General features: G+C 46.6%; 50 protein-coding genes, 1 tRNA gene, 2 rRNA genes, 2 pseudogenes and 1 riboswitch (2 of these 56 only partly in view). Of the genes and pseudogenes, 25 read left to right on the forward strand and 30 right to left on the reverse strand.

All coding sequences use genetic code 11. The features are described from left to right. Nucleotides 1-107, forward strand: the end of a protein-coding gene (locus Q337_RS19100) for a transposase family protein (protein ID WP_084494797.1). It extends 289 nt beyond the left edge of the window; only the last 107 of its 396 coding nucleotides appear in the window; its start codon lies off the left edge, out of view; the stop codon is at nucleotides 105-107. Continuing rightward, a complete protein-coding gene (locus Q337_RS19105; protein ID WP_026471599.1) occupies nucleotides 55-525 on the forward strand; it encodes an IS5/IS1182 family transposase in 471 nt (156 codons plus the stop codon). Before Q337_RS19100 ends, Q337_RS19105 begins: the two co-directional genes overlap by 53 nt. A gap of 197 nt (nucleotides 526-722) precedes the next feature. On the opposite strand, the gene dcm is transcribed toward Q337_RS19105, so the two are convergent. Beyond that, the gene (gene dcm, locus Q337_RS0110765; protein WP_026471600.1) at nucleotides 723-2,000 is read right to left on the reverse strand and encodes a DNA (cytosine-5-)-methyltransferase; all 1,278 of its coding nucleotides are present in this window, start codon (nucleotides 1,998-2,000) and stop codon (nucleotides 723-725) included. Between the two features lie 89 nt (nucleotides 2,001-2,089). Between dcm and Q337_RS0110770 the strand changes: the two genes are divergently transcribed. The 3 genes from Q337_RS0110770 to Q337_RS0110780 all read left to right on the forward strand — a co-directional run bounded on the left by Q337_RS0110770 (nucleotide 2,090) and on the right by Q337_RS0110780 (nucleotide 5,319). Continuing rightward, entirely contained in the window at nucleotides 2,090-3,466 is a 1,377-nt protein-coding gene (locus tag Q337_RS0110770) for an McrB family protein (RefSeq protein ID WP_228133117.1), read from the forward strand. Between the two features lie 13 nt (nucleotides 3,467-3,479). After that, entirely contained in the window at nucleotides 3,480-4,745 is a 1,266-nt protein-coding gene (locus Q337_RS0110775; RefSeq protein WP_026471602.1) for an LlaJI family restriction endonuclease, read from the forward strand. Nucleotides 4,746-4,878: 133 nt separating this feature from the next. Continuing rightward, complete coding sequence (locus Q337_RS0110780) at nucleotides 4,879-5,319, forward strand: very short patch repair endonuclease (RefSeq protein WP_026471603.1); 441 nt, start codon at nucleotides 4,879-4,881, stop codon at nucleotides 5,317-5,319. A gap of 4 nt (nucleotides 5,320-5,323) precedes the next feature. Here Q337_RS0110780 and Q337_RS0110785 read toward each other — a convergent pair whose 3' ends face one another. The 4 genes from Q337_RS0110785 to Q337_RS0110800 form a co-directional block, all read right to left on the reverse strand. Further along, nucleotides 5,324-6,295: a hypothetical protein gene (locus Q337_RS0110785; RefSeq protein ID WP_026471604.1), complete on the reverse strand. Its 972-nt coding sequence runs from the start codon at nucleotides 6,293-6,295 to the stop codon at nucleotides 5,324-5,326. A gap of 154 nt (nucleotides 6,296-6,449) precedes the next feature. Then, the gene (locus Q337_RS0110790; protein ID WP_026471605.1) at nucleotides 6,450-8,234 is read right to left on the reverse strand and encodes an ATP-dependent helicase; all 1,785 of its coding nucleotides are present in this window, start codon (nucleotides 8,232-8,234) and stop codon (nucleotides 6,450-6,452) included. Continuing rightward, the gene (locus Q337_RS0110795) at nucleotides 8,227-10,011 is read right to left on the reverse strand and encodes an ATP-dependent nuclease (RefSeq protein WP_034279914.1); all 1,785 of its coding nucleotides are present in this window, start codon (nucleotides 10,009-10,011) and stop codon (nucleotides 8,227-8,229) included. Before Q337_RS0110795 ends, Q337_RS0110790 begins: the two co-directional genes overlap by 8 nt. A gap of 676 nt (nucleotides 10,012-10,687) precedes the next feature. Next, nucleotides 10,688-11,566: a class I SAM-dependent methyltransferase gene (locus Q337_RS0110800; protein WP_026471607.1), complete on the reverse strand. Its 879-nt coding sequence runs from the start codon at nucleotides 11,564-11,566 to the stop codon at nucleotides 10,688-10,690. Nucleotides 11,567-11,945: 379 nt separating this feature from the next. Here Q337_RS0110800 and Q337_RS0110805 point away from each other — a divergent pair. Then, nucleotides 11,946-12,021 (forward strand) — tRNA-Glu (locus Q337_RS0110805). Nucleotides 12,022-12,369: 348 nt separating this feature from the next. Here Q337_RS0110805 and Q337_RS17490 read toward each other — a convergent pair. The 7 genes and pseudogenes from Q337_RS17490 to Q337_RS0110840 form a co-directional block, all read right to left on the reverse strand. After that, nucleotides 12,370-12,795 (reverse strand): annotated as a pseudogene (locus Q337_RS17490) (acyl-CoA thioesterase); the annotation flags it as partial. A gap of 35 nt (nucleotides 12,796-12,830) precedes the next feature. Continuing rightward, complete coding sequence (locus Q337_RS0110815; RefSeq protein WP_026471608.1) at nucleotides 12,831-14,105, reverse strand: heme biosynthesis protein HemY; 1,275 nt, start codon at nucleotides 14,103-14,105, stop codon at nucleotides 12,831-12,833. Then, nucleotides 14,102-15,028 carry a hypothetical protein gene (locus Q337_RS0110820; protein WP_026471609.1) on the reverse strand — a complete coding sequence of 309 codons (927 nt, stop codon included), beginning with the start codon at nucleotides 15,026-15,028 and terminating at the stop codon, nucleotides 14,102-14,104. Before Q337_RS0110820 ends, Q337_RS0110815 begins: the two co-directional genes overlap by 4 nt. Nucleotides 15,029-15,172: 144 nt before the next feature. Continuing rightward, nucleotides 15,173-16,012 carry a uroporphyrinogen-III synthase gene (locus Q337_RS17495; protein WP_051526796.1) on the reverse strand — a complete coding sequence of 280 codons (840 nt, stop codon included), beginning with the start codon at nucleotides 16,010-16,012 and terminating at the stop codon, nucleotides 15,173-15,175. Nucleotides 16,013-16,032: 20 nt separating this feature from the next. Continuing rightward, nucleotides 16,033-16,953, reverse strand: coding sequence for a hydroxymethylbilane synthase (hemC, locus tag Q337_RS0110830; RefSeq protein ID WP_026471610.1), 921 nt, complete (start codon nucleotides 16,951-16,953; stop codon nucleotides 16,033-16,035). Nucleotides 16,954-17,170: 217 nt separating this feature from the next. Next, nucleotides 17,171-17,917: a LytR/AlgR family response regulator transcription factor gene (locus Q337_RS0110835; protein WP_026471611.1), complete on the reverse strand. Its 747-nt coding sequence runs from the start codon at nucleotides 17,915-17,917 to the stop codon at nucleotides 17,171-17,173. Between the two features lie 49 nt (nucleotides 17,918-17,966). Further along, nucleotides 17,967-19,010: a sensor histidine kinase gene (locus Q337_RS0110840; protein ID WP_169733759.1), complete on the reverse strand. Its 1,044-nt coding sequence runs from the start codon at nucleotides 19,008-19,010 to the stop codon at nucleotides 17,967-17,969. Between the two features lie 186 nt (nucleotides 19,011-19,196). Between Q337_RS0110840 and argH the strand changes: the two genes are divergently transcribed. The 3 genes from argH to Q337_RS0110855 all read left to right on the forward strand — a co-directional run bounded on the left by argH (nucleotide 19,197) and on the right by Q337_RS0110855 (nucleotide 21,552). Then, on the forward strand, nucleotides 19,197-20,567 hold the full coding sequence (gene argH / locus Q337_RS0110845) for an argininosuccinate lyase (protein ID WP_026471613.1): 1,371 nt from the start codon (nucleotides 19,197-19,199) through the stop codon (nucleotides 20,565-20,567). A 94-nt stretch (nucleotides 20,568-20,661) separates the two neighbouring features. Next, on the forward strand, nucleotides 20,662-20,949 hold the full coding sequence (locus Q337_RS0110850; protein WP_026471614.1) for an oxidative damage protection protein: 288 nt from the start codon (nucleotides 20,662-20,664) through the stop codon (nucleotides 20,947-20,949). Nucleotides 20,950-21,246: 297 nt separating this feature from the next. Further along, nucleotides 21,247-21,552, forward strand: a complete 306-nt coding sequence (locus tag Q337_RS0110855; RefSeq protein WP_026471615.1) for a hypothetical protein — start codon at nucleotides 21,247-21,249, stop codon at nucleotides 21,550-21,552. Between the two features lie 164 nt (nucleotides 21,553-21,716). Here the strand turns inward: Q337_RS0110855 and phoU are convergent. After that, a pseudogene (gene phoU, locus Q337_RS17500) lies at nucleotides 21,717-22,430 on the reverse strand (phosphate signaling complex protein PhoU); the annotation flags it as partial. Between the two features lie 118 nt (nucleotides 22,431-22,548). Next, nucleotides 22,549-24,030 carry a TolC family outer membrane protein gene (locus Q337_RS17505; protein ID WP_084494801.1) on the reverse strand — a complete coding sequence of 494 codons (1,482 nt, stop codon included), beginning with the start codon at nucleotides 24,028-24,030 and terminating at the stop codon, nucleotides 22,549-22,551. A 230-nt stretch (nucleotides 24,031-24,260) separates the two neighbouring features. Continuing rightward, nucleotides 24,261-24,382: riboswitch (TPP riboswitch) on the forward strand. Between the two features lie 79 nt (nucleotides 24,383-24,461). Between Q337_RS17505 and thiC the strand changes: the two genes are divergently transcribed. From thiC to Q337_RS0110895, 6 genes are all read left to right on the forward strand, one after another. After that, nucleotides 24,462-26,351 (forward strand): phosphomethylpyrimidine synthase ThiC, encoded by a 1,890-nt coding sequence (gene thiC / locus Q337_RS0110870; RefSeq protein ID WP_026471616.1) that lies wholly within the window; start codon nucleotides 24,462-24,464, stop codon nucleotides 26,349-26,351. Nucleotides 26,352-26,516: 165 nt separating this feature from the next. Continuing rightward, nucleotides 26,517-27,146: an NUDIX domain-containing protein gene (locus Q337_RS0110875; RefSeq protein WP_407636770.1), complete on the forward strand. Its 630-nt coding sequence runs from the start codon at nucleotides 26,517-26,519 to the stop codon at nucleotides 27,144-27,146. A gap of 62 nt (nucleotides 27,147-27,208) precedes the next feature. After that, the gene (gene cpdA / locus Q337_RS0110880) at nucleotides 27,209-28,036 is read left to right on the forward strand and encodes a 3',5'-cyclic-AMP phosphodiesterase (RefSeq protein ID WP_051526799.1); all 828 of its coding nucleotides are present in this window, start codon (nucleotides 27,209-27,211) and stop codon (nucleotides 28,034-28,036) included. Between the two features lie 209 nt (nucleotides 28,037-28,245). After that, nucleotides 28,246-28,791 (forward strand): RNA polymerase-binding protein DksA, encoded by a 546-nt coding sequence (gene dksA / locus Q337_RS0110885; RefSeq protein ID WP_026471619.1) that lies wholly within the window; start codon nucleotides 28,246-28,248, stop codon nucleotides 28,789-28,791. A gap of 14 nt (nucleotides 28,792-28,805) precedes the next feature. Further along, complete coding sequence (gene gluQRS, locus Q337_RS0110890; protein ID WP_026471620.1) at nucleotides 28,806-29,762, forward strand: tRNA glutamyl-Q(34) synthetase GluQRS; 957 nt, start codon at nucleotides 28,806-28,808, stop codon at nucleotides 29,760-29,762. A 201-nt stretch (nucleotides 29,763-29,963) separates the two neighbouring features. After that, nucleotides 29,964-30,380: a hypothetical protein gene (locus Q337_RS0110895; RefSeq protein WP_228133118.1), complete on the forward strand. Its 417-nt coding sequence runs from the start codon at nucleotides 29,964-29,966 to the stop codon at nucleotides 30,378-30,380. 153 nt (nucleotides 30,381-30,533) lie between these two features. Here Q337_RS0110895 and Q337_RS19110 read toward each other — a convergent pair whose 3' ends face one another. The 9 genes from Q337_RS19110 to Q337_RS0110935 all read right to left on the reverse strand — a co-directional run bounded on the left by Q337_RS19110 (nucleotide 30,534) and on the right by Q337_RS0110935 (nucleotide 38,417). Continuing rightward, complete coding sequence (locus Q337_RS19110; protein WP_211253609.1) at nucleotides 30,534-30,881, reverse strand: glutathione S-transferase C-terminal domain-containing protein; 348 nt, start codon at nucleotides 30,879-30,881, stop codon at nucleotides 30,534-30,536. Nucleotides 30,882-30,968: 87 nt separating this feature from the next. Next, a complete protein-coding gene (locus tag Q337_RS19115; RefSeq protein ID WP_211253610.1) occupies nucleotides 30,969-31,211 on the reverse strand; it encodes a glutathione S-transferase N-terminal domain-containing protein in 243 nt (80 codons plus the stop codon). A gap of 127 nt (nucleotides 31,212-31,338) precedes the next feature. Continuing rightward, on the reverse strand, nucleotides 31,339-31,647 hold the full coding sequence (locus Q337_RS0110905; protein WP_051526800.1) for a hypothetical protein: 309 nt from the start codon (nucleotides 31,645-31,647) through the stop codon (nucleotides 31,339-31,341). Between the two features lie 183 nt (nucleotides 31,648-31,830). Then, the gene (ftsW, locus tag Q337_RS17515) at nucleotides 31,831-33,009 is read right to left on the reverse strand and encodes a putative lipid II flippase FtsW (RefSeq protein WP_051526801.1); all 1,179 of its coding nucleotides are present in this window, start codon (nucleotides 33,007-33,009) and stop codon (nucleotides 31,831-31,833) included. A 25-nt stretch (nucleotides 33,010-33,034) separates the two neighbouring features. Next, nucleotides 33,035-34,396, reverse strand: a complete 1,362-nt coding sequence (gene murD / locus Q337_RS0110915; RefSeq protein ID WP_026471623.1) for a UDP-N-acetylmuramoyl-L-alanine--D-glutamate ligase — start codon at nucleotides 34,394-34,396, stop codon at nucleotides 33,035-33,037. Between the two features lie 139 nt (nucleotides 34,397-34,535). Beyond that, nucleotides 34,536-35,705 carry an acyltransferase family protein gene (locus Q337_RS0110920; RefSeq protein WP_026471624.1) on the reverse strand — a complete coding sequence of 390 codons (1,170 nt, stop codon included), beginning with the start codon at nucleotides 35,703-35,705 and terminating at the stop codon, nucleotides 34,536-34,538. Nucleotides 35,706-35,810: 105 nt separating this feature from the next. Continuing rightward, nucleotides 35,811-36,155, reverse strand: a complete 345-nt coding sequence (locus Q337_RS17520; RefSeq protein ID WP_051526802.1) for a DUF6587 family protein — start codon at nucleotides 36,153-36,155, stop codon at nucleotides 35,811-35,813. Nucleotides 36,156-36,264: 109 nt separating this feature from the next. Next, nucleotides 36,265-38,103, reverse strand: a complete 1,839-nt coding sequence (gene feoB, locus Q337_RS0110930; RefSeq protein WP_026471625.1) for a ferrous iron transporter B — start codon at nucleotides 38,101-38,103, stop codon at nucleotides 36,265-36,267. A 14-nt stretch (nucleotides 38,104-38,117) separates the two neighbouring features. Beyond that, on the reverse strand, nucleotides 38,118-38,417 hold the full coding sequence (locus tag Q337_RS0110935; RefSeq protein ID WP_026471626.1) for a FeoA family protein: 300 nt from the start codon (nucleotides 38,415-38,417) through the stop codon (nucleotides 38,118-38,120). A gap of 415 nt (nucleotides 38,418-38,832) precedes the next feature. On the opposite strand from Q337_RS0110935, the gene xerD reads away from it, so the two are divergent. From xerD to thrC, 4 genes are all read left to right on the forward strand, one after another. Then, nucleotides 38,833-39,813: a site-specific tyrosine recombinase XerD gene (gene xerD / locus Q337_RS0110945; RefSeq protein ID WP_084494802.1), complete on the forward strand. Its 981-nt coding sequence runs from the start codon at nucleotides 38,833-38,835 to the stop codon at nucleotides 39,811-39,813. Between the two features lie 185 nt (nucleotides 39,814-39,998). Continuing rightward, entirely contained in the window at nucleotides 39,999-40,805 is an 807-nt protein-coding gene (locus Q337_RS0110950) for a DsbC family protein (RefSeq protein ID WP_026471628.1), read from the forward strand. 174 nt (nucleotides 40,806-40,979) lie between these two features. Then, on the forward strand, nucleotides 40,980-42,287 hold the full coding sequence (locus tag Q337_RS0110955) for a homoserine dehydrogenase (protein ID WP_026471629.1): 1,308 nt from the start codon (nucleotides 40,980-40,982) through the stop codon (nucleotides 42,285-42,287). Between the two features lie 110 nt (nucleotides 42,288-42,397). Further along, on the forward strand, nucleotides 42,398-43,543 hold the full coding sequence (gene thrC, locus Q337_RS0110960; RefSeq protein WP_026471630.1) for a threonine synthase: 1,146 nt from the start codon (nucleotides 42,398-42,400) through the stop codon (nucleotides 43,541-43,543). Between the two features lie 121 nt (nucleotides 43,544-43,664). Here thrC and Q337_RS0110965 read toward each other — a convergent pair whose 3' ends face one another. Then, nucleotides 43,665-44,750: a serine hydrolase gene (locus tag Q337_RS0110965; RefSeq protein ID WP_407636771.1), complete on the reverse strand. Its 1,086-nt coding sequence runs from the start codon at nucleotides 44,748-44,750 to the stop codon at nucleotides 43,665-43,667. Between the two features lie 180 nt (nucleotides 44,751-44,930). Here Q337_RS0110965 and gacA point away from each other — a divergent pair, with 180 nt between their 5' ends. The 3 genes from gacA to Q337_RS0110980 all read left to right on the forward strand — a co-directional run bounded on the left by gacA (nucleotide 44,931) and on the right by Q337_RS0110980 (nucleotide 48,789). After that, nucleotides 44,931-45,566, forward strand: coding sequence for a response regulator transcription factor GacA (gene gacA, locus Q337_RS0110970; RefSeq protein WP_026471632.1), 636 nt, complete (start codon nucleotides 44,931-44,933; stop codon nucleotides 45,564-45,566). A 114-nt stretch (nucleotides 45,567-45,680) separates the two neighbouring features. After that, the gene (locus tag Q337_RS17525) at nucleotides 45,681-47,297 is read left to right on the forward strand and encodes a two-component system sensor histidine kinase NtrB (protein WP_051526803.1); all 1,617 of its coding nucleotides are present in this window, start codon (nucleotides 45,681-45,683) and stop codon (nucleotides 47,295-47,297) included. A 34-nt stretch (nucleotides 47,298-47,331) separates the two neighbouring features. Further along, nucleotides 47,332-48,789: a sigma-54-dependent transcriptional regulator gene (locus Q337_RS0110980; protein ID WP_026471633.1), complete on the forward strand. Its 1,458-nt coding sequence runs from the start codon at nucleotides 47,332-47,334 to the stop codon at nucleotides 48,787-48,789. Nucleotides 48,790-49,086: 297 nt separating this feature from the next. Here Q337_RS0110980 and Q337_RS17530 read toward each other — a convergent pair whose 3' ends face one another. From Q337_RS17530 to Q337_RS17535, 3 genes are all read right to left on the reverse strand, one after another. Beyond that, a complete protein-coding gene (locus Q337_RS17530) occupies nucleotides 49,087-50,382 on the reverse strand; it encodes a S41 family peptidase (protein WP_051526804.1) in 1,296 nt (431 codons plus the stop codon). A 1-nt stretch (nucleotide 50,383) separates the two neighbouring features. Next, nucleotides 50,384-51,961, reverse strand: coding sequence for a 2,3-bisphosphoglycerate-independent phosphoglycerate mutase (gene gpmI, locus Q337_RS0110990; protein ID WP_026471634.1), 1,578 nt, complete (start codon nucleotides 51,959-51,961; stop codon nucleotides 50,384-50,386). Nucleotides 51,962-52,125: 164 nt separating this feature from the next. After that, the gene (locus tag Q337_RS17535; protein WP_051526805.1) at nucleotides 52,126-52,809 is read right to left on the reverse strand and encodes a hypothetical protein; all 684 of its coding nucleotides are present in this window, start codon (nucleotides 52,807-52,809) and stop codon (nucleotides 52,126-52,128) included. Nucleotides 52,810-52,953: 144 nt separating this feature from the next. On the opposite strand from Q337_RS17535, the gene Q337_RS17540 reads away from it, so the two are divergent. Beyond that, nucleotides 52,954-53,967: an AraC family transcriptional regulator gene (locus Q337_RS17540; RefSeq protein WP_034279922.1), complete on the forward strand. Its 1,014-nt coding sequence runs from the start codon at nucleotides 52,954-52,956 to the stop codon at nucleotides 53,965-53,967. A gap of 87 nt (nucleotides 53,968-54,054) precedes the next feature. Here Q337_RS17540 and Q337_RS0111010 read toward each other — a convergent pair whose 3' ends face one another. After that, nucleotides 54,055-54,495, reverse strand: a complete 441-nt coding sequence (locus tag Q337_RS0111010; RefSeq protein WP_026471635.1) for a DUF2147 domain-containing protein — start codon at nucleotides 54,493-54,495, stop codon at nucleotides 54,055-54,057. A gap of 152 nt (nucleotides 54,496-54,647) precedes the next feature. On the opposite strand from Q337_RS0111010, the gene Q337_RS0111015 reads away from it, so the two are divergent. Beyond that, complete coding sequence (locus Q337_RS0111015) at nucleotides 54,648-55,556, forward strand: alpha/beta hydrolase (RefSeq protein WP_026471636.1); 909 nt, start codon at nucleotides 54,648-54,650, stop codon at nucleotides 55,554-55,556. A gap of 152 nt (nucleotides 55,557-55,708) precedes the next feature. After that, nucleotides 55,709-56,623 (forward strand): LysR substrate-binding domain-containing protein, encoded by a 915-nt coding sequence (locus Q337_RS0111020; RefSeq protein WP_026471637.1) that lies wholly within the window; start codon nucleotides 55,709-55,711, stop codon nucleotides 56,621-56,623. Between the two features lie 164 nt (nucleotides 56,624-56,787). Here the strand turns inward: Q337_RS0111020 and rrf are convergent. Together rrf and Q337_RS0111030 are read right to left on the reverse strand one after the other, a co-directional pair. Further along, a 5S ribosomal RNA gene (gene rrf, locus Q337_RS0111025) occupies nucleotides 56,788-56,902 on the reverse strand. A gap of 158 nt (nucleotides 56,903-57,060) precedes the next feature. After that, nucleotides 57,061-57,671, reverse strand: a 23S ribosomal RNA gene (locus Q337_RS0111030); it runs 2,280 nt beyond the window's last position.

Consider the following 57,671-nt stretch of genomic DNA (forward strand, 5'->3'; position numbering starts at 1 on the left):
TACCCAAAGATTTACCCGAGGGCGAAGGCATCGACTGGAATGTTGTGATCGTGGATGCCACGGAAATTCCAATCCAAAGGCCTAAAAAAACAATCGAGTCGCTATAGCGGCAAGAAAAAGACCCATACCTTTAAAGTACAGGCCATGATTCACTACAAAACTCAGCAAATTCTGAGTTTATGTACCAGTCGCGGTGCAGTGCATGATTTCGAGTTGTTCAAACGCAATTTAAACCAGATTCCTTTTGGGGCTTTTATCCTTGCAGATAAAGGCTATCAGGGGATTTATGTGTTGTATCCCAATAGCCTGTTGCCATTAAAAGCCAAAAGACACTGTAAATTGGATCCTGAATTGAAAATCTATAATCAGGAAATTAATAAAAGAAGAATCGGAATTGAGCATGTATTTGGCAGCCTGAAAACCTTCAAAATCCTTGCTGAGCGTTATCGAAATAGAGGTAAAAGGCTTGGTTTGAGATTCAATTTAATCGCTGGAATTTATAACTTGGAGCTGAGTAAAAAATGATTTATGAAAGGGGTCTAATAAAGCTATTATTAGAATTGAATACACAAAGAGCACTTCCTAATAATTCTTTATATTCTTTTGAGGGTAAAGCTTGCCGTGTATAACTCTCATACATAATACTAACTACCAGATATTTAGTTTTTAATAACTTTCCAAATTTAGCATAATAAAGCCAAAAATGTTAAAGTATAATAACATCACGGCTTCTGCTGAGCTCTATTCATTGTATGGACCATTTTTTCTGCTACTGCCCTAATCACATTCATGCAGACAGAATTTCCAAATTGCTTATATATCTGTCCCTGAGAAACCGCATCAATGATATAATTTTCTGGAAAGCCCTGTAGTCGTGCACATTCACGGGGCGTCAGTTTACGGGGATTTAAACCATGCTCTGACTGATCAATCAGTATTTCTGACCCATCCTTGTAGTAGCGTGCACTTAGAGTATTGGTATATGCACTTTCACTATTATAAAGCGTATAACCAAAACCATTTCCTTTTTCCTTATGCTGATCCTTTCTACGCTGATGACCGTCCCACAGTTTGTCAGAAATGGTATAAAAATCTCCTCGGGTTTGTATTTGCTCACGATCTTCAAGAATATCACCTACTCTTGTAGGTATACCTGATGGTATAGGCCACTCAAACAACTGATCGAAATCTACATCCTCACCATAAAAGTCCTTGTCAAAACCGACAATAAAAATCCTTTCACGATTCTGGGGAGCACCAAAGTCTGCTGCCCGTAAAACTTTATAATCTACCCAGTAATTTAATCTTGCTGATAAAGCATGCCGAGCTTCCTCACTCATGGGTATATCCTGAGAGATATCCTGTTGAGTTTCACCCCGCAAAATATCCAGAATGGTTTTAAGGGTTCTGCCTTTATCATGACCCCTCAGTTGCTTTACATTTTCCAGTAGAAAAGCTTTAGGCTTCTTTTCGGCAAGAATGCGCTGAATTTCAAAGAACATCGTACCACGCGCATCATTGAAACCTTTTTTTAGACCTGCCTGTGAGAAAGTCTGGCAGGGAAAACCTGCAAGTAGCACATCATGCTCAGGTATGCTGCTTGCAGAAATTTGCGTAATATCCCCTGCCGGCATTTCACCAAAATTAGCAGCATATGTTTTCTGGGCAAACTTGTCCCACTCTGAAGTAAACACGCAGCGGCCACCGAGTTGCTGAAATGGTAATCTGATTCCACCAATCCCTGCAAACAAGTCAATAAAGCGAAATAGAGGCTCTTGCTGTTCATCAGCCTTAAAAGGCGCATTGTCAGTCATTCTGAGAATCTGTTCCCACTTGTTTTTGGTAGGAACATGCTCGCCGGACTCCCAGCCTCTTATGGTGCGCTCGCCATTCTCCTTCATGTCAAGAAGCATGGCAAAATCTTTTAAGCTTAATCCCATATTCTTACGTTTTGTTTTAATATAAGATGCCTTATCAGCTATAAATTCAATGTATTTCATAACAGCAACTTATCCGGTTTTTGACCCGGATATTAAGCATTATTTTACTTGAAACGTCAATATATAATTAGGTAAGGAGCAAGATTTTCGTGACTGCGGCTACTATGAATCAACTTGCAGATATGGCTAATAATTTAAATACAAAAATGGATTTTGAATATCTGCCTGCTGCTCCAACTATTCGTTTTTCCAATACAGGACAACGGGGAGATGCCAAGTATTTTGATATTTCCCTTATTTCTTTAAAAAAAACTTTAGTTGATATAGGGAAAAATTTTGAAGCCTTTGAAGGCAACGAAGAGTACGTTGAAAGTAAATGGAGAAATCTGTTTCCAAAATATTTAACAGATCCTGCAATAAAAACCCTGTCTACCGTGCAGACCCTGCCGCTCTTTACCGTCATAAATAAAATTTTGTATCTTACCAATAATACAGGTGAAGCATACTCTGAGAAAATAATGCCCCTGACGAAAGATAATTTAAGATCAGCTATTAAATTCTTAAAAGCACAGATACCTTCCGAGCAGTCAGAAAACAGAATTTCCAGTCTCCTACAGATTGGGGAAAACATCATTTTCTACGGCGCTCCTGGTACTGGGAAAAGCTACGCAATTGATCAGCGAACAAATGATTTGAATGCCATTCGTACAGTTTTTCATCCTGATACCCAGTACAGTGATTTTGTTGGATGCCTCAAGCCCTCTATGAATGGAAATGATATCCGGTATAGTTTTAAGGCTGGTCCATTTACGGAAGCTATCATCAGGGCGTGGAACGATCGGGAAAATCACTTTTTTCTGGTGATTGAAGAATTAAACAGGGCACCAGCTGCTGCTGTCTTTGGAGATATTTTTCAATTGCTGGATAGAAATGAGCGCGGAGAAAGTACCTATTCTTTTAATGTTGCAGATCCTGATCTGCTGGTTTATTTAAAAGAATATGTAAATGATTTTCCTGAAAATGGAAAATTAAAAATACCTGCCAACCTATCAATCTATGCCACGATGAATAGTAGTGATCAGGCAGTCATGCCGCTAGATACGGCTTTTAAACGCCGCTGGCAGTTTGAATATAAGAAACTGGATTTTAGTAATTCTGCCACCGGCTCATTAGAGCTGAACATTGGTGGAATACTGGCCCATGTTGAATGGAAAGATTTTGCTCAGGCTATAAACGCGATACTTTCAGAAAACTCCATACCGGAAGATAGACATCTGGGACCATGGTTTATCAGCAATTCCGAATTGGCTGAACCGGAAAAAATGAGGAAGACATTAACTGGCAAGCTGTTTATGTATTTATGGGATGATGTGTTAAGGCACGGTAGAAATAATCTAATATTTAATAACGATATACGTACTTATGGCGCGCTGGTCACTGCTTATGAAAAAGGGGAATCCATACTTTCTGAAAATCTAACTGAACTCCTAAAACCTTTGTCAGAAGCAGATACCCCTATAGAGTAGGCTCTGGAAAATAATGAGTGAGTTTTATTTTTATAATGACCGCATGGCCGTTACGGCGTTACCGGAAAATTTACGAACATACATTACCTCCGCCGGACTGGTCACAAATGACAGTGAGCAAAGGGTTTCTTTTTGCGGCCTAGTCATTCATGAACATAACTTAAATATTTTTTTGCCTCGCTCATCCACTATGACAGGGGCAACATTAGGGCGTAAACAGCAGCTTGCTTCACGTCTGATGCAGACTATTGACCGTTACGGCAGAAGTTCCAGTACAGCCATTAAAACCACTGATGAAGGCGAAGGAAGACAGGGACTAACCCAGCTTGGACTCATCATTTCCCTTCTGGATGATTATAGAAATAATGGCCTATACAGTCGCCGGCAGACTTTAAACACCACAAATTCAGGCAGGATAGACTGGCCAAAAACCATCAATAAAAATCTTCCCTACCCTGACCATAACAACAATCCTGTCTATCTTAATCTGCATGGGCGGCACTCTCGGTATTTATCCAATACAGAGGTCTCAAGAATTCATGCAGCTATCATCAGACAGACTGCTAAAAAATATGGATGGATTATTAATGAATATGTACCTTTGCTTGAGGCCGAGTTAAACAATGTGCCTCAGCCAGCTGGCAATCAGAAATACCAGTTAGCACTTCTACGGCAGGAACTTTCCCTCACTTATTCAGAACGTGACATTCTATTGCTACGACAGCTTATAAAGTACCTTGAGGCACAACACGGTTCCAATCCCAGTCATTTTATCGCGGGACTAACACGTTTTCATCATGCTTGGGAGTATATGCTCGGTCAGGTACTTCATGGCATTATCAATATCAACAGCCAGCTTCCTATTCCGGTATATATTCATGAAGATGGACATGTCGAAAATGCTGCCGGCATGCGTACCGATATCGTACTTAAGGATCCAGAAAATAAGTGCCTAACTGTTATTGATGCAAAATACTATACTGCAACTAACGTAGGCAATTCCCCAGGCTGGGGCGATATTGTTAAGCAGCTCTTTTACGCAAAAGCATTAGAAAATGTATGCTCCAAGAAAGAGAAATATCAAATGAAGAATATATTTATCTTTCCGGGACATAAGCCAGCATTCAGACAGATCCGGATGCGTTCAAGACAGGAAGGACTATCATATCTGGATGATCAGTTTCTACCCATAACCTGCCTATATGCCTGCCCCCTGAAAATTATTGACCTGTTTAGTACCAGACAAAAAATACTGCTTTCTGAACTCACAAATCCATAAAACCAGATCACACCTGAATACCTATATCTAACAGCGATTATTAATAAAAAATTCTATATTTCCAGAATAAGTATTTGACTGCTTTTCACAGGTAATCATATTGTTTTGGTAGTTAAGGATGGGAAAATTTCTGATGACTGATATTGTAGACAGCCAGACCCGTTCACGGATGATGGCAGGAATAAAAAATAGTAATACCAGACCTGAAATGCTTATCCGCAAAGCCTTGCATGGAATGGGTTTCCGCTACCGCCTGCATGATAAAAAACTGCCGGGTAAGCCTGATTTGGTACTGCCCCGCTATAATGCTGTTATCCAGATTCATGGCTGTTTCTGGCATGCCCATAATTGTCCTCTATTTAAATTACCAAAAACGCGGACAGAATTCTGGCAGGAAAAAATTACTGGAAATCAGGCGCGTGATAAGAAAAACGTAGAAAAATTAATGGCACAGGGCTGGCGGGTTTTAATCTGGTGGGAATGTAATACCCGTAAACCGGACAGTTTCCAAATAGCTCTGCAAGAAGCGGTGCACTGGTTGCAGGGCAATGAAAAATATCTGGAAATCGGATAAATAATTATCCTAAAGTTTTAAAGTATTGTGCCGGACAGATTTTTGTTGGATTACTTGATGTTTCTGATCTCATACCTGTTCCACCCTCTATCACATTACTTCCTAGGTATTTAATAAAATCACTTATACCTATTAGCTTCCATGCTAAAAAATTACGCTCAGTCTGATTATCAATGTGTCTAACTACATAAAAGACTGGACATTCCGATAATTCCTGTATGGCACTTAAAGCTTTGATTCTGTCTAAATCCATGCCAAAACCTGAAGGAGGCCTCTTTGAGAGATCTTTTTCCTTAATCTCTAGAATAAGATATTTACCTGGTGAACCATTCTGTTTTTTCTCAATTATCAGATCAATATCACTTGGGATACCGTGCTCGCGGCCAAATCCAATAAATCCATCAAAAAATAGTCTTTGAACATATAGAGCTATTAAATTTTCCTGAGAGAATCTAGCTAGTTTGGATATATGAAAATCTTTTAGACTGGCCGGAATATTATTCTTTTTAGTGCGCTTTTTGAGGGGATAGTATGTTAATAAATCACTTATATCAGCTTGGATAAAGTCCAGATTATTTTTATCGAAATAAAAAACCTGAAAATTCGGTACAGATAGTTTTAAACCTATTTGCATCACATCCTCACTTTTCCAGTCCTGAAATGCCTTGGTATTATCCCACTGAATATAAAAAAGCTGGCGGCAGTCCAGTTTTGATATCTGAATATAAATATTTCTATAATTAGAATAATGATCATCGGATATGGTGAAATATATTGTATCTGTTAAAGAAGTATTCTTAGGCTTCGGCGGCAGGAAATATCCTCCAGCAAACACCTGAGTTATGGGTCTATTTACTGCCATCCATTCCTGAAAGTCTAGTTCACCCACAAACCCCTTATATCTGTGGTGGTATTGAATGTCTCCCATAACATTTTGGGATAAAAGAATATGAAGGCATTCAAGTATAGAGTTCATAATTTATTTTAGGCCTATGAGTATGAATTATTTATTTGAATTGACCCGCTGCAGCTATAAGCTAAAGGAAGAGAGAATATATAGCCATAATCAGACAATGAAAGTTTAAAATTCACTTCTTCTTTTGTTAAATGAATTAAATAAGTAAAGAAATTCAATTTGAATCTTTAGTCCGCTTATAGAATTCAACCAAGAACTCAGAATGATTTCCATCTTCATAAACCAAACATAATATCTTTCGTGGTCGAGTAACTGCTACATAAAAAAGCCGTCTGGCTTCCTGTAGTGCTTTAGGAGTTTTGCTATCCCATTTATTTGGGATAATTCCATTATTAATTCCAAAAATGATAACAACATCAAATTCACGTCCTTTAGAACTATGGAAAGTACTTAAATTTAATCTACCACTTCCTTCTGTTTTCCCAGCAAATAAATTCAGAGACATATCTTTATTTTCAACAGAAGAAGTACGTTGCATGAGCTCTGAACATGTATGCCACTCCTGTAAACTATTACGACAAATAGTTGTCCACGGAATCAGTAATTCCTTATTTAATCTTGATAACCACTCATTTGTAGTTTCCTGAAGAGTTATACTTTTTTGTAGAAATTGGATGAGGGATAATGTTAGTGACTGTTCTTCACTTTGAGTGTAGTGCTTACCATAAACTATACTTAATGCCTGTCTGACTAATCTACCAAAAGATGGTTCAGCAAGTTTCCATCCACCAGTAACCCATTTTGCACAGTCTTCAATGAAGCAGGCTAGTTTTGAACTTCGTTTAACCAGAGCATTGGTGTCTGTACGATAATATATTAATTTTTCCTGCTCCAAAGCCTCTACAATTTTATCACCGAGCCAGGCAGCACGATATAAAATAGCAATCTGTTCATTACCAAATCCTTTGGAATTTAATTCAGGTAGCAATTTCCCTGTAATAAATTTTGCCTGAGCTTCCAGAGAACCATTTACAGGATTAAATATAATTTCCCCTTCAGGAGCACCATCTGCACTTAAGTACTCTCTTTTCTCATTGAGGGCCCCTGATGATGCTTTTATAATTTTTGTACCAGAGCGATAGTTATATTTAAGCTGAATGGTTTGAACATCCTTTTTTTTTGTTAAACTCTCTAATAATTCCGGATTTGCTCCTGTAAAACCATAAATTGACTGATCAGCATCTCCTACAGCAAATAAACGGATACTTCCATTAAAACAAAGTAATTGTACTAGCTCATGTAGTACATGACCTAAATCCTGATACTCATCTACGAAAAGAACTGGAAACCGAGCTTCTAATGCTTCACGAATCCAGGTATTCTCCTTGATCATTCTAAACGCAATAAGCGGCATATCGTCAAAATCAATAAGTCCGTCTTTTCTTAATTCTAGCTCATATACTTCAATAAATTCAGCTAGTTCCTCATTCTGACCTTTCCATGAAGCAAGTGATCTATCTACATCGCGATTTCTTTTTTCTTTGGCAAACTTCCACTGTTGATGAGGATCTCCCGAATCGTTATAAACAACTTTATAAGCACTCTCAACTGCTGCATCACATTCAGCTCCACTAGCTACTTTAAAGCCATGAGGAACCATATCTTTAATGCAGCGAGCATAGGGAATTATAATCTGGGTTAAAGCAAAGCTATGGACAGTGCCAATAAAATTCAAGTCTCCAGATGAAACTCCTAATTTTGAAAGTCGTGTTTCAAGCTCAGTAGCACATTCGTTATTATAAGTGATGCAGGCAACTGCTCTGGGAGCAATAATTTCTTCATGTAGAACCCTTGCAATAGCTGTAGTCAGAGTTTTGGTTTTCCCACTGCCGGGGCCGGCCAGAACAACACAATGAGTTTTACAATTTACAGCTTCATATTGCTCCTTGTTTTTTTTTAGTTCATTTAAAGATTGCTGCAAACTAAAATAATTAGACATTTTTCACCATATATTCAACCGCATCACGAATATAAGCCGGAGGTTCCATATCTGATATTTTCTTTTTCAACTTTCCACTTAAACGTCCTTTTCCTATATCTTTAATCATGGCAAGTAGCTGTGTAGTATCGACATCAGCAGCTCCAGTTCTCCACTCGGCTATACGTTTTGTTCGTACTGCGCCAAAACCTTGCTCATTCAAAATATCCAATAATGCATCACGTAAATTAGGTGTTCTAGCTATGGCAACTTCAAAGGTTTCATTGTTGAGAAAAATTCCTCTTTTTGCCCAAGCTGTTGAAAATTTTTCAAAATCAGCATTAACACACCAACTCCTATCTTTTTCAGACAATTTTTCTACATCTTCATCTACTTCGCAAACTGCATCCCAGATGCCAATCGTTCGGGCTCTGCCTAAAGGTTCTTTTGATCCATCTAAAGGATCCCAATCAGTAATAACGGTGAAAGGTAAACCTAAACCTGCTGCTAATTTGATATAAGGATTAAAATTGACGCCAGCCACATTGCAAACAGTTATACCTAGTCCATTAAGGTCGTGACCTAGTTGCTCTGAAAAACTTGGAATCAGAGTCTCTTCTGCATCTCCCTCAACAAAAATTACTCCTTTGGCAAATAAAATTTCGGAACGGGTTGCTATTAAATATTGCTCAATATCATTAAGCTCGTTCTCACTAATTGGTAACTCGGCTAAAGAATATGCTCTTGTACTACCTTCCATGAAGCGTAAATTAATAATTGAGCGTAGAGGCACTGTTGCAGCTATTGTAGGTGAATGGCTGGTAATAATTAGCGCCTGAGCAGGATCTTTTTCCCTAAAAATATTGTTAAAGACGCTACGTTGAAGTTGCGGATGAAGATGTGCTTCTGGTTCTTCTATACAGAGTAAAGAATAATTTCTTTCATTTTTTTCTTTGCGCCATGCAAACTCAGCAAGTTTTAACGCCATAAGCATAACATTTGCTGAGCCTAAACTCGCTTCATTAATACTTCGCTTCCCTTCATCAATATACATACCGAGAGAACGAAATAATCGTAGTGGATCAGCATTGGAAAATCTTAGTGAAGTTTTTAAATCATGGCCTTTACCTGAAAGACTTAGAATTCCTTGGCTTAATGACTTTTCTAAAGTTTTGATTTGAGGTTGATCAACTATTTTTTGATTCGCAGATTCCAAATCAATTGAAACTTTTTCTAGCTCTTCTAAGTCAATTGATGCCATAGCATTTTCTATTAATGGTCTTAGTGGTGAATTTCTCCAAGAACCCAGTTGATTTTCTGCATCACGCAAAGCATCAAGTAGATCAAGACAAATTCTTCTACGAACCTGATTATTAACAGACCTTTCTACTTCTCCACCACCATAAATTATAAATTCATAATCTTCATTGTTTGTAGTTAACTCAGCAATATCTGGCTTACGCCTATACAAATAGCTCAGACGAACCACCTTAGGATCTTCCGCAATACGATAGTCTGTAAGTAAGGCTGTTAAAGCTGGATCATTATCAAAGTCAGTAAAGTCCAGATGAACTTGGATTTCCGGATTTTTGGCAAAATCACATCCATCCCAAAAATCAGATAACTTTAATTGACGAGCAGAATCGGGAAGTGATTGGTCAAGGACTAAACGCATTGCAAAAAGCAGGTTACTTTTCCCAACACGATTTTCTCCCAGTAAAACCATATTACTGCTTAGAGCTATATCAATAAAATCAAAATTTCTGAAATTATGAATTTTGAGGTTACTTAAACGCATATATAATTTCTTGTTAAATTACTTAATTAATCATATAAGATATTTTTCTCTGACTTTCAAGCCGATATGTAGGGTCATACGTGCTAGCGGCAAGATTCTCTAATATGTTTCAGAGCTTATAAAAAAGCTGATCGCCAGCTTTTGAGGTAGATGAATCAAAATATGCTACCCTTGTTTATCTATAGAATATCTTAAATTAGCTAAAGCAAATGAAGCTTCTGATCAATACTATATTTCAGTTGAAATCATTTTCGTATCAAGTAAATTTAGTCAAATAAACCATTGTATCTAAAATTATTAATTGTCTTTGGAGATCGAACCCGGTACAATTTAAGGGATGCCTAGATGTTTAAAATACGGGTAGATTTGTTGGTATTTCTGTTGGTATTTTTATGATTCCAGTTTTTAAAATACGTTGGTATATAAGCTTTTGAATATCCAATTCGATCCTGCTTATCCCACCATATTTAGATTCAAAGAAGTCCAATATAGTCCTAAAAGCCTTGAAGCATATAGCTCCAAGGCTTTTTTGTTAGCAGATTAAGCCTATTTAGTGATTAATGGTCTAAGCGTTTTCCTTTAAAACAAGACAAATATGTTCTACGTGACTGTTCCAAGTTTATGCAACAGTCTTTATCATCTTAAATTAGAAGTTTGCTTGTTTCAATATGACTTATTAATGCCCAGCCAAACGTAAGTGCAACAAGTGCGTGGCTATGGTATGCCGGATATGATCAGGTCGCTGGTTAAAATAACGCGCATTCATTGCAGCGCCTGATAAATCTTCAACCACTTCAAACCCCATTTGCTCTACTGCCTGATGTAACACTGACGGTCTAAACTGACCAATTAACGGCTCTTTTAGAAACTGGGTAAATTGCGATACCGCAAAGCTCCCCAACCGCTCAATGCCCTGCAATTCCTGATAATGAATTGAATAATCCAGCACCACTTCGCTTAATGGTGCAGCAAAACTGGCAATGCGCTTGAGTGTGTTTAATGTGGTTTGTGGTTCCAGATAGTGGGTAGTTCCTAGCCACGAGAAAAAACCAGGCATCGTTTGCTGATAACTGCTGCGTGCCAGTGCATCGGCCAGAGACTCTTTTTCAAAATCAATGGCAACAAACTCAACATTTGCAGGCACAGTACCAAGCTGCTGTAATTTACGTTGCTTGGTGGACTGCGTATCCGGATGATCAACTTCAAAAATTTTAAGATCGGGATAGTGTGGGTTCTGGCGCAAGGCAAATGAATCCAGTCCGGCACCCACAAGTACATATTGATTGATCTGGCGAGCCAGTGCCTGTTGCAGCAAATCCTCTGCATATCTGGAGCGCCCTACCACCTGCCCGCTTAATAATCCCAACGTCCGATTAAATACTGGTGAATTCATGACCTTTACCAGCGATGGTGAACGCAATAGCTTTTGCCAGCTAGGACTGGTAAGCGCATAGGCATATGGGTCAGCAAATACAGGGTCAACCGTATTTTGAAAATGATTTGCCCGTAAAGCTGCAGCGGCTAATGCGGTTCTGCTTGACTGCCCTTCTTTCATGAGAATCCTGTATTGCTGTAATCAAAATTTGAGCTTTTATAGCGCAATAACCAGTAAGTACATATGGCACAAATCATAAAATTTATTCTCTGTGATTAGATATTCGGTCAGTGAATGAATCATTAACACCTGATTTAAAAATCTAGCCTAATGCAGTCCTTAGCTCCTTTAAGGCTTGCTGTAAACTAATGAGCTTAAGGATGCTTTATATGTACAGCTAACCTATTAAACCTAGAGAAAAAATGCATTGCGACCAATAAACAACCAATCAATTCATGATTATCAAATTAGTGTTTGCCTTGCGCCAGCGAACATTATAGAATTTGCGCCAAGCCTAGATGCTCAAGCACATGAACAACTTGTTGATTTGCTGATTATTGTCCCTATCGTCTAGAGGCCTAGGACATCGCCCTTTCACGGCGGTAACCGGGGTTCGAATCCCCGTAGGGACGCCAAATTCATAAAAAAGCCTGCACTTGATGCGGGCTTTTTTATTTTTAGCCTTTCCTATAGCGATAGCCGTTTTTATTGAAAGGCCGGTTTCGGACATTTGCCTTAGATGCAAGTTAAGCATCAGTACAAGGCTAGGGTCATATAAAATTCACCTAGCCTGTAGGCATTAACTCATTGATACGCTGTATAGCTCAGGCAAACGCCAAAATTCCAGACAATCAGTCTTAATCCCGGTCATGGTGCTTGCCACCAATCTTGGGAACAATTTGTTCAATATTGCCACGCAGGTTATCGCGTAAGGCTCGGCCAATATTGCTCAGGCTGGATTTTTCAGTGGGCATGCCAATGTCCAGGTCATTACCAAAATTGGCTTCCAGCGCGGCAATCCGCTGTTTGAGCTCCAGTGGCATGGCTGCTTTTTCAAAGGTTTTGGCATCTACCATCACCACAATAGCTTCGCCAGTGGCCACAATCTGCGCCTGCTGGTTGCTGTACAGCACGTAAGTCATGCGAAAGCCGGAGTTACGAATTTCCACTACCCGCACGCCGACTTTCAGGCTGTCCGGATAAAATACTGGCCTTAAATAACGGCAACTGCTGGCCGAAATTACACTGACCAATCCATGGTTAAAAGCCTCAATATGGCTTAAGTATTCAATACGCGCGCTTTCCATATAGCGGTAATACATCACATTGTTGACATGGCCAAAGGCATCCATGTCACCCCAGGCGACGGTCTGATGATAAACCACAGGACATTCTTTGATGGAACTCATACGTATTTCCTAAACTCAGGATTTAAATGACCACATTAGTGCGGTGAATTTGAATGGTAACCTGTTGAGCTGATTTTTGAATTGGCCTGATTTTCAAGCTGGCAACGCGCCTGATGCAATAACTCCAGATCCGCCAGTAATTCAGGCTGGCCGGCAAGGGCTTGGATTAAGCGTAAATAGCCAAAATCCGGATGCTGCTGCCAGCTTTGCAAAATGGCCTGTGCTGCTTCAGTCTGCTGGTCTGCCATTAACTGATGCCACTGGGCTAATGCAATAGAGGGCTGCCCAGGATAACGCTGCGCCAGTTCATTAAGGCGCTGGGTAAAATGCTGGCACTCAACATTGCCTTCCTGTAACTGGTTTTGCAACCAGATGGTTAAAACTCGTGGGTCAAATTCCAGCCGTAGCAGCTGATCAGCCAGTTGCTGGCGTTGCTGAATCAGGGTTTGCTGCTGTTCCAGCATTAATATGGGGTCATTAATTTGACTAAGAACAAACAGCCACTGGCGTGTACTGGCAATATCCTGACCGAACTCCGGTTGTGCCTGCACTGTTTGATAATAGCTAAGCAGTTGCTGTAGCTGCTCAGGGCTAGCCTGGGAAAGTTGCTGTTGCAACGCGCTTAGCCAGCCGTAATGCTGTTCAGGTGTTAATGCTGGAATGACATTCATATCCAGCAAAAGCCAGGGCTGCGCCATCAGTAATCTGGCCCATAAGCCCTGAACATAGGCCTCCCATGCCGGATTTAACGACTCGGCAAATGCTGAAACCGGTTGCTGGCTCAAAGTTGTTAATGCAGCCTGTGCCTGTGTATAGTCTTGTGCAGCAAGGTGCAGTTCAATTTGTTCCAGCACCAGCAAGTCAATAAGGGCTGAACCCTGATTCAAGGCTTGCGCTGCCTGTTCCAGCTGGGCATTTTCGCGCAGTAAATGTGCCCTAACCAGTTGTCTTAAACTGGCAGACTGGTTAAAAATGGCTTCGATTTCAGTTTGTTTGCTGGCTTTGGCGTTTAATAACCATAAACAGCCCAGTTGTTCAAATGGCAGTAGTTGCTGATAATGCTCAATTTTTTGCGGATGGCGCAAGTGCCAGTTTTTAATCCAGTGGTTAATGCGCCGAATGGCATAAACTACAGCCAGAATAAGGACAAACAACAGCAGCATGAATACTGTCGCGCTGGTTTGCACTTGCCAGCCCAGCCACACCACCAGCACATACCCTGCCCCTGACCATAACCCCAGTAAAATAATGAGACCAACACCCAGTAAAATCAGCCACAGCGCACGATGTTGTAAGGGCTGGTATTTCATGATGAAGCCTTTTGCCCGGTAAGCAGGGTAAGAGAAGTTAATTCAATATTGGCAGGCCACGGTTGGTTTTTAAGTTTGTCCAGTTGCTGGGCCATTTGACGGCTTGCCGGATCAGCTAACAAATTCAACTGGGTGAGTGCTTCAGTTAAGTTGCTGGTGAAATTAAGCTGATCGCCCTGCCCCAATGCCAGCCGCGCAATTGCCACGTTAATGCTGGCCTGCTTATAAATAAAACTGCGATCCAGCATATGCTGGCCAGCCCCTGGCGTTGCACGTTCAATCAAGAACAGGTGTTTAAACCAGTTACCAATTCCTGCTCCCTTTGGCGCTGATGACTGTGCCAGCAAGCCTTGTGGTGCCTGTACTGCCATCAGGTTCAATTGTTGTTGAATCTGCAAAAGCGACTGGTTTAGGCCAGCACGAGCCTGCTGCTGGCGTGTGGCTTGCTGGGCCAGATTTAACTGGTCAATTTTCAGGGTTTGCAGCAAGGTGTCATTAAAAGCCTCATTAGCATCCTGCTGGTTTTCAATAATATTTTGCTGTAGTTCCAGCAGGAGTTGCTGCGCTTTTTTGGCATTGCCCTGCCGTAAGCTGTCCTGTGCCAGTGTGAGAGCTGTCAGTGCCCACTGCCGCTGTTGTTGCCGCAATGTATTGCGCTGCTGATTGAGTTGTATCTGTTGCGATGGGCTAAGACGAATAGGCTGCGCTGAGTTGGCTGAACTGGCATGGTTGGCGCTGCCAGTTTGCTGCCGTGCCACTGCAACCAGACGGTCATTCAGGTCGGCAATCTGCTTTTGTGCGGCCTGCTGGCTTTGCAGCAACTGTTGCTGGCGCTGCTGATCCTTTGCATAAAGCAGATAGCTCATGCCAGACAGCATTATCAACAAAACCAGTCCCAGCAGGACAATCAGTTTTTTTTTCATAGGTGGTGCTCACGGGACCAGACTGGAACAGGTGCTACAGCATTTAGCAAACCGCTCATGCTCCATCAATCACAGTCCCGGTTAGGGTTTTAGCAAATTATCAGCAAAGCATAAAGAAGCTTTGGTATTGATACAATATTACATTTACGTCTGCTGACACTTTTGTAACTGGTCCAGCATGGCCAGAATGCTGGCCGGATTTAAACTCTCAAGCAGGATGACTTTAGGGTTATTGGCATGACACGTGTTGGCATAAGCAGTTGTCGTCACTGTCATGTGCGCTGTCTGCTGGCAGATTTTCCGGTAAATCCGCTGGCCCAGCACCAGAATATAAGGCGGTATCATTGTTCCAAACTGCTGGCCCAATTCCAGCCAATGCTGCCATGATACACCACTGGTGATGACCAGCACCTGCGGCGGCTGACTTAAAAGCTGCTGATACTGCGCCTTAGTGCTTTCCGGTAACTGGCGGTCATATAGGTTCAGGCTGATGACCTGCTGCTGGCTGGCCAGTTGCTTGAGCATAAACTGGCGGCCCCCATGCCCGCGCCAGAACATGATTGGCCCTGTTGCTGCTGAATCTGACGTTATGGCACACGACGCCGTTGAATGCTGAGCCTGCTGGAAGATATCCAGTGCCAACATACCCTCACTGGTTTCCAGTGCTGGAACCTGCGCAGTAATGCCTGCCTGTGCCAGTATGGCTGCTGTACCCTGTCCTACAGCAACCCAGTGGCAGGCTAACTGGCTGGGCAGGATATCAAGCTGTTTTAATCCGGCAAGGCCCAGTTGTGCTGCGGCTGGACTTACCACCACCACGACAGCCACCTGCCAAATTTCAGACAATTGCGGTTGAATAGCCTCAAAAGGTTCAGCCACCAGTTCCAGCAGCGGCAATTGACTCACCGGATAACCAGCCTGCTGCAAGGCCTGATTTAAGCCATCAGCCCGCTCAGCAGGTCGGGTATTTAGTACATGCAGCATGGTCAATGGCAAATACTGGCTTAAGCATACAGGGCCGCAAGCAATTCCCCTGCCCCCTGATCCAGCAATCGTTGCGCCAGTTGCTGCCCCAGTTGCTCGGCCTGTTCAGGGGCACCACTGATTTCAGCTTTTAACAATTGCTGGCCGTCGGGACTGCCGACCCTGCCCTGCATTGTTAACTGATTATTTTCAAGCACAGCAAAACCGGCAATTGGCACCTGACAACCACCCTGCAAGGTGCGGTTAAAGGCACGTTCGGCCCTAATACAAATATTGGTGGCAGGATCAGACAAGGGCGCAATCAGCGTCAGGACAGCCTGATCATTGCTGCGGCATTCCAGCCCCAGTGCCCCTTGTCCCACCGCAGGCAGACTCAAATCCGCTGGTAGAATTTGCTTAATACGCGATTCAAGCTGCAAGCGCTTTAAACCAGCCGCAGCCAGAATAATGGCATCGTATTCACCGGCATCCAGCTTGCCCAGTCGCGTGCCAACATTGCCGCGCAAATCAATAATAGTTAAATCCGGGCGATAGGCCTGAATCTGGCTTTTACGGCGCAGGCTGGACGTACCAAGGCGTGCGCCCTGCGGTAAGTCATCCAGTGTCAAATACTGGTTGGACACAAAGGCATCAAACGGATTTTCACGCTCACAAATCACGGCCAGTGTTAAATTGTCCGGCAAGTCCATGGGCACATCCTTCATGGAATGTACTGCCAGATCAGCCCGGCCATCCAGCAGGGCATTTTCCAGTTCCTTGACAAACAACCCCTTGCCGCCAATTTTGGCCAGTGGCGTATCCAGAATTTTGTCACCCTGCGTCACAAATTTGACCAGTTCAACCGTCAGTCCCGGATGCAGTGCCTGCAAGCGTGCCTTGATGTGTTCAGCCTGCCACAGCGCCAGCGGACTTTGCCGGGTGGCAATTTTTAGGGTATTCATCAACTGGGTATCCTGTGGTTAAGTCTGTACGAGACATTAATAACGGGTAGCATGCCAAATTTGCGTCACAGGCTCAAGTTATGACACGGGATGTCAGCAAAACGTCATTTGCCAGTTAAGCCCAGACATAAAAAAACCAGACCCTGACAACACAAAGGTCTGGTACTCGCAAAGACTGCGCTGGTGCCCTTAAAACCACTGCCAGTGAACTGCTTTCCTAAATATGATGAATTTTTTCCCGTAATTGCGGTAAATGGCGACGGCTCACCGCCAGACGCTCATTGATTCCCCGGCAACGTACCTGATACTGGCCAGTGCCCACAAACTCCAGCCCTTCCAGATAAGGAATTGCCAGTAAGGCATTACGGTGAATCCGGATAAAACGGTCGTGGAACTCGTTTTCAAGATCCTTGAGGGTTTCATCAATCAGTACCTGCCCGCCCGAATGGCGCACGGTGACATATTTCTGGTCGGCCAGAAAATAATAAATATTTTCAATGGGAATGAGTTCAACCCCACGATGGGTACGGGCAGCAATGTGCTTACGGGCAGGACGGTCTGGAGATTCGCTGGCGGTTGCATGCTGCTGCAATGAATTGAGCTGCGCACTGTTAAGCTTGCTGGCACGCTTTAGTGCATTTTCCAGTTGCTGCTGACTAATTGGCTTAAGCAAATATCCAATAGCCTGCGTGTTGAAGGCATCAATGGCATGCTGGTCAAATGCGGTCACGAAAATTACGGCAGGTGGCACGTCAAGATCAAGCAGGGCCTGAGCGCACTGAATCCCATTCATTTCAGGCATGCGGATATCCAGCAATACCACATCAGGACGATGTAGCCGAACCTGTTCCAGTGCCTGAAATCCATTACTGGCCTGGGCAACCACCTCGTGGCCTGCCACCTTGACCATACGCGACAAGCGCTCTCGTGCTAATGGTTCGTCGTCACAAACCAAAATATTCATGCATTCCTCCTTGCAGCATTGATTATCCTTGAAATAACCAATGTTTTTTTTATTGTTCCACGTGTGGATAATTTAAATATGTCGTAAATAATCCATTGGTTTGATGCGTTTGTAACCGGGCCTGTTTCCCGTAATACGCCTGCAATCGCTCCTGAATATTGTCTAGCGCCATCCCATTGCTAGCTCGTATGCCTGTTTTACCAGTTTGACACGGATTTGTCACCACGATTGTGACATCTTTGGCATTCACCTCGATTAAAACACTAATTGTACTACTGTGACTAAAGCTCTCAACGCCATGATAAATCGCATTTTCCAGCAGGGGCTGCAAGGTGAGTGACGGGATATTCACATCATACAAGTCATCCTCATCGGGAAGCCGCCACTCGACCTGTAAACGATCCCCGAGCCGGATGGACTCAATGTCCAGATAGCTTTTGCATAGCACAACTTCATCCAGCAAACTAATTTCACCACTGGCATTCAGGCTGGCCCGAAACAGGCGTGACAGGTTTTCCACCATATGTTCGGCCTTGGGTGGGTCAATCTGGATCAGGCTCAATACACTGTTCATGGTATTAAACAAAAAATGCGGGCGAATGCGGGCCTGCAATGCCTGAATGCGCGACAGCAACTCGGCCCGGTGACGCTTGATCATTTGTTCGCGTACATACAGGTAGCGCATGATCACCATGCCGAGGCAACCGCCCAGAATCAGGTGGTACAACACGCGCCACCACCACGGATGCTGCACGTCCAGCGCCCAGGCCAGCCCGATATTACAAACAATGGTGGTGAGCGCAATGATGCCTTCCAGCAGTACAAAACTCCAGATCACTGCTTCAAGTCGTGGCCGGGTACGTAACCAGTTACGCAACAGGTCAGCCAGCCACGCAAATGAAACTGTCACCCAGTTGACAAAAAACACGTACTGGGCCAAACCACTCCAGTGCAGGCCTATCAGACTTTTGGCTTCAATTAAAGCCAGAATCACCGCCAGCAGGTTGGTACTGACCAGCAGTTCCAGCACGGCACGGTTTTCGGTAAAATCCGGTAAAAAAAACGCGTCCTTGTTTTGTATAGGGTTACGCATCGGACCACTCATGGATGCCGAGGCTGATCTTTGCGCAGGATTTGCTATAATCGGTTTTATTTTGCCTAGCCTTAGTTTGCTGATACCCATATGACCGCACCCTCTCAATCCGCTGAACACCAATCTACTGCACACCAATCCACTGGGGAAAGCGCTGTTAATCCTGCTGAGCATGCGACCTCAGGCATGTGGGGCGGCCGTTTTAGTGAAGCGACTGATGCCTTTGTGGCTGAATTTACCGCATCTGTGCAATTTGACCAACGCTTTTATAAGCAGGATATTGCCGGCTCCATCGCCCATGCCACCATGCTGGCCTCGGTTGGTGTACTCACCCATCAGGAACGCGATGACATTATTGCCGGGTTAACCGCCATCAAGGCCGATATTGAAGCAGGCCGTTTTGAATGGCGCATTGACCTTGAAGACGTGCATATGAATATTGAAGCACGCCTGACTGACCGAATTGGCATTACCGGCAAGAAACTGCATACCGGCCGCAGCCGTAATGATCAGGTCGCCACCGATATCCGCCTGTACCTGCGTGATGAAATTGATGAATTACTGGGTTTGCTGCAAAAACTGCAAAGCGGCATTTTAGGCTTGGCGGCCAAACATACCGATACCATCATGCCCGGCTTTACCCATTTGCAAACTGCACAGCCTGTTACTTTTGGCCATCACCTGCTGGCGTGGTTTGAAATGCTGCTGCGCGACTCCGAGCGCCTGATTGATTGCCGCAAGCGGGTCAACCGCATGCCACTGGGTTCGGCAGCACTGGCAGGCACCACTTATCCCATCAACCGGGCCTACACTGCCGAGCTACTAGGCTTTGAAGCCGTATCAGAAAACTCGCTGGATGCCGTGTCTGACCGCGATTTTGCGATTGAATTTAGCAGCGCAGCGTCTTTAATTATGATGCACCTGTCACGCATGTCTGAAGAACTGATCCTGTGGACGTCGGCCCAGTTCAAGTTTGTACAAATTCCGGATCGCTTTTGTACCGGCTCATCCATCATGCCGCAAAAGAAAAATCCGGATGTACCAGAACTGGTGCGTGGCAAAAGTGGTCGCGTGTTTGGTGACCTGATGAGCCTGCTCACCCTGATGAAAGGTCAGCCACTGGCCTATAACAAGGACAATCAGGAAGACAAGGAACCGCTGTTTGATGCGGTGGATACCGTGCGTGGCTGTCTGCTGGCATTTGCCGACATGATTCCTGCGCTGCAACCCAATATCCCGGTAATGCGTGAAGCAGCGCTGCGTGGCTTTTCAACCGCAACCGATCTGGCCGATTATCTGGTGAAAAAAGGTATTGCCTTCCGTGATGCCCACGAGATTGTCGGCAAAGCCGTGGCACTCGGTGTCCGTGAAGACAAAGATTTATCTGAACTGTTACTACAGCAGCTCCAGCAATTTTCCGACAAGATTACCGATGATGTATTTGCTGTCCTCACGCTGGAAGGTTCGGTGTCCGCGCGGGATCATATTGGGGGTACTGCACCGGCACAGGTAAAAGCTGCCATTGAGCGCGCCCAGCAGCGGATTGCACAGCTTTAATCGCTTCCCAATCTTTTTTTGTTAAAGGTAGAAGTTCCCTCTTTACTAAAGAGGGTTCAGGCTAGTTTTAATAACCACCCTATAGAGAGATGACATGACCCGCACCGTATTTTGCCGCAAGTACCAAAAAAACATGGAAGGGCTGGAATTTGCACCATTCCCCGGCCCCAAGGGACAGGACGTTTTTGAGCATGTGTCCAAGCAGGCCTGGCAGGAATGGCTAAAGCATCAAACCCTGCTGATTAATGAAAAACGCCTGAATGCCTTTGAACCGGCTGCCCGTACTTTTCTGGAAGAACAGCGCGAAAAGTTTTTCACTAACCAGGATGTGGAAAAAGCCGAAGGCTGGACTGAAACTCAAGATAAGGGCAATTCAGCCTGATTGAGCTGCTTATACGACTAAAGTTATAGGCCATCCTTAAGTGGTTTTATGCAAGCTAGACTACCGAAATAGACTAAGGAGTCTAGCTTTTATTTGATTTATATTCATTTTATTTTTCTTTAATTATTAGAGCATTAACTCTATATGTTTATAAATTTTTACTGAACCATTCAGCTTTAAAAGCAAGACGTGTGACTGATTTCACCAGTCATATTATTTATTTGTCATTGATCACAAAATACTCTATATTTCGCACAAATTTTAGCCATTCCTTGCCATGCTTTTGGAGCCGTCGTCATGTTAAAGCGTTTTTTGTTTGTTGCCAGTAGTCTGGTTATTGCTACCAGTGCTGCCGTTGCTGCCCCTGTTGAAGCAACCCTCACTGGTCTCGACTGTAGCGGCGATTATTGCCAACTGGCTTTTACCGCCAATAACAAGGCACAGACAGCCATTTGCGCGGATGATACCTATTGTGAAGAATGGTCTGAACAGGAAGCTGTACCAGCCAGCGTTAAAGCCAAGACTGCCAAGTTAACGATTGAAAGCCAGCATCTGGAAGACTTAAATGCCAATGCTGATGTTGTCACCAAGATTGAGTTTTAAGTATTTGTTTTATCCTTAAGCCCAGTAAAAAAGCCCGCGGTCTATTACAGGCCACGGGCTTTTTTATGGCTTAAATTCAGCTAGCTGTTTGAACCATCAGCTGTTGAACCAGTGCCATTTGAATCAGTAGCACTATTCCCATTGCCAGCATAGTTGTCACCATGAATTTTCTTTTCAATGGCTTCATAGCTGGTGTGGCGAACATCAAGCCCTTTCACCATATAGATCACCTGCTCGGCAATATTACGCGCATGGTCACCCACCCGCTCCAGTGAGCGCAAAATCCATAGCACGTTAATGACCCGGCTGATATGACGCGGATCTTCCATCATGTACGTCATGAGGGTACGGGTTGCAGATTGATATTCGCGGTCAATATCGGCATCAGCCTGCATGACACGCAACGCTTGCTCGGCATCCAGACGGGCAAAGGCATCCAATGCTTCGTGGATCATCACCCGCACCTGATTGCCAATATGCCGGGTTTCCATGTAGCCACGCGGCGATTCCCCTTCTTCACACAGGGTCTGTGCAATGCGGGCAATCTTGGCTGCTTCATCACCAATGCGCTCAAGATCAGTATTGGCCTTGCTAATGGCAATCACCATACGCAGATCACTGGCTGCCGGATGGCGACGTGCCAGAATCAGCGTCAGTGCCTCATCAATCTGGGTTTCCATCTTGTTGACGATCTGGTCTTCATACTGCACTTTAAGCGCCAGCGCAGCATCAGTTTCCAGCAAAGCATGGATGGCATTGGCCACCTGCTGCTCCACCAGTCCGCCCATACTCATGAACTGGGTGTTCACGTCTTGCAGGTTTTCATTAAACTGGGAGGAGATATGGTGATTAAACACCGCTTTATTGGTGGTAGGCATAAACAAACCTGTTCAATTTTTTAGCAAATATTACAACAAAATTTAATGACATTTTGATGACAGTCACCCTACCATCCGTCGTCCTAGCCCTGCAACCCAGCCTAATTGACAGACCGGATCATGGAATACTACCAGAAGCCATGGTTTTAGCAGATGGCGTTGCCGTTACTTGCTGATCCGTTGATGGCTTAGTTACTGAGGCATTCCCAGCAGGGGTGTTGTCCAGCCATTGATTGATTTCCGCCAGCGCATCAGTATCCAGTTGTCCTGTTGCATGTTTTAGCCGCAGCATATTGAGCACATAATCATAGCGGGCATTAATATAATCCTGCTCGGCAGCAAAAGAATTACGTTGTGCCAGCAACACATCCACCATGGTACGCAGTCCCAGATCATATCCGGCCTGCGATGATTGTGCGACCAGACGACTGGACTGCATGGCTTGCTGGCGGGCTTCAATGCGGGCACGGTCGGTATTCAAGTTAATGAACGAGGAGCGCACCGAACCGGTGACCTGCCGTTCAGCCACGTCAATCTGGTCACGCGCGGCAATCGCCTGATAACTGGCTTGCGTCACCGCAGTCTGGGTTCGTCCACCGCGGTATAGCGGCAGGTTGAGTTCCAGCCCTATGGCACTGCTGCGGCCATTGTTGCTGATCAGGCTATCCGGAGTTTGCTTGTTCCAGCCCGTTTGTGCCACCACGTCCAGTTGCGGATAATAGCCCGACTGCTGGATTTTGCGGTTTTTCTCGGCAATCTGGTATTGCAGGCGCGCCTGACTCAGTTGCGGATTTTTTTGCTTTGCCAGATCAACCCATGCCTGAATCTGATTGGGTACGGGTGATACGGCTTCAAAATCGGTACTGAGTGGCGCCAGATTTTCTGGCGTATTGCCCAGAATAATGGCCAGATTTTCCTGCGCATTAATCACCTGGTTTTCACCAGCAATCCGGTTAGCCACGGCATTCTGGTACTGGGCAGCCGCTTCACTGACATCCGTACGCGCCACCACGCCTTCCTTAAAGCGCGCCTGCATCATGTTCAATTGCCGTTGCAGTGCTGTTTGTTCTGCATTCAAGGTGGCAATCAGGTTTTGTGCACGCAATACCTCAAAATAGGCTTCTGCCACCCTTAAAATAAAATTTTGCTGGTCACTAATAAAACGACTGTCATTTAAGCTGGTGGCAACCTTGGCCTGCTGGTACTGCTGCCACAAGTCCATGCGAAACAGGGGCTGCCGAACAGCCAGTGCGGCCTGACGGCTGGTTGATGCCGAAGAATTGACCGGCTGGCCCAGCAACATATTGCTTTGCGGATTATCTGACTGAAAACGGTTACGGTTAATGGCACCTGATAGGCCTACGGTAGGTAAAAGTCCACCCAGTGCCAGCCGTTCCTGCTGCTGATCAGCGAGATACTGGTTTATCGTGACCTGCCAGCTGGGATCATGCGTCTGCGCCTGCCGATAGGTTTGCAGCAAGTCCTGTGCAAACGCAGCGGTATTGGCTGAGGTACTCATCAGCGCCAGCAAGCATCCCCATAACACTTTTGTTTGTCCCGACCATCCTGACCGGATTTTAGCTGCCTGTTTTTTCATCATGTCACATGCTATTCATTTCATTGTTGTGGAGCCTATGCTGCGCCAGATTATCAGGATAGCTATCATCTATAAAACTATCGTTTTCAGAATGCCAGCCAACTGCTTGATACAGTAGAACTGCGCCTGAAATAGCTACCCTTGAACGAACAATCAATGGCGTTTTGCATACCGTTTTTGTTTTGTGCAACTGTCATGGACAATTGATCAATTAACCACTAATCTACAGCACATACCGCTTGACGGAGCGCCTGTGGAACAGGCTGAGATTATACACACTATTCCCTAGTACAGTATAAGTACCGTTGAACCTGATCTGGTTAATACCAGCGTAGGAATCAAGCAGCACTAGATGGCTAGTGTACCTGATATTTTTTTATGGTTTTGCTTGATCCTCATCCTTTCCATGTGACACGACAGAAATGGATCCTGCCATGAACCAACTCACCGCCCCGCAGCCTGTGCTTTCTCAACACGAGCGTGAAGCACAGGACTTAACCCGCATATTACCCGCTTCGCGCAAAGTCTATATTGAAGGCTCAACGCCGGATATTCGCGTTCCCATGCGCGAAATCAGCCTGACTGATACCCCAATCGGCCTTAGCAATGGTGAAAAAGGCAGTGAAAAAAATCCACCAGTACTGGTGTATGACACGTCCGGCCCTTATACCGATCCCAATGTCAAAATTGACCTGACCAAAGGCTTGCCGGATTTGCGCGGCCAGTGGATTGATGCCCGTGGCGATACCGAAAAACTGTCCGGCCTGTCCTCTGAATTTGGTCAGCAGCGCGCCCGTGACATTAAAACGGCTGACCTGCGCTTTGCCCATATCCAAAACCCGCGCCGCGCCAAGTCTGGCCAGAATGTCACCCAGCTGCATTACGCACGTCAGGGCATTATCACGCCGGAAATGGAATATATTGCCATTCGTGAAACGCAGCGCCAGTATGAAGGGACGGACAACCGCCAGCATGACGGCCAAAACTTTGGCGCACGTTTGCCCAAAATTATTACGCCTGAATTTGTACGCAGTGAAGTGGCTGCAGGCCGTGCCATTATTCCTGCCAACATCAACCACCCCGAAGCCGAGCCAATGATCATTGGCCGTAACTTTCTGGTGAAGATTAATGCCAATATTGGCAACTCGGCGCTAGGTTCTTCCATTGATGAAGAAGTGGCGAAAATGACCTGGGCCACACGCTGGGGTGCCGACACCATCATGGATTTGTCTACGGGCAAAAATATCCATGAAACCCGTGAATGGATTATCCGTAACTCACCCGTGCCAATTGGTACAGTGCCCATTTATCAGGCACTGGAAAAAGTTGATGGTGTGGCCGAAGACCTGACCTGGGAGATGTTCCGCGATACCCTGATTGAGCAGGCTGAACAGGGTGTGGATTACTTTACCATCCATGCCGGCGTGCTGCTGCGTTATGTCCCCCTCACCGCCAATCGCCTGACCGGTATCGTGTCACGTGGTGGCTCGATTATGGCGCAATGGTGTCTGGCGCATCACAAGGAAAATTTCCTGTACACACATTTTGATGACATCTGCGAGATCATGAAAGCCTATGACGTGTCGTTTAGTCTGGGCGATGGCCTGCGTCCCGGCTGTATTCAGGATGCCAACGACGATGCCCAGTTTGGCGAATTGCGCACCCTTGGTGAACTCACCCAAAAAGCCTGGAAGCATGATGTGCAGGTGATGATTGAAGGCCCCGGCCATGTACCCATGCACATGATCAAGGAAAACATGGACTTGCAACTGGAAGTGTGCGGTGAGGCGCCTTTTTATACCTTAGGCCCGCTGACTACCGATATTGCACCCGGCTATGACCATATTACCTCGGCCATTGGTGCGGCCATGATTGGCTGGTACGGCACCGCCATGCTGTGTTACGTTACCCCAAAAGAACATCTGGGTTTACCGGACAAAAAAGACGTCAAAGATGGCATCATCACTTACAAGATTGCCGCGCATGCCGCTGACCTGGCCAAGGGCCATCCGGGGGCACAGGTACGTGACAATGCCCTGTCCAAGGCACGTTTTGAGTTCCGCTGGGAAGATCAGTTTAACCTCGCACTGGACCCAGATACTGCCCGTAGCATGCATGATGAAACCCTGCCCAAGGATGCGCATAAATCCGCGCATTTCTGCTCCATGTGTGGCCCCAAGTTCTGCTCAATGAAAATTACCCAGAACGTCAGGGACTATGCTGCAAAACAAAATCTGAGTGAGGAAGACGCAGTACAGGCAGGAATGGATGCCATGTCCGAGGAATATCACAAGCAGGGCAAGCAACTGTATAAGGAAGTTTAAATCGTTATGGCTTGATTTATTCCTGACGAAAATTTTATCAAGCTTTCAAAAGCTGGTAAAAACTGGTTTAACAAGGAATAAAAGAAAGTCATCCAACAAAATGCTATACGACGAAAGGCAGGTTGATTTCCTGCCTTTTGTCATACACGCTTGTCTGGGAGTTAAATGATGACTGCTGCAAAAAATCCCTACCTGATGTTTTCAGTTGATGACGTACAGGTATTAAGCCGCAATACGGTTTATTCCGGTTTTGCCGAAATTGAACAGATCGAAATCCGGCATCGCCTGTTTGAAGACCAAAGCTTTAGCAAGCCCATTCAACGCGAGTTGGTCAGACGGCCAGAAGCCGCTGGTGTATTGCTATATGATTCCAAACAGCAACTGTTTGCCTTAATTGAGCAGTTCCGGATTGGTGCTATTGATGATACAGACAGCGCATGGCAACTGGAAATTGTGGCAGGACTGGTGGATGAAGGCGAAACTGCTGAAGACACTGTCATCCGTGAAGCACTGGAAGAAGCCGGCACCCAGATTGAAAATCCGCAGTTCATCTTCAGTTTTTATCCGTCTGCCGGAGCCAGTAATGAATTGTTTCATTTATATGCCGCAGATACAGAACTAAGTCACACAAACCAGATTTTTGGTGTCATGGACGAGGCAGAAAATATCAGGCTACACGTGCTAAAATATGAGCAGCTACATAAATTGTTAAGTCAGGCTACATATTTAAAAAATAGTCCGGTGATTATTGCCCTGCAATGGCTGGCAATGCAGTGTTCTCCGGCAAAACAGTAGCCCGTCAGATATCAGGCTGCACCCAGTACGCATAATACAGCAGGCAGGAGGCGGGTTCCGTTGTGATTTATCAGGTTGAAATTCCGGCTTCGGTGTTATCGCAAGAACGTCCCCTTCGTCTGGTGCAATGTTCAGACATGCACCTGTTTGCCGACCCGGCCACCAAACTGCTGGGACTCAATACCCAGCACAGCTTTCAAAGCGTCATTGAGCTTATCCAGCAACAACAGCCCAACATTGACCTGCTACTCACCACGGGCGATATTGCCCAGCAATCCTCGCCTGAAACCTATCAGCGTTTTTTAGCCACCATGCAGCCGCTACGGGCACCGCATTTTTGCATTCCCGGCAATCACGATCTGGATGAAGCTTATCATTCCGGCTTGCGCATCAACCAGTTGCCCTGCGAAGTCATTATTGGCAACTGGTGCTGTATCCTGCTGGATTCTACGGTTGACCATGAAATTGCCGGCAGCTTTAGCAACAGCACGCTTGAATACCTGCAGCAGGCGCTGGAACGGCAGCGCAACCGTCATGTGCTGATTGCCCTGCACCATAATCCGATTGCCGTGGGTTGCGAATGGCTGGACCAGCACATGCTCAAGACCAGCCAAACCTTTTTTAAAATCCTGCAGCCTTTTAGCAATGTAAAACTGGTACTGCATGGTCATGTGCACCAGATTTTTGAGCAGGTCTATGAACAGGTCAACTATTTATCCTGTCCCTCCACGTCGCTTCAATTTAAGCCCAAGAGTGCCAAATTTACCCTTGATACCGCCAATCCCGGCTACCGCTGGCTGGATTTGTATGCCAATGGCTATTTTGAAACTGATGTATGCCGGCTGGAGAATTTTAATTTTTATATTGATTATCAAAGTGATGGTTATTGAAGGTATTCAATAAAAATAATAAACCCGTCAAACCTACACGCTTTTTAGCAAGACATTACCCTTGTTTACGAATTAAACTATCAACTTGAGAAGAATCTCTATATTATTCGTGCGCTTTTGCAACGGCTGGTCGATATTTTTGCTTGAAGGGTTGCATATTACCCCTGTTTTTGCGTATAGATAACACGTGTTTGATGAGGATGCCCATAATGGCTATTGAGAACCAAGATTCTGGAACAAACGGACAAGTTGCAGCACTGGCTGACATTACAACACCAGCAGCAAAACGTGGCCGCAAACCAGCAACAAAGAAGGCAGATAAGGCCACTGGCGATGTACCTGCAGGCTTATACGGGATTGCACCTTATCAGCCCGGTGCCAAAGAAGAATACATGTCGCAAGGGCAACTAGAGCACTTTCGGAAGATTCTGGAAGCGTGGCGCAATGAGCTGATGCAGGAAGTGGATCGCACCATGAGCCACATGCAGGATGAATCTTCTGCGCTGCCGGACATTAATGACCGCGCCACCCAGGAAGAAGAATTTGCCATCGAACTGCGTACCCGTGACCGTGAACGTAAGCTGATTCGCAAGATCGAGCAATCGCTGCAAGCCATTGAAGATGAAGACTATGGCTACTGTGATACCTGTGGTATTGAAATTGGCCTGCGTCGTCTGGAAGCGCGTCCAACCGCAACCCAGTGTATTGATTGCAAAACACTGGCTGAAATCAAGGAAAAGCAAAACCACGGTTAAACACTGCTGGATTAATGCAACAGAATACCTTTCCCGATCTCTCCTTGTTAAAAGAGAGATGCTTTCCCTGTGAAGGGGGAGTTAGAAGAGGTCAGTATAAGGGTCGGTTTGCGCCATCGCCAACTGGCCCTTTGCATTTTGGTTCACTGCTCACCGCGCTGGCTAGTTATTGTGAAGCCAAAGCACAACACGGCCAGTGGCTGGTGCGGATTGAAGACACCGATATTCCGCGGATTCAGGCGGGTGCAGAAACGGCCATTTTAATCGCGCTGGAAGCCTTTGGCTTTGAGTGGGATGAAGCTGTAGTGCGCCAGCAGGATCGGCTGGAATATTATAAACAGGCGCTTGAGCAGCTTAAAGCCAGTGACCTGATTTATGCCTGCCAGTGTAGCCGTAAGCAGCTTAGCGGATTAGGTGGCTTAAATGGATTGGGCACATATCCGCAAACCTGCCGCCCTTTAAACCTGCCATTTGAGCAGCATGCCATTCGCCTCAAAACCACGGACCAAACGATTTGCTTTGATGATTTGATTCAGGATCATTGCTGCGAAAGCTTAAGCCAGACCACTGGTGACTTTGTACTCAAACGCCGTGACGGCATTATTAGTTACCAGTTGGCCGTGGTGGTAGATGATGCATTACAAGGCATTAACCATGTAGTACGCGGTGCTGATCTTCTGGACAATACGGCACGGCAAATCTGGCTCGGGCACTGCCTTAATCTTCCCCGGTTAAATTACTGCCATATTCCGTTAGCAATGAATGATCAAGGACAGAAATTGTCCAAGCAGAATCTGGCCAAGCCGCTAGATTTGACACAAGCCCCGCAGTTAATTCAAGCCGCATTAAAAGCATTAAATCAGCCGGATATTGCGCTGGATAGTCCTCAGAGGATGCTGGTGCAGGCGGTGAGTCAGTGGGATATGGGGAATATTCCGAAGATAGCTCAATTAAAGAATATTTTTAATTAGAAGATTTATATCTTTATCATTAAAAATTATTCAAATATATTTCGCTTAAAATTTTATATAATATGTATTTTATTAACTTTAAAAGAATTTATAATAGTTACTCAGGTATTAACATGCATACAGAAATACTAAAAAAATTTCATTTCAAGTTATTATGATAAACCTCATGAAGAAACTATCAGAATAACTATTAATAATTATATGGAGAATAGCAGTAATATTTCCATAGACCTGCTGGAAATTATATCAAGTGAATTCTATAGTGAGGCTTTGCTACTTAAAATTATACAAAATATAGATCCTACTTTTTCATACAACTGTATAGAAGCAGAAATTTTAGCAGCCCATTATTTTTTAACTATCTTAAACGATTATCTAACAGGTAAAATAAAGCCATCCGATTTATGTCGTATTTTTAGTAATATTGAGATTGGATTTTTAGACGCACCAAGAAATCTTAGTATTGATGTCTTGTACTATCCAGAATGGATAGGATCTTTATATGATGCTTGTGATTGGTGTGATGAAACATGGACAATAGAAAATATGCCTCATCTGCTCACCGCTGCAAAGCAGCAAATTAGTTTAATTAGAAAATGGTTATCAAACTTTAATTAAGCTAATTTAGGATTATAGAAAAATAGGTTTTGGTTACTTATATATTTCCTCTTAGTTAGTAAAGTTTAAAAGCTAATATTTAATAATGATTTAAACTTGACAATAGAAGTAGTTCAATTCTCAGGTAAGGCGTTTTTATATATTAATTATTTTCTAAGAGATACGCATATCACCCTCTACCTTTCCATGCCTTAAACAAGCCAGTTCATGTGCTTCATGGCGCGGTTCCAGCTGCCCTGCTTCAATCCATTCCTGAACTGCTGGCAAAGCACGTAACCTTGCTGCATAAGCCAGTACCGGCTCACTAAGTTTGAGCTGATAGGTTTCTATCCTTAGTGCGACAGGTGCAAAAAATGCATCTACAGCAGTAAAACTATTTCCTGCTAAAAACTCGCCACCAAAACGGTTTAACCCTTCCTGCCATAATTCATCAATACGGGTAATGTCTTTTTGCAGCATAGCAGGGATACTTTGCATTTGTACTTTTAAACTAACATTCATGGGGCATATTTCACGTAAGCTCGAAAACCCTGAATGCATTTCTGCAGCAGCACAGCGTGCCCAAGCTCTAGCCATCTGATCAATCGGCTAAACACCAGCATGATGTTCCCCCAGAAACTCGACAATGGCCAAGGAATTCCAAACTACCATTTCTCCCAGTTTTAAACAGGGCACTTTGCCCGTGGGAGAAAAAGTACTAAAGTTGTCCCAGTTATTTTCACCGAAAAGGTAAATATGCTCTTTAAAAGGAATACCCAGTTCTTTCATCAATAGCCACGGACGCAGCGACCATGACGAATAATTTTTATTAGCAATAAACAGTTGATACATAAGATCTCTTTCAAAAGTCTGGTTTCGACAAACTCAATTGCCCTAATAATGGCAGAGATAACTCTTTACCATGCAAACGATCCTGCCAACTTACAGGAATGCGATACTATTCATAAATATCAAATTATTAATCTTTCCATAGTTCAAAATTTTTGCCTTCTATTTTAATCAGGTCTCCAGACTGCATTTCAATTTCTAGATACATCAGCCCATTTTCTAGTGATAGCGGCCCGTTAGAACTATTAATTAATATGCTTTTACCCCAATCATTTTTTTGAGAAACGTCAAGAGTAGTGAAATCCTTAATGAGCATTCTTGCTTTCCCTGTACCATATAAAAGTTCAATTTCAATTATTGCTTGCTGCCAATTTATATAGAAGCCAATTAAAGACCAGTCATGCAAATGAAACTGTTTTCCTTGGGATTGTTTTAGCATTTCATGTTTTCCTGTACTTTTATAATCCTGTTATATCCTTATTTTTTGATTTATCTATCGTATTAATAATTAAATCCATAATCTTATCTTTATATTTCCATCTTTTAGCCTTTAATCATCGCCTTAAAAAACAAAAGGCAGCAATTGCCGCCTTCTGGTAATGATGATTTTAATTAAATTTAATCAACGCTCACGAACCGTTGCCGTTTCACTGGTTTCCCGTTCAATGCGTAAAATCACCCCGATCATCATCAGTGATACCACCAGCGCCGTGCCGCCATAACTGATAAATGGTAGGGTCAGGCCCTTGGTCGGCATCAGTCCCATGTTCATGCCACCATTTACGCATATCTGAATGACAAAAATCACCGAAATGCCGTAAGCCAGATAGCCCGCACGCAAATGATTGTTTTTGAGCGCCAGATAGCCAATGCGCATACAGGCAGCCACCATCAAAAATGACAGGGTAAACAAAATCGAAATGCCCACAAAACCCAATTCTTCGCCCACAATCGCCAACATGAAATCGGTGTGTGCTTCCGGCAAATAAGACAGCTTTTGTACACTATGGCCAAGCCCCGTACCTGTCCACTCACCACGGCCAAAGGCAATTAAGCTTTGCTTGAGCTGATAACCATCGCCTTGTTCATCAGCCCAGGGATTGGTAAATGACAGCAGGCGCTTGACGCGCCACGGTGAAGCCAGAATGGCAACTGCCACGGCACCCACTGCAGTCAGCAGCATGGCACCAAATTGCTTGGGCGGCGCACCAGCCAGAAAGAACACGGCCATCATGCTGCCAACAATCACCACCGACGCGCCAAGATCCGGCTCCAGCATAATCAGCAGCAGTACGCTTCCCATTGGAATCAGCAGACGCAACAAGCCTTTGAGGCTAAAGCGGATTTCATCGGAACGACGCACCACGTAGTCGGCAATAAACAGCACCATGACAAACTTGGCAAATTCCGAGGGCTGAAAGGTAAAGCCGGGTAAGGTAATCCAGCGTTTGGAACCGTTGACTTCCGGCAGCATCAGCACCACAGTCAGCAAACCCAGCGCCATCAGCCACAGTAAAATGGTGTTTTTAAACCAGTAACGCAGTGGCACGAAAAACGTGGTGGTGAGTGCAATAGCGCCCAGCACCAGATAAATCATGTGGCGTTTAATAAAATACAGTGGCTGGTCGTTAATATAATCACCATAGGGCATGGACGCCGAGGTAATCATCACTGTACCCAGACACAGCAGGCTAATCACGGTAAACACCAACAGGCGCTTGGCGGTGATTTCATCCATGAGGGCTGGCGTTGTAAAAGTAAACTTGTTGTTTTGCCACCACTGGCGTAAGGCAAGTTTCATGGTTCAATCCTGTAACAATGGCGGCTTATTCGGCGCTATTTACTAATGTCTTGACGCACTGAATGAACTGCTCGCCCCGATCCTGATAATTTAAAAACATGTCAAAACTGGCGCAGGCCGGTGACAGCAATACCGCATCACCTGGCTGGGCCAGACTATCAGCAGTTTCTACCGCCTGTTGCAAACTGGTGACATGAATCACCTGCACTTGGGCAGCAATGGCCTGTTCAATGTGCGCAGCATCTTCGCCCATTACAATGGCAGCCCGTGCATAACGTCCCAGTGCGGCAGCCAGCGGCTTAAAGTCCTGCCCCTTGCCTTCGCCGCCCAGAATCACCAGTAACTTGTGCTGCTGAATGGCGAGTGGTGCGCCAAGCCCTTCAATGGCTGCCAGCGTAGCGCCTACATTGGTACCTTTGGAATCATTGTAAAACCGTACATTATTACTGCTTTGCGCCACAAACTCGCAGCGATGCGGCAAGCCCTTAAAGATTTTCAAGGTTTGCAGCATACTTTCCAGTTCAAGCCCGATGGATTCACCCAGCGCCAGTGCGGCCAGTGCATTGGCAATATTATGATTGCCCTGTATCGGCATATCCGCAGCATTCATCAAACGGAAACGGCCACGCGCCAGCCAGGCTGTACCATCAGCATCACGCAGTACACCATACTGGTTCATGTCAGGGGCATTGAGGCCAAAGCTGATGCTGCCAATCTGGTCAGGCACCAGCGGACGGGTTAAGCCATCATCACGGTTAAAGACAAATTTCTGGCAATTCTGAAAAATCCGGTGCTTGGCCTGATGATAACCCAGCATGTCGCCGTGGCGATCCAGATGGTCTTCACTCATATTCAGGATCACAGCAACGGCTGCCGACAGGTTAGAGGTTGTTTCAAGCTGGAAACTGGACAGCTCCAGTACAATCAGTTCAGGATCATTTTCCAGCAAATCCAGTGCTGGCGTGCCCAGATTGCCACCCACCGCCACACGCTTGCCTGCCTGCCTGGCCATTTCACCGACCAGTGTGGTCACCGTACTTTTGGCATTGGAACCAGTAATCGCCACAATCGGCACATTGGTGGCACGGCGCAACAACTGGATATCGCCAATGATTTTGGCCCCATGCTGTTGCGCTTCCAGCAACTCTGGTAGCTTGGGATCAAGGCCGGGACTTAAAATAATTTCTTCAGCCTTATTCAGCAGATCAGCATCCAGCCCGCCCAGCGAACACTCCACTCCGGAAGGCACATCTGCCAGCCCCGGCGGTTCCATGCGGGTGTCTGTCACTGCCACCGGATAGCCAAGCCCAATCAGGTGCCGGACAACCGATACGCCTGTTTTGCCCAGACCTGCCACGACCCGTAGCCCACCGCGCTGAATCAGCATGTTCTACCCTCTTGTACGCCAAATATGTTAAAGGGAAAATGGTATCATTCCCGGCAGGCTTTGCGGGGGTTTAAACCGTAAAACAGCAAAGATTTTTTATGTTTCAGGCCATCAAAAATACTTTCACCGCAAGCCGTTTTTACTGACTGATTGTTGTCTTTTGCCTGATCCAGCGATTTAAGGGAATGGAATAAAACCGGGCAATAGCAAAAGCCAGCATGAAGGTTCCGGCCAAAAATATCAGCAACAATAGTAGCTTTTCATGAGCGGTTGCAGTTGCAGGGGGAACAGCCACCTTGATGAGACCTAAAATAATTAAATGAAACAGGTAAAGCTCATAGCTATAGCGTCCTAGCGTACAAAGGGTTCCTTTTAACAAGCCCTGTTTTAATAAATTTGGCGGCATTACAGCCTGTGCGTGCAAACTGCTTTTAGCTTGCAAGCCACCCAGAATTAAAATGGCCGTACCGCAGGCCATCAGGGTAACTCCCAGCGTATTGGTTTCCTTAATCGGCGCATATAAATAAAACAGCGTCATGCCAACAATGCTTAGTCCCTGCACCATCCGGCGCTGGAAAAAAGCAAGGTTAATCCGGTTTGCCAGCAAGGCAGTTGCGCAACCAATGGCAATGCTATCAAAACTGGCCAGGTAGCCATACAGATAAGCTTCGCTGTCTTCGCCAAAATGCAGCCAGCGATAGACAGGTGCGGCCAGCACAAAAAAGCCTAAAAACAATGCAAACTGCCGCGATGTTTTTAAACCTAAACAGGCTAAAGGAAAGGCCAGATAAAACACTTCCTCTACCGATAAAGACCACAGCACGCCTAAGGCATAATTGACCCAGCCATATTGAATAATCAGCTGATTCATCCACAAGGTGAGTGCAGCCAGATTGGTTATGGCAGTAGACACTTCAATGCCATTCGGCGCCTGATTAATAAATGGCTTTAACCCCAGCATGCCTAAACTATTCACCATCAACAGCAGCAATAACAGGCAAGGCAAAATCCGCGCAATACGTGACCAGTAAAATGTGCGAACATTTATATGATTTAAAGAATGCCAGCGGCCAAGGCTATGCGAGGTTATTAAAAACCCGGAAATCACAAAAAACATCGTGACGCCATAATTGCCATTACGGGCAATGGCGGTGATCAGGCTTTGCCCGGCAATATCAACGGACAGCCATGTATCATGTAATTTGTAGGGAATATTAAAATGATGTAAAAGCACCAGCACAATAGAAATGCCACGTAACACATCAATTTGGGCGTTACGGTGTCGCAGCGTATTATTGGAAACGTCCATGTATGGCTCAGTTGATTAAAAAAAGCATAAGCTGATTTTTTAAAATTATTTAAATATTAATTTTTTAAGGATAAAAATTGCTTTTCCCAACCTAGAACATTAGATTTAACGCCACTGCACTGGCTGCTCTTTTCCATCATGTAGCTTAGGCATTTCTGTTGCGCATGCAGTCTTTGAGCTATTCGTCTTTGAACTATTCGCAGCTGAACTATCCACATGACAATCTGAACAACCGGCAGAACAACCACTTTGCACAGCTTTTGGCATCAGCCAGCCACTTAACCGAACAAAGCGTTTATTGGCAAGCCATACTGCCATTGCCTGCTGCCATTTAAAGCTGGTTTTGGGCATAAAACGCCGTAGCACCACATAGCAGCTCCACAGCAGCAACCCGGCAATAATCAGATATTGCACCAGATTTTGCATTAAACCTTGTGTGACATCAGCCATGATCTACTCCACGCTTGCTACAATTTAAGTTGGCATTTAAAGCACTTTTACCCAATGCCTAAACTGATTACCGGACGGGAATCAGCTTAATCATTACTAACTCCAATAACTAGCCCCAGTAATAGTGTGCCACCTGATACGTGACCAATGAAGCCAGATAAGCCAATCCAAACAAATAGGTGGTCATAATCGCCACATAGCGCCATGATCCGGTTTCACGCTTCACGGTTGCCAGTGTGGCCAGACATTGTGGCGCAAAAATGAACCACACAAGTAAGGCCAAACCTGTGGCCAGACCCCAGCCATGCTCGCCGGTAATGTACTGACCCAGACCTTGTGCAATGGCATCTTCATCGCCGGACATGGCATAGACCGTGCCCAGTGCCGCCACCACCACTTCACGCGCGGCCATGGCGGGAATCAGCGCAATACAGATTTCCCAGGTAAAGCCCAGTGGCGCAAAAACTGGCTGAATCAAATGACCCAAACGGCCCGCCAGACTATAGTCAATAGCAGGCATGCTGGCATCCACCGGCGGCTGCGGAAAAGTACACAAAAACCATAAAATGACGGTCAGGGCAAAAATAATGCCGCCTACCCGCTTGAGGAAAATAGTACCACGTTCGTATACACCCAGCAGCACATTGCGAAAATCCGGAATGCGATAGGTGGGCAATTCCATAATGAGCGCATGTTCGCTTTTGTCACGCCGCAGCAGCTTAATCACATAAGACACCAGTAGCGCACTGACAATTCCGGCAAAATACAACCCAAACAACACCAACCCCTGTAGGTTAAACAGCCCCCATACCTGCGTAGACGGAATAAACGCGCCAATCAGCAACGCATATACCGGCAGCCGGGCCGAACAGGTCATTAGTGGTGCCACCATGATGGTGGTGAGTCGGTCACGCGGGTCATTGATGGTACGGGTAGCCATAATGCCGGGAATGGCACAGGCAAAACTGGACAGTAGCGGAATAAAGGCGCGGCCACTCAAGCCTGCCTTAAACATCAGCTTGTCCAGCAAAAAGGCCGCACGTGGCAGGTAGCCAGTTTCTTCCAGCACCAGAATAAAAAAGAACAAAATTAGAATTTGTGGCAGGAACACCACCACGCCGCCTGCCCCGGCAATAATGCCATCCACCACCAGACTGCGCAGCAAATCATTGCTAATATAAGGCCCGGCCACTTCGGACAGCCAGCCAAAGCCTGCCTCAATACCATCCATAAATGGCGCAGCCCAGGCAAATACCGCCTGAAACACCACAAACATTAAAATGGCCAGCGACAGCAAGCCCAGCACCGGATGCAAAAACAACCGATCCAGCATTTCGGTACGGCGATCACGGAAATCCGGAATGATCACAGCACTAGTCAGAATTCGGTTCACTTCGGCATGACGATCCAGTTGTTTAACCGGGATCGTGGGCTTAAAGTCAGCCTGTTCCAAGGTTTGCAGCAGGTCGCTGATACCGCTGGACTTCACCGCCACAGTTTCTACCACGGGCACACCCATTTCCTGTGCCAGCTTTTGGCTATCAATCTGGATACCACGCCGTTTGGCTTCATCCATCATGTTTAGCACCAGCAGCATGGGCCGGCCTAACTGGCGAATTTCCAGTGCAAAGCCCAGATGAAGACGCAAGTTAGTGGCATCCACCACACATACCAGCAGGTCAGGCACTTTTTCACTGGCCAGCTCGCCCAGGCATACCGCGCGGGTAATGGCCTCATCGGGACTGGTGGCATCCAGACTATAAGCGCCCGGCAAATCCAGAATTCGCACCTGCCGCCCCGAAGGTAACTTTAAAAAACCTTCCTTGCGCTCAACGGTAACCCCGGCATAATTGGCCACTTTTTGCCGTGCGCCAGTTAAATGGTTAAACAGTGAGGTTTTGCCGCAGTTGGGGTTGCCCACCAGTGCAATATTATTTATGGATGACATACTTTCAACTGCGCTCATGCCTTAACCTCAACCTGAATACGATCTGCCTCGCTCCGGCGCAGGGCAAAGCGGGTAAACCCAATCTGCACCAGCACGGGATCACCACCAAACAAGCCCAACGCCAGTACGGTCACTTGCTCTCCGGGAATAAAGCCCAGTGTTTGCAGGCGTCGGCCAATGGGATCAGCCTGAGGAGTCGATGCGGAATCCTGTAATACTGAATCCTGCATTGCAGTTATCGTGGCAGGCGTTACGGCGCTGGTCACGGCAGTAATAATTGCCTGTTGATGCCGTTTAAGCTGGGAAAGTCGCACCATGATCTTCCAAAAGTTAGATTTTCAAAACATCAGTAATTCAAAGCGCCATTGATCCCGATCATGATCTGGATTATTGGTTGACCTGCAATAATTTGAATTTGCGGCAGCATCAGCAGGCTAGCGCCACTCTCAAAATGAGAATAATTACTAATCGTTAAGTGTAATCGCTTACACCTTTAAATCCTACGAAAAAAATGACTTTGTTTACAAAATCGGCGGATGCCAGCAGTTTTTTTAAGTTTTGTTTAATAGGTTTTTAGAGTTGACGCTGTCTTTACTGCTATTGCTTAGACAGCCAGCATGATTGGCAATTTCCAGATCATGCAACATTCAAGTTAGGCAATGATGACTATGGCACAGTGATTGCCAGAAAGATTATAGTAAACCATCTGCCGTTTTTAGTGTGCTAACCATGCCTGCTTCATCCACCACTGCCTTAATCCGGTCTGCTGCCCGCAAGGCCACGCCACGCAAAAGTGTGGCCAAAGCACCTCGCCTGCCAACGCCGGTCAAGCTGCCAGAACATGCGCCGTGGCTACAGCAGTTTCGTGAATACCTGATTGGTCAGGCCGTGAGTCCGCATACCCGTAATGCCTACCTGTCTGATCTGTGTCAGGCACAGGATTTTATTGATACGGACTTGCCAGCGTGGAGCAAGCAGCAGGTGAGTGACTATCTGCTGTTTTTGCATCAGCAGCAAAAAAGCCCGCGTTCCATTTCACGCGCGTTATCGGCATTGCGCCAGTTTTTCAAGCACCAGCGCGAACTGGGCCTGCGCGAGGACAATCCTACGCAAGACCAGAAAAACCCGCAGCAGGGCCACCCCCTGCCCAAGGATTTAAGCCAGGCCGATGTTGAAGCCTTGCTGGATGCACCGGATATCAATACCCCGATTGGCCTGCGTGACCGTGCCATGCTGGAAGTACTATATGCCTGTGGACTGCGCGTGACCGAACTGATTGGCCTGCCGCTGGATGCCTTGAACCTGCGTGCCGGATTTTTACGGGTGAAAGGCAAGGGCAATAAGGAACGGTTGGTGCCACTGGGTGATATTGCCGTGGAATGGCTGGAAAAATATATTCAGCAGGGACGTTCTGCCCTGTCAGCCCAGCAGCATGACGGGGTATTTTTAAGCTCGCGCGGTGGCCTGATGACGCGGCAAAACTTCTGGCACAGCATCAAGCGCTATGCGCTGCAAGCCAATATTCAAACCGAACTGTCACCGCATACCCTGCGCCATGCCTTTGCCACTCATTTGCTGAATCATGGTGCTGACCTGCGTGCGGTGCAAATGCTGCTGGGCCACAGTGACCTGTCCACCACACAGATTTATACCCACGTGGCACGCGCCCGCTTGCAGGAACTGCATCACCAGCATCATCCACGCGGTTAAGCCTTCAGCAGCCGTATTGGCATATTTGCTCACAGAAAAATCCGGCTAGTGCTGCTGCAAAATCAAGCGGGGAAAATGGTTTTTTGTTATGCTGTGCCTCTTTGTATCAGCTTGCTTCTGCCTCAGGCAGGCTGACTACACGGCAATTTACAATGTATTTATACCAATCAGTTTAAGGATTCATTATGCGGTTTGTCCTCACGTCAATGGCGGCGGTGATACTGGGTTTTAGCCTGTCTGGCTGCTCCAATGCTGATACCAGTTCAGCTCCTGATAACTCCATGACCGCAACCGCGCCAGCTGCTGGTGAAGCCATGGACATTACTGAGCGCAATGCCAACACCCGTTTTAAGGATACCTTAAGCAAAAACCTGAAAGCGTCCGGGATTAATGCCAAAGTCACTACTGTGCGCCGCACCGAACTGCCCAATATGTACTGGGTAAGCCTCGAAGGCCTGCCGTCGGTCTATGCCACTGCTGATGGCAAGTATATTTTCCAGGGCGATGTGGTGCGTCTGGACAAAAACAACGTGCATAACATCAGTGAAGAATTACAGTCTGGCGATACCAAAGCCTTACTGGCCAGTGTGAAGCAGCAAGACACCATTACCTATAAGCCCAGCGGTAACACCCGGGCTGTGGTATATGTATTTACTGATGCCAGTTGCCCTTATTGCCACAAGCTGCATGAAGAAATGGCCAACATTAATGCCAAGGGTATTGAAGTGCGTTATCTGGCCTGGCCGCGTGCCGAGCAGTTTGTACCAGCCATGGTCGCAATCTGGTGCAGTGAAGATCGTGCCGCGGCCTTTAATACCGCCATTAAGGGCCTACCAGTGAATGCCCCACAATGCAAAAATCCGGTAATGGAACATCATAGCCTGGGCCAGCAAATTGGCGTGAATGGCACCCCAGCCATTTATAGTGTGGATGGTAAATATCTGGGTGGCTACCTGACAGCGGATGAACTGGCAAAACGTCTGGGCCTGTAATCTGTCCACTCTGTAGAATGCAAAAGAATCACAGGCCCACAGTGGCCTGTTTTTTTAACCCGAATTTAGAAATTCCCTGATGAACCAGCCTGCAAATCCCAATTTTTGACTGGTGAAACCAGCGGTTTTTGGCTATGATTTGTGCCTTTATTTTTAGTTGTTTGGAGTGTGACGGTGAAACCAGTCCGACTGGCGATTTTAGGCCTAGGCACCGTAGGTGGTGGCGCCTTAAAACTATTACAAGAAAACGCAGCAGAAATTGCGCGTCGTACCGGTCGTGATATTCAAATTACCCATGTGGGTACACGTCGCCCACGCCCTGATTTAAATCTGGATGGCATTGCGCAAAGCGACGACCTGCTGTCGATTGTACGCCAGGATAATGTCGATATTGTCATTGAAGTGATTGGCGGGACATCCCAGGCCCATGATGTGGTGCTTGAAGCCATCCGTCATGGCAAGCATGTGGTTACAGCCAACAAGGCACTCCTGGCTGAACATGGCAATGAACTGTTCAGGGAAGCCGAACAGCACAATGTACAAATTGCCTTTGAAGCGGCGGTTGCCGGTGGTATTCCAATTATCAAGGTAATGCGTGAAGGGCTGGCTGCCAACAAAATTGAATGGCTGGCGGGCATCATTAACGGCACAGGTAATTTTATCCTGACTGAAATGCGCGACAAGGGCCGTGCCTTTGCCGATGTATTGAAGGAAGCACAAGAATTGGGCTATGCCGAAGCTGACCCAACCTTTGATGTTGAAGGGATTGATGCCGCGCATAAACTGACCCTGCTGGCCTCGATTGCTTTTGGTATTCCGCTGCAATTTGAAAAAGTCTACACCGAAGGTATTAGCAAGCTGACCGCGCAGGATGTGAATTACGCCGAAGAACTAGGCTATCGCATCAAGCATTTGGGTGTGGCACGCCGTCTGGCGCATGGCATTGAATTGCGTGTGCATCCGACCCTGATTCCAGAGTCCCGCCTGATTGCCAATGTGAATGGCGTGAAGAACGCCGTACTGGTGCAGTCCAATGCCGTTGGCCCTACCCTGTATTATGGCGCGGGTGCCGGTTCTGGCCCAACAGCTTCGGCAGTGGTGGCTGATGTGCTGGATCTGGTGCGCTTTATCAGCACCCAAAACAATGCCAGCTATGTGCCGCACTTGGCATTCCAGCCGGATGCACTGGCCGATACGCCAATTCTGGCGGCAGACCAGATGACTACAGCCTATTATTTGCGTCTGGATGCCGAAGACCATCCGGGAGTACTGGCGGAAGTCACCGGCATTTTAAGCCGTGCCGGTATTAATATTGATGCCATCCTGCAAAAACCAGCACAGGATCAGGGCCGCGTTCCAGTTATTTTGCTGACCCAGCCTGTACTGGAAGCCAAAATGAATGACGCCATTACCCAGATTGAACAGCTAGCAGCCATTTGTGCCCCTGTTGTGCGCATTCGTTTGGAAACACTGGACAGCTAAGCCGGATTTAATCCGAAATTTTTGATTTTTAAGGGCTGTCCAGCCCATGCTGGCAGCGAACACAGCCTGTAGTCAGCCTTATTGGTCGACTAAAATATTGGAATACTACTATGTCAAACGCCACCCGTTACACTGGCCTAATTGATCGTTACCGTGATCGTCTGCCGGTCTCTGCCAGCACCCGCGCCATTTCTCTGGGTGAAGGCAATACGCCCTTGATCAAACTGGAAAACATTCCAGGCTTAATTGGCAAGGATGTTGAAATTTATGTCAAGTATGAAGGCCTGAATCCAACCGGATCATTCAAGGATCGTGGCATGACCATGGCCGTAACCAAAGCAGTTGAAGAAGGTAGCAAGGCCATTATTTGCGCCTCGACCGGCAATACCTCTGCTGCCGCTGCTGCTTATGCAGCCCGTGCGGGTATCAAGGCATTTGTGCTGATTCCTGAAGGCAAAATTGCCATGGGTAAAATGGCGCAAGCCATGATGTATGGCGCCATTACCCTGCAAATCCGTGGCAACTTTGATGCGGGCATGCAACTGGTCAAAGAAGTGGCTGATCAGGCACCAGTGACAATTGTGAACTCCATCAACCCGTATCGCTTACAGGGCCAGAAAACCGCCGCGTTTGAAGTGGTTGAAGCCCTGGGCCGTGCACCGGATTTCCACTGCCTGCCCGTAGGCAATGCTGGTAACATTACCGCACACTGGATGGGCTATACCGAACATGCGGTTGATCCGCTGCATTATGCCACCAATCGTGCCGTGTATGATCCATCAACTGATGCCTTTACCGGCATGGCAGCAGCACAGGCTCGACCAAAAATGGTAGGCTATCAGGCGGCTGGTTCTGCGCCCTTCCTGCGTGGTGGCCCGGTTGCTGACCCGGAAACACTGGCTACGGCCATTCGTATTGGCAATCCACAAAGCTGGAAACATGCGCATGCCGTGATGAAAGAATCCGGCGGCTGGTTTGATGAGCTACAGGATCAGGAAATTCTGGAAGCCCAGCGCATGCTGGCCATGTATGAAGGCATTTTCTGTGAGCCTGCTTCGGCCGCTTCACTAGGTGGCGCCATGCGTGACATCAAGGCAGGCAAAATTCCTGAGGGTTCAGTGATTGTTTGTACCCTAACAGGCAATGGTTTAAAAGACCCGGATACGGCCATTCAGCAATGCTCTGATGCCGTGATGCTAGGCATTGATGCCACACTGGAACAGGTTAAGGCTGGCATCCTGTCCAATATGGAATAAACAGGCTATAACACTATAAAGCTTGTTTAAGCCCATAAAAAACCCTGAAATTATTCAGGGTTTTTTATTGAGGATCTTTAGTGGGGTAAAGCGGGTTTTAAAACCCACTATTTAGCACTAGTTAGTTATAGCGATTCAGTGCGCCACTAAGCCAGGTAAAAATACGGTTGGCATCATTGGTGCGGCCAGCACTGCTGCTGGCGCCCAGTAACACCACAACAGTAGGGCGCTGGTTGATATTGGCCTGCATGACCACACATCGACCTGCTTCATTAATATAACCAGTTTTGGACAAGCCAATGTTCCAGTTGCCTTCACGCACCAGTGCATTGGTGTTGTTGGAACGCAACACCCGGGTCGGCAGGTTGAAGTCATAATGTGGCGTGGTGGTAAACTGGCGAATCAGGCCATATTGATAGGCCGTGCGCACCAGAGTACCCAGATCCTTGGCGGACGCCACATTGCGCGCATCAAGGCCGGTTGGGTCACCAAACCAGGTTGAGGTCATACCCAGATCACGCGCCTTTTTGTTCATGGCGGCCATAAAGGCTGCCTTGCCACCCGGATAGGTTCGGGCCAGTGCTGCTGCTGCCGGGTTTTCCGACTTCATCAGCGCCAGCAGTAATACTTCTGCGCGGTTCATTTCATCGCCAACACGCAAGGTGGAGCTGGCACGTTTTGGCCCATTAAAGTCTTCGGGCTGCAATACAATGCGCTGCGCCATGTCGAGTCGGGCATCTGCAGTCACCACAGCGGTCATGAGCTTGGAGATGGATGCAATCGGCAATGCCTTGTCCATGTTTTTGCTGTATAGCACCTCACCAGTCTGGGCATCCAGTACCAGTGCCGCTGCCGCGCTGACTTCAGGCTGGCCTTGCAGCCTGTTAACAATTTGTGTACCCAGTTGACGAACAGGCTCTTTAACCCGCTCCACCACTGTTGATAGATTACCGGAACGACCTGGCAACTGGCGCACGTCTACAGCAACTTCGCTGCTGTCACGGTCTTCATGCATTAACCGGCTGGCTTCATCTGCCGACCATGACACTTGCCCGCTGCCCTGTGCCGCTGTAACCTGTGTAGATTCGTACACCGCGGCCTGTCCCATACCGGACATACCCATGATACCTGCGGCCAGCGACAGATACGCCAAGCCAGTTAAACGCCACTTTGGCTGCTTTGCAATAATGTGTTTTGATTTGGCCATAAAATACGCTTCCTGCAACAATGCCAAACAGGTCATGTGTGAGTAACGACTACCCAATGACCATGCAATGACATAAAATTCGAGCTAGAATATAAGAATGGCGAAATTCCCATCTACTTGGCAAGCGCTTTTCGCTGCTATTAACAAAAAACTTTGCAGTTTTGTAAAGGAGGGCACAGTTTGATTAAAGTTCTGGTGGTAGATGATCACGAGCTCGTCCGTACCGGCATTTGCCGGATGCTAGCCGATACCGTGGATATTGAAGTCATCGGTCAAGCCGAGTCCGGGGAAATGGCCATTGATATGGCACGGCGCGAAAATCCGGATGTGGTGTTGCTGGATGTCAATATGCCCGGTATTGGTGGGGTGGAAACCACCCGGCGCCTGATTCAGAGTGTGCCCACCATCAAGGTTCTGGCGGTGAGTGGTCTGGCCGAAGAACCTTATCCTTCCTTGTTATTAAAAGCCGGTGCCAAGGGTTATATTACCAAAGGTGCGCCATTGTCTGAAATGGTACGAGCCGTCAAGAAAGTGATGCAGGGCGGCAAGTATTTTAGTGCTGATATTGCCGAACAAATTGCCAGCAGCTATTTGTCCGAACAGCAGCAATCCCCCTTTGATCTACTATCTGAACGGGAAATGCAGGTGGCCATGATGGTGGTCAACTGTATTAGTGCCCAGGAAATTGCTGACCGGCTGTTTGTTAGTGTTAAAACCGTCAATACCTACCGCTACCGGATTTTTGAAAAACTGGATGTGGATAGCGATGTGAAGCTGACCCATCTGGCCATTCGCTATGGCCTGATTAAGCCTTAGCTGCTTTAAAGTTTGTTGGCTTAACACCTTGTAGGCTCAGCGTTTTTAAATAAACCATGTAATAATAGGGCATATTTCTTGTTGTGCTCACTCATTTCCTCAGGGAAGAGGTCAATGTTTAAAATAAAGCGCCTGTTTTCTGCGGTTCAGCAGCCCTACGATTCCAATGTTTTATATCGGCTGGTACTGATTTATTCCGGTTACCGGCTGGCGCTGTCATTTTTTCTGATTGCGCTGTTTTTAATGACCCTGAATAACCCTGTGGTGGGGGGAAGCGCACCGTATTTATATTTAAATGCGCTGGCAGGCTATGCCTTTGTGACCCTGATGTCCTATGTGTCGTTACGGCACTGGCCCTATCAGCTGGATAACCAGATTAGCTTCATGTTAGTGGTGGATGTTTGTGCACTCACCCTGATGCTCTACGCCAATGGTGGCCCCAGCCTGCAAATGTCCATGCTGTATATGGTGGTGGTGATGGCTGCCAACATTCTGCTACCAGCTTTGCGCGCGCTGGCCATTGCCCTGTTTGCTGCCATTACTGTGATTTACCAGCAGTTTTTTTATAGTCTGGCACAGGATGCTGATATTCGTGGCATTAGTGGGGCGGCTCTCCTGGCCTCCAGTTTTATTGGTATTTCGCTATTTGGCCAGTTGATTACCCAGCGTTTACGGCTGGTAGAGCGACTGGCGCAGGAACGCTCACGTGAAATTAACCAGCTACAGGCTATTAACCAGCAAATCGTGGAACAAATTGAAACCGGCCTGCTGGTACTGGATGAGCATCATAATATTTTGCTGATTAACAAGGCTGCACAGCAGCTGGCATTTTCCTTAAGCCTGCCTATTATCAACATGATGAACCAGCCACTGGGCCGGATTAACTCGCAACTGGCAGAATATATCCAGCAGGCGCTGGATCAGCAGCAGTATGAGTTTTTATTAAAGCCGCAGGGCAAGCATCAGGATCTGAATATTCAGCTTACCCGGCTCAACCATGATGATAAAAGTAGTCATTTTCTGGTGATCATGCAAAGCCTGCAACGCCTTAATCAGCAGGTACAGCAGCTTAAGCTGGCATCTCTTGGCCAGCTCACTGCCAGTATTGCACATGAAATCCGCAATCCGCTGGCGGCTATTAGCCAGGCCAGCGAGCTGATGGCCGAAAGCAATCTGGATGATACCGATCAGGAACTGCTGGCTATGATCCAGCGCCAGACCCGCAGGCTGGATCTGATTATTGAAAATATTCTGCAAATGTCACGCCGCAAGCCGGTAAGCCCGCAAAAAATCCCACTAGGCCAGTGGATTGCAGAGATGGTTGATGACAATGTGCCGCAGCTTAAACCATATATTCAGATTCAGGTGCAGGAATGTTTAAGTGTCTGGTTTGATCCCTTACAACTGCAACATATTCTGGTTAACCTGCTGCAAAATGCTGTGCATCACAGCAAGAAACTGCATGACCAGCCCGTCATCCGGTTGCTGGCCAGCCATAATGAGCAGCAGCATGTAGTGCTGGATGTGATGGACTCTGGCCCTGGCCTTAGTGCCAGTGCCATTAAAACCCTGTTTGAGCCATTTTTTACCACCGAACCCAATGGCACTGGTCTTGGCCTGTATTTGTCAAAAGCATTTTGTGAGGCCAATGATGCTCAGTTATTATATGTCCCACAAACCCGGGGCGCCTGCTTCCGGATTGTGTTTCGCTCCCCCACCAAGTCATGTTAGGCTTGGCCTGTATTTACTCCTGTCATGAAGGATCATGCACGTGAACCGCCCACTGGCTCTTATTGTTGATGACGAAGAAGATTTACGCGTTTTGATGCGCATGACGCTCAAGCGCATGAATATCGACTGCTATGTGGCAGACAGCCTGCAACAGGCGCATCAACTGCTAAAAAAGACCAAGTTTGACGTTTGCCTGACCGATCTGAACCTGCCGGACGGTAGCGGCCTGCAACTGGTACAAACCATCAGCCAGCATTATCCGCAGCTTCCAGTGGCCGTAATCACCGCCTATGGCAGTATGGATATCGCCATTGATGCGCTAAAAGCAGGTGCCTTTGACTTTGTCAGCAAACCCATTGAAATGCCCCGGCTCAAAAGCCTGATTGAACAGGCACTCAAAGTAAATACGCAGGAACCACTCGTTAGTCAGGGTATTGAAGACCAGAAACTGCTGGGCAAATCGCCCGTGATGCAGCAGCTTAAAGCTACCCTGCATAAACTGGCTCGCTCACAAGCTCCAGTGTACATCAGTGGTGAATCCGGCACAGGCAAGGAAGTGGCCGCACGGCTCATTCACCTGTTGGGGCCGCGCAACAATGGCCCGTTTATTCCAGTGAACTGTGGTGCTATTCCCAGCGAACTGATGGAAAGTGAATTTTTTGGCCATAAAAAAGGCAGCTTTACCGGCGCTACTGAAGACAAGGTTGGTCTGTTTCAGTCTGCACAGGGCGGTACATTGTTTCTTGATGAAGTGGCTGACCTGCCACTGTCTATGCAGGTTAAGCTGTTACGTGCCATTCAGGAAAAAAAGATTCGCCCCATTGGCACCCAGCAGGAAATCAGCGTGGATATCCGCCTGCTCAGTGCCACCCACAAAAATCTGCAACAACTGGTTCATCAGGGCTTATTCCGGCAGGATTTGTACTATCGCATTCATGTAATTGAAGTGAACATGCCACCCTTACGTGACCGTGGCTCAGATATCCTGCTACTGGCCACTAATTTTATTGAAAAAATTTGTCAGGAATGGGACATTGCCCAGCCGGTACTATCCAGGGCTGCCCAACAGGCGTTGATGCAATACAGCTTTCCAGGCAATGTGCGTGAATTGCATAATGTGCTGGAGCGGGCGCTGACCTTAAGCGATGGACAGGAAATCCAGCCGGATTCGCTGCAATTGCCCGGTTTTGGCGGTAGTCAGCCGCCAGTTTTGTCTACCCAGCAACTGGTTGTAGAGCCCCCTTGTCTAACAGATGCGGTGCCGCCAAACCGCGTGGATAATAAACTGGACAGCAAAGGCCTGCCCAGTGAAGGTCTGGAAAACTATCTGGAAGACATCGAAAAACAATTGATTTTACAGGCACTGGAAAGTTCCTACTGGAATCGCACGGTTGCTGCCAAAAAACTGGGCATGACCTTTCGCTCACTGCGCTACAGGCTTAAAAAATTCGGGCTGGATAGCGACAACGATGACGAGGATGAAAGCAGATAAGTAAAGCATCGCTTTACCTGCTTGCAAGACGAGAAGCTGTGCTTCGAGTAGAACAGATAAACGAAGCCGCTATGCCTTGCGACATATATGTCTCATCCGTCTATTCGCAAGACGGAAGGCTTTGCCTGAGGTGGGCAGATAAAACAACGTTGTTATGCCTTATAAGATAAACATCTTATCTCCTGTCCGATAAAAACTAAAAACCAGCACGAATGCTGATTTTTAGTTTTTAAGCCCTAAAAGAAAATTCATTGTCAGGTTGAATCCTGAATTCATTCACTCAGCATAAAAACCTGATCAGGGCAACTGGTAATACTTTCGCAGCATCGTCACACCGCTATTTAGCGTATTGTCGATGTCATTCGTGCTTAATTGGTCCTTGATTAAAATATCCGGCTGAATTCCCTTGCCTTCGATCAGACGACCCTTGGGCGTGTAATAGCGTGCAACGGTCAACTTAATGGCGTAACCGTCTGCAATCGGCCACAGCTTTTGTACCGAGCCTTTGCCATAACTGGTTTCACCAATCACAATGGCGCGCTGGTGATCCTGAAAGGCACCGGCCAGCACTTCCGCTGCTGAGGCAGAATAATGGTTGACCAGTATACCTATGGGTAGCTGCGCATAGCGTGCTGGCGGTACGGCCTGATAACGCTGCTCCGGCTCGCCGCGTCCCTTGGTATAAACAATCAAGCCCTGATTTAAAAACAGGTCGGCAACTTCCACAGCCGCAGACAGCAAGCCGCCTGGATTATCCCGTAAATCCAGCAGCACAGCCTTGAGGGGCGTATTTTTCTGATAGGTTTCAATCGCCTGATTAATCTGGCTGGCGGTCTGGCTTTGAAAGGCACTCACTTTAAGTACCAAGATGCCATTGGGTTCTTCAATCACCTTCACGGCATTGTCTTCCGGGGTGGCCCGAATGACCCGCACGTTGCGGCTGTGCTTGCCGGATTCTGCCACACTCAGCTCAACCGTAGTTCCCACCGCGCCACGCAATAACTGGTCAATATCATGCTGGCTAAGGTTACGGGTACTTTTACCATCAATCCGGTACAGCAGCATACCTTCCTGCAAACCAGCACGCGCTGCAGGCGAACCTGAGTCCACCTGATCAATCTGCCAGTTGGCATCAGCTCCTGTGAGCGGACGCACGGTCAGGCCGGTTTGTGCCACTTCTCCTTCGGTAAAATCCAGTAATGCCTCATAGGTTTTGGCATCCAGATAATCCGAATACGGGTCCAGTTTGGACAACAGGCCATGCAGGGCATTTTCAAATAGCTCGTTGTCATCGACCGGTTCAACATAATTGGCTTTGACTTTTTCATAAATACTGACAAAACGCCGGATGGCATCAACCGGCACATCATCATAGGTGGGCGCACTGGCTGAACTGGCCTGCGCCTCATCCCTTATCCCGTCGAGTTGATCAAAGTCACCCGACTGCTCCATTTCCGCATCATCACTGTTTACCGTTGTTGCCGGTGTGATACCAGAAGCAGGCGCTGCATGCAGCAGTGTATTAGCAGCAAGCACACTGTATGTCAGCAGCACGATACTGGACAGGGCACTGGACAGCCGGTTTTTTTTCATGTTAAACCGCTGCCTGAGCTGCTGGCTGCAATGTCAGCAGATTACGTCCACTCATGTCACTGGGTACTGGAACCTGCATCAGGTTGAGCAAGGTCGGTGCCACATCTGCCAAGACGCCACCAGTTTCAATGCTGGCACTGGTTGGGCCAACGTAAATCAGCGGCACATATTCAGTGGTATGCTGGGTATGCACCTGCCCGCTGTCATAATCCATCATTTGCTCAACGTTGCCATGATCAGCGGTAATCAGCATATGGCCGCCTTGTGCCATTACCGCATCATAAACACGCCCAATGCACTGGTCCAGCGCTTCCACAGCACTCACCGCTGCGCCAAATACCCCGGTATGGCCAACCATGTCACCATTGGCATAGTTCACCACCAGTACATCAAACTCACCAGAATTAATGGCGTTTACCAGTTCATCGGTCACTTCAAACGCACTCATTTCTGGCTTGAGGTCATAGGTAGCCACATCTGGCGATTTGATTAAGATACGCTTTTCCCCGGCAAACGGCTCTTCACGACCGCCACTAAAGAAAAACGTCACATGCGCATATTTTTCAGTTTCGGCAATACGCAACTGGGTTTTGCCAATGCTGGCCAGATACTCACCCAATGAGTTTTTCAGGTCTTCCGGCAAGTAGGCAACAGCCGCAGGAATGGTTTTGGCATAGCGGGTCAACATCACAAAGCTGGCAAGCTGTGGCCGCTTCACGCGGTTAAAACCAGCAAAATTATCTTCCACAAAAGCACGGGTAATTTCACGGGCACGGTCAGCACGGAAATTCATGAACACAATACTGTCACCATCCTTGATGATAGCTGGCTCGCCAATGGTAGTGGCTTTAACGAACTCATCGGTTTCATTCTGAGCATAAGCCTGTGCCAGTCCATCCTGAGCATCAGTAGCATGACGCGCCGCCACGCCTTCGGTAAGCAAACGATAGGCCTGTTCCACCCGATCCCAGCGCTCATCACGATCCATGGCAAAATAACGGCCAATCAGGCTGGCAATTCTAATCTGACCAGTATTGGTGCCGTTTTCTGCAGCCACTTTATGTTCAAAATCCGCAATATATTTTTCAGCACTTTTGGGCGGGGTATCCCGACCATCCAGAAAGGCATGTACCAGTACATTGACCCCGCGTCGCGCAGCCAGCTGGCTCATGGCCACGATATGGTCAATATGGGCATGCACACCGCCATCGGACAGCAAGCCCAGTATGTGCAGGCTGCCGCCTGTTGCTTTGGCTTTTTCAACCGCATCAATCAAGACTGCATGCTCAAAAAACTGGCCTTCACGGATTTCCTTGGTAATCTTGGTGGAATCCTGATACAGCACGCGCCCGGCACCCAGATTCATGTGGCCGACTTCGCTATTACCAAACTGGCCTTCCGGCAAACCCACGTCCTCACCCGAACCGGAAATCAGCCCATGCGGATGCCGGGCCTTGATGGCATCCAGATTGGGCGTATTGGCTGCAAGATAGGCATTGTCCTTGACTTCTTCACGATGGCCAATGCCATCCAGAATGACCAGTACATGAGGCGTTTTACGAGGGGTTGCAGCAGTCATACGCGCAGGCTCTTATCGACTTAAATTTGAATATGCAAATTTTAACCAAAAGTTGTTGTCTGCACTATGCTAAAACCGTATCAATAGTCGATTTTTCAACAGGATTTGCATCCTGCTTTTGCCCAATCAGACTACTGGTATGATTTTTTGCTGCCTGTGGCCTGTTAGGCTGCTTGCGGGGCAACTTCACTAGTGGCGGTATCCTGCTCCAATTGCTGCGCCTGTTGCTGCTGCTCCAATTGCTCTAGGGTCAGGTTTTGCTCCAAGCGCGCAAATACCTTGGGTAAGTTCTTGCGTGCCCAGGCATTGAATGGCTGTTCAATAAACGCAGGCAAATCCATGCCCAGCAGGTTGGATTCCATCAGTTCACGGGTTGATGCTACCCGGGTGCCCATCACATAATCAAACCAGGGCCGGGTAACACACCAGTTGGCGTCCTGATTACTATTCATGTGGTGATCATAGTGCCAGGGAATGCGTTTTTTAGCCCAGTCCGGTTCCAGATGCGCGCGGCGATGCACATAAAAATACTTGCCGGCACAATACCAGAATGACAACGCCATACCCTTTGAAAACGGGTACGCCATGGCGCTGGTAGTACTGGCCACAATCACCAGCGACAACAGCTCCAGCCGGGTGCGCTCATTTTTCAGGCCTTCCACATAGCCATCATCGCCAAACTGTTGCTTGCGTACAAAACGATGGTGTGCCCAGTGGCTATTCATGCTGGCTGGACTCGGGCTAAAACGCGCCTTACCCTTACGGTGTACCCCATGCAAAATATATTTGTGTGCCACCCACTCAAAGGCGTTGGAAATCATCACACCGGCAATAAATCCTCGAATCATTGCATGTTTATCCTGTCTAATTTTTCTTGATTTTGCCGCGATTTTTCTGCTAAATCTTGACGACAACCTCTTGTTTATTGACAAAACACGACACATCAATAGTCATCACGCTTTGGCAAGGATTTTGGCAAAAGGATAACCAGCATGGCATTTGGATTTAATCAGGAATCGGTCAATGGCGGTCTAGCAAAGCTGGTTCAACACTTTTGCCTGCAACAAGGCTTAGCTGTGCCAGCAGAGTGTCTGGACTATCAGGATGCCCAGCGCATTCCGTTTAATGTCTGGCAGCATCTCTTGCATCAGGTCAATGAACACTACCAGCAACCGGCGTTAGGGCTTCAAATTGCCCGCCTGATTGAACCGGCTCATATTGGGATCATGGGTTATCTGGGCTTATCGTGCCAGAATCTGGGTGAAGCCCTGCAACGTTTTGAGCGCTATCACCGGCTGGCCTATGATTGCAATGACCTGCAAATTAGTATCAAGGACAATCTGGTAGAAATCAGTTGGGGCATTAGTGCTGGCAAACCGGGGCAACTGGTGGATGAAACTGCCATTGCCCTGTTTAAAAATATTGCCGAACAACTGATCCAGCCATTGGCACTGACCCTTAGCCATGTAGAATTTGTCAATCCGCAACCTGTCCACACAAGGATTTACGAGCAGTATTTTGGCTGCCCGGTATCTTTTAACGCCGCCCGCACCCGGATTGGTTTTCCAGTTACCTTACTGGCAGCTCCGGTTAAGCGCGCCGACCAGACCCTGCAACAACTGCTGGAAAATCAGGCAGCAGCCCTACTGCATGAATTGCCTGAACATGATGATTTTGACCAGCAATTGCAACTGTACATGACCCAAGCCGTGCAGCAGGGCAGCATCTGTATTGATGACATTGCACAGCGTATGGGCCTATCTGCACGCGGACTGCAACGGCAACTGGTCAAGCGTAACTACAGCTTTCAACAGCGGCTAGCCCAGGTGCGTGAAACACTGGCCAAGCAATATCTGCTTGATCCCAAACTCAGCCTGATCGATATTGCCCTGCTACTGGCCTACTCTGAGCAAAGTGCCTTTCAGCGTGCCTTCAAGCAATGGACGGGTCAAACCCCGCACCAGTGGCGCAGCAGCCAGCAAGGCCATGCCGGGCCAATCTCTTAGGTTTAATATTTAAAGTTTAGCCATAAAAAAAACCGCTACACCTAAACAGGGATAGCGGTTCTTTTTGCAACTTTTACTGCGGGATGTTTATTCCACACGTTGCCAGGTCTGGTTACGGCCCAGCAGGGACACGCCTAAATAACCGCGCAGGTTAAATACCTTCCCGTCATCAGACAAAGTGCCTTTAAGTTTATAGGTTTTGCCGGTTTTTGGATCAAGAATGCTACCATAATCATAACTATTTCTAACGCCACTGACTGGCTTTAAGCCATGTACAATGGTCATGCCAATAACGGGCTTGTTTTTCAGGCTGCCACTACAATTGGCACACACTCTGGTCGCATCTTTGTCTACCAGGTTTTGCACTGTCCCAGCCAGGGAACCATTTTGCTCGGTAAACTTGACAATAGCACGCGGCTTACCGGTCTTGTCGTCAATTGTTTTCCAAGTTGTACCATTGAGTTGATCAGCAGCAAAGTCTGCCGCACTTACTGCCATCATGAGTGACATCAAAATAAAACGACGCATCTCAACTTCCCTTTAGTATATTAATCGTCCTTTATAATAATCCGTTTATAAATTGCTTCAATATGATTATGTGACTATACAGTTTTTCAATGTAAAGTATTTCTTCACATTTTCTTCAATTAAATCATTAGACTTGCCTTGTGGAGTATGACATGGCCTTACCCGAACACTTCAAGCGTTATGCCATTGAAAAAATCTTAAAATTAACCTGCAAGATTCCAAGTCAATATCACCTGCCAGTGCCTGTATTGCGCCAGAGCATGACGCTTGCCAGTAAAAGTTTTCCGGTACGCGCAGAGGTCGATATTAGCCCGGTTAAACTGGGCAACTGCAGCGCAGAACAACATGTACTGTATACCAATGGCCTGTCCAAGAAAGTAGTTTTGCATATCCATGGCGGTGTGTTTTTTCTGGGCGGCCTCGACACTCACCGCGCTCTTGCCAGCCAGATTGCTGCACAAACGGGCGCTACCGTATATGTGCTGGATTATCCGCTGTCACCTGAACATATTTATCCAACAGCAGTTAATGCCATTAAGGATGCCTATATGTCTCTAATTCAGGCTGGTCATGATGCCAAGGATATCATCATTTCTGGTGATTCCTGTGGCGGCAATCTGGCACTGGCAACGGTAATTGCCCTACGCGATGCCAAGATCATTCTGCCTTCTGCCATGATTCTGATGTCGCCATTTCTGGACTTAACCTTGAGCGGTGAATCCATGCAACTCAACAAAAAACTGGACGCCATGCTCAACCGGGAGTTGCTGGCACAGGGCAGCCAGTATTATGTGGGTGACTATCCGCTCGATCATCCACTGGTTTCTCCTTTGTTTGCCGACCTGTCGGGTTTACCACCAACGCTGGTACAAGTAGGTAGTAAGGAAGTCCTGCTGGATGATGCCAACCGCTTTAAGGCGCTGGCTGATACTGCCGGTAATCATATTGAACTCAACATCTATCCCGGCATGTGGCATGTATTCCAGATGTTTAGTCCCTGGGTGAGTATGGCTGAACAATCTATTATCGAACTGCGTGACTTTATGCAGCGTCATGCCTAAATAGCTCTATATTCATCTAAGCCAGCGTATGCTGGCTTTTTTATTAATTTTTACGTGTATAACCAAAAATAATTCATGCAGTCTTTTTAAACCTTTGCCAATTCACGCTACACTAATCCCAATAATGATATTTTTGGTTAAAGAACAACAGAATGGCTGATCTTAATGACTATTACTGGTTTGCACTGGTAGTAAACCATAATGGCTTTAGCGCCACAGAACGCGCAACCGATATTCCAAAATCAAAACTAAGCCGCCGCGTGCAGCAACTGGAACAGGATTTAGGCGTGCGCCTGATTCAGCGGACCAGCAGGCAATTTGCCGTGACTGATGTTGGTATGAGTGTATATCGTCACGCGCAAGCCATGCTCATGGAAGCGCAAGCTGCCGAAGATGTGGTTAATCACCTGCGCGCTGAACCTCGCGGTGTAGTTCGCGTTAGCGTGCCAGTGAGTATTGCAGAGCAGGAAATGGTACAGATTCTGCCAAATTTTTTAAAGCGCTACCCAGATATCAAGGTTCAGCTGATTATCAGCAACCGTCGGGTTGACATCATTAATGAAGGGATTGATGTTGCCTTACGGGTCAGAAACCAGTTGGATGAAGATGCCTCATTCATTATCCGGCGTTTTGGGCAAATTAATCATCGCCTGATTGCCTCACCCAACTATTTGAACCAGCATGGCCGCCCTGAACATCCAGATCAATTAACTGAACATACCACGTTGAGCATGAGTGAAGACGAAGTAAACCAGTTCTGGGTCTTGGAAGACCACAATGCACAAGTAAAACGAATTAAAATTCAGCCTACTGTCATGGGCTCAAATTTTGGAATGCTAACCTGTTTTACAGAACAGGGCATGGGCATTGCCCTATTGCCAGAAACCATGTGTGCCCCACAGGTTAAATCAGGCAAACTGGAAGTTGTATTACCTGACTGGAAGCTGGCACAGGGAACCTTTCACGCGGTATATCCCTCACGTCGGGGTTTATTACCAGCGGTACGGGTATTTATAGACTATCTGGTTGAGGAGCTACCACTTCTGGTTGCAGCCAACCAGCTTTAGCTGGTTGTTAAAGGCTTTAGAGTTTTAATAAAGAAACCCCCATCAGTTTAACTGATGGGGGTTGAATAATGAGCTGTGAGTGGCAGTGCCACGCAAGTCCTGTAGGTCACGACCCCTAAATAAAAAAGGGGATCAGTCTTGAACTGATCCCCTTAGGAATAATGAGCTGGCGATGCCCTACTCTCACATGGCGAATGCCACACTACCATTGGCGCAACGTGGTTTCACTTCTGAGTTCGGGAAGGGATCAGGTGGTTCACACGTGCTATGGTCGCCAGCACAACTGGTTGGTCTTTGATCTTATGGTCAAAGTACCCAATGCTGTACTTAAAGACTAGCTTTAAGATTTAGTCATGAATCAATGGAGTCTGATATTTGTCACTAGTATCTTGAATCAAGCATAAGGTTTTAAGGCTTTACAACGTTTTAGGTGTTGTATAGTCAAGCCTCACGAGCAATTAGTATTGGTTAGCTTCACACATCACTGCGCTTCCACACCCAACCTATCAACGTCCTAGTCTCGAACGGCTCTTTAGTAGGCATAAAGCCTAAGGGAAATCTAATCTTGAGGTGGGCTTCGTACTTAGATGCTTTCAGCACTTATCCCTTCCGAACATAGCTACCCGGCTGTGCCACTGGCGTGACAACCGGAACACCAGAGGTTCGTCCACTCTGGTCCTCTCGTACTAGGAGCAGATCCTCTCAAATTTCCAGCGCCCATGGTAGATAGGGACCGAACTGTCTCACGACGTTCTAAACCCAGCTCGCGTACCTCTTTAAATGGCGAACAGCCATACCCTTGGGACCTGCTTCAGCCCCAGGATGAGATGAGCCGACATCGAGGTGCCAAACACCGCCGTCGATATGAACTCTTGGGCGGTATCAGCCTGTTATCCCCAGAGTACCTTTTATCCGTTGAGCGATGGCCCTTCCATACAGAACCACCGGATCACTAAGACCTACTTTCGTACCTGCTCGACTTGTGGGTCTCGCAGTTAAGCGCGCTTTTGCCTTTATACTCTACGCGTGATTTCCGACCACGCTGAGC

The organism is Alkanindiges illinoisensis DSM 15370 (assembly GCF_000619845.1).
GTDB classification, from domain to species: Bacteria; Pseudomonadota; Gammaproteobacteria; order Pseudomonadales; family Moraxellaceae; genus Alkanindiges; species Alkanindiges illinoisensis.

Bases quoted from the DNA above. Each gene is read 5' to 3' on its own strand.
- Q337_RS17495 (WP_051526796.1), bottom strand. From the start codon at position 16,012: ATGCTGCATGTACTAAATACCCGACCTGCTGAGCGGGCTGATGGCTTA.
- Q337_RS0110775 (WP_026471602.1), top strand. From the start codon at position 3,480: ATGAGTGAGTTTTATTTTTATAATGACCGCATGGCCGTTACGGCGTTA.
- Q337_RS17535 (WP_051526805.1), bottom strand. From the start codon at position 52,809: ATGATTCGAGGATTTATTGCCGGTGTGATGATTTCCAACGCCTTTGAG.
- Q337_RS0110980 (WP_026471633.1), top strand. From the start codon at position 47,332: ATGCACGTGAACCGCCCACTGGCTCTTATTGTTGATGACGAAGAAGAT.
- Q337_RS0110895 (WP_228133118.1), top strand. From the start codon at position 29,964: ATGGAGAATAGCAGTAATATTTCCATAGACCTGCTGGAAATTATATCA.
- Q337_RS0110780 (WP_026471603.1), top strand. From the start codon at position 4,879: ATGACTGATATTGTAGACAGCCAGACCCGTTCACGGATGATGGCAGGA.
- Q337_RS0110820 (WP_026471609.1), bottom strand. From the start codon at position 15,028: ATGAAAAAAAAACTGATTGTCCTGCTGGGACTGGTTTTGTTGATAATG.
- Q337_RS0111010 (WP_026471635.1), bottom strand. From the start codon at position 54,495: ATGCGTCGTTTTATTTTGATGTCACTCATGATGGCAGTAAGTGCGGCA.
- Q337_RS0110920 (WP_026471624.1), bottom strand. From the start codon at position 35,705: ATGGACGTTTCCAATAATACGCTGCGACACCGTAACGCCCAAATTGAT.
- Q337_RS0110950 (WP_026471628.1), top strand. From the start codon at position 39,999: ATGCGGTTTGTCCTCACGTCAATGGCGGCGGTGATACTGGGTTTTAGC.
- Q337_RS0110815 (WP_026471608.1), bottom strand. From the start codon at position 14,105: ATGAAATACCAGCCCTTACAACATCGTGCGCTGTGGCTGATTTTACTG.
- gpmI (WP_026471634.1), bottom strand. From the start codon at position 51,961: ATGACTGCTGCAACCCCTCGTAAAACGCCTCATGTACTGGTCATTCTG.
- dcm (WP_026471600.1), bottom strand. From the start codon at position 2,000: ATGAAATACATTGAATTTATAGCTGATAAGGCATCTTATATTAAAACA.
- Q337_RS0110840 (WP_169733759.1), bottom strand. From the start codon at position 19,010: ATGCGTAACCCTATACAAAACAAGGACGCGTTTTTTTTACCGGATTTT.
- Q337_RS19110 (WP_211253609.1), bottom strand. From the start codon at position 30,881: ATGAATGTTAGTTTAAAAGTACAAATGCAAAGTATCCCTGCTATGCTG.
- Q337_RS0110790 (WP_026471605.1), bottom strand. From the start codon at position 8,234: ATGTCTAATTATTTTAGTTTGCAGCAATCTTTAAATGAACTAAAAAAA.
- Q337_RS0110905 (WP_051526800.1), bottom strand. From the start codon at position 31,647: ATGCTAAAACAATCCCAAGGAAAACAGTTTCATTTGCATGACTGGTCT.
- Q337_RS0110965 (WP_407636771.1), bottom strand. From the start codon at position 44,750: ATGGCCAAATCAAAACACATTATTGCAAAGCAGCCAAAGTGGCGTTTA.
- ftsW (WP_051526801.1), bottom strand. From the start codon at position 33,009: ATGAAACTTGCCTTACGCCAGTGGTGGCAAAACAACAAGTTTACTTTT.
- argH (WP_026471613.1), top strand. From the start codon at position 19,197: ATGTGGGGCGGCCGTTTTAGTGAAGCGACTGATGCCTTTGTGGCTGAA.
- Q337_RS0111015 (WP_026471636.1), top strand. From the start codon at position 54,648: ATGGCCTTACCCGAACACTTCAAGCGTTATGCCATTGAAAAAATCTTA.
- Q337_RS0110850 (WP_026471614.1), top strand. From the start codon at position 20,662: ATGACCCGCACCGTATTTTGCCGCAAGTACCAAAAAAACATGGAAGGG.
- Q337_RS19115 (WP_211253610.1), bottom strand. From the start codon at position 31,211: ATGTATCAACTGTTTATTGCTAATAAAAATTATTCGTCATGGTCGCTG.
- Q337_RS17505 (WP_084494801.1), bottom strand. From the start codon at position 24,030: ATGATGAAAAAACAGGCAGCTAAAATCCGGTCAGGATGGTCGGGACAA.
- feoB (WP_026471625.1), bottom strand. From the start codon at position 38,103: ATGTCATCCATAAATAATATTGCACTGGTGGGCAACCCCAACTGCGGC.
- Q337_RS0111020 (WP_026471637.1), top strand. From the start codon at position 55,709: ATGGCTGATCTTAATGACTATTACTGGTTTGCACTGGTAGTAAACCAT.
- Q337_RS0110800 (WP_026471607.1), bottom strand. From the start codon at position 11,566: ATGAAAGAAGGGCAGTCAAGCAGAACCGCATTAGCCGCTGCAGCTTTA.
- Q337_RS0110785 (WP_026471604.1), bottom strand. From the start codon at position 6,295: ATGAACTCTATACTTGAATGCCTTCATATTCTTTTATCCCAAAATGTT.
- Q337_RS0110835 (WP_026471611.1), bottom strand. From the start codon at position 17,917: ATGAATATTTTGGTTTGTGACGACGAACCATTAGCACGAGAGCGCTTG.
- gluQRS (WP_026471620.1), top strand. From the start codon at position 28,806: ATGCAACAGAATACCTTTCCCGATCTCTCCTTGTTAAAAGAGAGATGC.
- Q337_RS17530 (WP_051526804.1), bottom strand. From the start codon at position 50,382: ATGAAAAAAAACCGGCTGTCCAGTGCCCTGTCCAGTATCGTGCTGCTG.
- Q337_RS17520 (WP_051526802.1), bottom strand. From the start codon at position 36,155: ATGGCTGATGTCACACAAGGTTTAATGCAAAATCTGGTGCAATATCTG.
- Q337_RS0110855 (WP_026471615.1), top strand. From the start codon at position 21,247: ATGTTAAAGCGTTTTTTGTTTGTTGCCAGTAGTCTGGTTATTGCTACC.
- Q337_RS19105 (WP_026471599.1), top strand. From the start codon at position 55: ATGCCACGGAAATTCCAATCCAAAGGCCTAAAAAAACAATCGAGTCGC.
- dksA (WP_026471619.1), top strand. From the start codon at position 28,246: ATGGCTATTGAGAACCAAGATTCTGGAACAAACGGACAAGTTGCAGCA.
- thiC (WP_026471616.1), top strand. From the start codon at position 24,462: ATGAACCAACTCACCGCCCCGCAGCCTGTGCTTTCTCAACACGAGCGT.
- Q337_RS17540 (WP_034279922.1), top strand. From the start codon at position 52,954: ATGGCATTTGGATTTAATCAGGAATCGGTCAATGGCGGTCTAGCAAAG.
- thrC (WP_026471630.1), top strand. From the start codon at position 42,398: ATGTCAAACGCCACCCGTTACACTGGCCTAATTGATCGTTACCGTGAT.
- Q337_RS17525 (WP_051526803.1), top strand. From the start codon at position 45,681: ATGTTTAAAATAAAGCGCCTGTTTTCTGCGGTTCAGCAGCCCTACGAT.
- hemC (WP_026471610.1), bottom strand. From the start codon at position 16,953: ATGAATACCCTAAAAATTGCCACCCGGCAAAGTCCGCTGGCGCTGTGG.
- xerD (WP_084494802.1), top strand. From the start codon at position 38,833: ATGCCTGCTTCATCCACCACTGCCTTAATCCGGTCTGCTGCCCGCAAG.
- Q337_RS0110795 (WP_034279914.1), bottom strand. From the start codon at position 10,011: ATGCGTTTAAGTAACCTCAAAATTCATAATTTCAGAAATTTTGATTTT.
- Q337_RS0110875 (WP_407636770.1), top strand. From the start codon at position 26,517: ATGATGACTGCTGCAAAAAATCCCTACCTGATGTTTTCAGTTGATGAC.
- murD (WP_026471623.1), bottom strand. From the start codon at position 34,396: ATGCTGATTCAGCGCGGTGGGCTACGGGTCGTGGCAGGTCTGGGCAAA.